This window comes from Streptomyces sp. NPDC048825 (genome assembly GCF_043198355.1).
Classification (GTDB): domain Bacteria; phylum Actinomycetota; class Actinomycetes; order Streptomycetales; family Streptomycetaceae; genus Streptomyces; species Streptomyces xiangluensis.
Genome location: NZ_JBICUR010000001.1, coordinates 285,253 through 342,923 on the forward strand (window position 1 = coordinate 285,253; position 57,671 = coordinate 342,923).

Sequence of the window (57,671 nt, forward strand, 5' to 3'; positions counted from 1 at the left end):
GGAGTCGGGGCGGTCATGGACCTCCTCGTGCGAGATCCATTCCTTCGGCGGCCGGCGCCGGTGCCACATCTGCTTGAGGACGCAGTTCGAGGCCAGTTCCGCCACGGCCATGCTCGCCAGGCCGGCGGTCGCGGCCCTGCGCCCCCGCCATCCGGTGGCGGAGAGGGCCACGGCGGCGCCCCACCACAGCTTGGTGTGCTCGGCACTCTCCTCCACCGCCGGCAGGACCCGGCGTACGCAGCTCGACGGCCATGAAGCCGCCCACCGCGTCAACCGGTGATCACCCTCGCGAAGTTCCGCCAGCACTCTCATGACCTGCGGCTTCCCGGTCTGAGCAGCGCCTAACTCGATGTCCTCGGCAATTACCTCATTCGAGGCGGCGTCGGTCTTCCTCGCTCCACGTACGGGTGTCGCGGGGCGGGACATAGGGCTCTTCGTCGTCGGGGAGACCGCCGGCGACGGCGCGCTGGCGGGCCATCTCCGCGTCGAATTCCAGGCCGAGCAGGATCGCGATGTTGCTGATCCACAGCCACACCAGGAAGACGATCACCCCGGCGAGGGTGCCGTAGGTTTTGTTGTAGGAGGCGAAGTTCGCCACGTAGAACGCGAACCCGGCCGAGGCGATCACCCAGATCACCAGGGCGAGCACGCTGCCCGGGGTGACCCACTTGAAGCCGCGGCCCTTCACGTTCGGGGTCGCCCAGAACAGAATCGCGATCATGATCGTGACCAGCACGACCAGCACCGGCCACTTCGCGATCGACCACACGGTCAGCGCCGTGTCCCCGACTCCCAGAGCCGTCCCCGCCTGGCGGGCCAGGCCGCCGGTGAACACCACGATCAGTGCGCTGACCACCGCCAGCACCAGCAGCGCCACGGTCACGCCCAGGCGGACCGGCAGCACCTTCCACACCGGCCGTCCTTCCGGGGTGTCGTACACGGCGTTGGCGGTGCGGATGAAGGCCGCGACGTAGCCGGATGCCGACCACACCGCCACCGCCAGGCCCGCGAGCGCCACGACCGAGCCAATACCCGCGTTGCCCTGCAGCTGGGTTACGGCATCGCGGATGACGTCGCGGGCCGATCCAGGGGTGAGTTTCTGGAGGTTGTCCAGCACCTGCTGCGTCGCCGACTGACCGGCGATCCCGAGCAGCGAGACGAGGACCAGCAGCGCGGGGAAGAGGGAGAGCACCCCGTAGTAGGTCAGCGCCGCCGCCCGATCGGCCAGCTCATCGTCCTTGAACTCCTTGACGGTGCCCTTCAGCACCGCCCGCCAGGAACGCCCCGGCAGCTGAGTGGGCTCATCCGGGGCCCGCCGCTCCACCTGCTCATCTGGTCCCGCACCCCCCTCGCGCCCGGGCTCAGCGTCCCGGCCGGTTGCGTCGTGCCGGCCCTGCCTCCGGGTTGTGATGTTCCGTGCCATGGCGGACGGGTATCCGCGCGCCCACCCGGCATGCACCACACCCCAGATGCGCCCGAATTGATCAATTTAGCGAGTTTCATGATGTTCGCGAGGGTTAGCCGGTCTGGCAGGCCGATGGAAGGAGTATCGCGATGATCACCCGAGAGCAGATCCCGAGTGTGCTGGATCACCCGGTCCACGACGTCGGCGGCACCAAGATCGGCGACGCCAAGCACGTCTTCCTCGACGACGTCACCGGCGAGCCCGAATGGGTCAGCGTCAAGACCGGCCTGTTCGGCACCAGCGAATCCTTCGTGCCGATCCACGACGCCAGCCTGGTCAAAGACCACCCGACGCCAGCCGAGATGCGGCCATGGCAGGCCCGGACATCAGCGAAGCGGAGCACGAAGTGACGCTGCACGCCGAGCGGCCCGTTGTGGAGACCAAGGCCGAGCCGGTCGAGCGGGTGCGCCTGACCACCGACGAGCGCACCGAGGAAGAGACCGTCACAGGCGAGGTCCGCAAGGAGCAGATCGAGGCCGACGAGCCCGAGGGCAAGCGTCAGTCGTAACGCCGTTACCCATGGGCGCAGGGGATCTTGTCCCACCGGTCAGCGGTCTCCCGCCGCCCTGCGCTCTAGCCTAGCCAGACGCTGCCTTCAAAAGTGATCACAGCTACGGTGAGGTGTGCTGGCAGTGGGCCGCGACAGCGGCATCGAGAGCCTCGCGCACGTCGTCGGGCAGTGCCCCGCCAGCGGGCCAGCCGACGAGAATCTCTGCCACCATCCGCAGTTTCCTGTTGGTGTTCATCGACACCTCACGCAGCAGGTCCCACGCCTCATCGGGAGTCGTGCCTGCCAAGGCGACCAGCACACCCATGGCCTGGTCGATACGGGCGCGGGCCAGCATGCCCTCTTTGAGTTGGCGGTTTTCCTCCCTCAGGGCCAGCAATTCCTCCGCGGCGCCTGCCGCGGAGGTGTGACCCACTGGAAGGGACCCGGTCCGGGGGTGCCGATCAGCAGAAGTCATGTCCCCGCGCCTGCCCCGGCGGCAGTGCGCTACCCGGCGCCGTCGGTGAACGGCCGGTGAAGCACGGCAGCCCCCACTGCATGTCCGCGTTCATGTCCGCTGGGCATGCGTTACGTGCCCGGTGGCATACCGGCCTGTCTAGGCGTGCGTACCGCCGGGATGCGCTGGTGTTGCTCGGCTTACCCAGCACCCACGGGCCCCACCAGTGGACCCAGACCGGGATGGCCACATCACTCAGGGTTCAAAGCGGCGGCGATCGTCTTCTTCCCGCTTCCGGGTGTCGCGCGGCTCCACATACGGCTCTTCCTCGGCCGGGTGACCGCCCGACAGCACGTGACGGTCCGTCTCCGCTCGAACTCCAGGCCCAGCAGGATCGCCAGGTTCGTGATCCACAGCCATGCCAGGTAAATGATCACACCGGCCGGAGCGCCGAAGGTTTGTTGTAGGAGGCGATGCTGGCCACGTGCGGCGGAGGTGATCAGCCAGATCAGCAGCGCCAGGAAGCTACCCGGCGTGATCCAGCGGAAGCTGCGGACCTTCACGTGCGGTGCCGCCCAGTACAAGATCGCCATCGTGATCGTGGCCAGAACGACGAGCACCGGCCGCTTCGCGATCGACCACACGCCGGCCTTCCGAAGTCATAGCGGGTCGTGCCCCATTTGGCTGTTCTATGTGGATATGTGGGGTACCCGCCGTCGTGGACGCGGATCCGGAGGCGCCGACTCCGTCGGCTGCCTCGGAGCACCGAAGGAGGAGTCGCTCATGAGTGAAGATGCCGGTCGTGTTCAGCAGACGGGGCAGAAGGCGAAGGAAGAGACGTCGGCTGTGGCCGCGCAGACCGGGCAGGCGGTCGGCGAGGTCGCTGGGACGGCTGCCGAGCAGGCAAAGGCCGTCGCGGGCGAAGCGCGCGCGCAGGCAGGCGGTGCGATACGCGACCTCAGGCAACGCGCAGTGGAGGAGAGCCAGGGACAGGTGGATCGGCTGGCCGGGACGGTGCGGAAGTGGGCCGATGACCTCGCGGGGATGGCGGAGAACGCCTCGGGTGACTCGCCCGCCAGGAGCCTGGCGGCCCAGGCAGCCGATCAGGGCCACCGCGCGGCGGACTACCTGGACAAGGACGGCGTGGAGGGCCTGGTAGGCGACCTGCAGAACTTCGCGCGGCGCCGGCCGGGGGCATTCCTGGGCGGGGCGGTGCTGGCGGGTCTGGTGGTGGGCCGCCTGGCCAAGGCCGGCACCAAGGCCGCGCAGGCCCCGTCGGCCCCGCCTCCGGACGTTCGGCGGCAGGGGCTGGAACGCGGGGAGAGCAGCGCGCTGCCTACTGGCACGCCGGTGCCGCCGCCGGAGCTGTCCGGTTATCCAGCCCATCCGGGGGTGTGAGATGTCGTCGAGCTATCCGCAGTCGCCGGGAGCCGGTGGACAGCAAGAGGCGGGTCCAGACCGCTCGGCGGGCGATCTGCTGTCGGCGGTGACGTCGGATCTGCAGACGCTGTTCCGCCAGGAGGTGGAGCTGGCGAAGACGGAGATCCGCGAGGAGGGCGCCAAGGCGGGCAAGGCCGCCGGGATGTACGGGGGTGCCGGGTTCGGCGGATACATGGTGGCGCTCTTCTTGTCGCTCGCGGCCGTTTTCGGTCTGGCCAACGTGATGGACGCCGGCTGGGCGGCACTGATCGTCGCCGCCGTGTGGGCGGGGATCGCGGCCGTGCTGTACGTGATGGGCCGCTCCCGGATGCGGGAGGTGTCCCCGAAGCCGGAACAGACCATGGACACCCTGAAGGAGGACGCGCAATGGGCACGGCACCCGACCAAATAAGGTCCGAGATCGACACCACCCGGGAACGCCTGTCGGACAACGTCAACCGGCTCGCCAACCGCGCCCGCCCCGGGCAGATGGTGCGCCGCCGCACCCGGCGGGTACGCGGCGCGGTGTCGGGGCTTCGTGACCGCGTCATGGGCACCGTCGCCGAATCGGCGGGGACGGCGCGGGACCGCACTGTGCTGGCCACGGAATCCGTGAAGGAAAGCACAGGCGAGGCTGCGGACACGGTGCGCCAGACGGCCGGGCAGGCCGCCGGTCAGGTCGGTGAGGTGGCCGGACAGGCTCGCGAGGCGGTGAGCCGGGCACCGGAGCAGGCGGTGCGGCAGACGCAGGGCAACCCGCTGGCCGCCGGGCTGATCGCCTTCGGCGCCGGACTGCTGACCGCCTCTCTCCTGCCGACGTCCCAGGCCGAGGAACAGGCGGCCTCCCGGATCACCGAGCAGGCCGGCGAAACGCTCGAGCCGGTCAAACAGGCAGCCGTGGAGTCCGCGCAGCAGCTGAAGCAGGACGCCACCGAGGCCGCACAGCAGGCAGCGCAGGAGGTGAAGGACACCGCCGCGGAGGCCGCGAAGACCACCAAGGAGGAGGCCCGCGACAAGGCAGGCCAGGTCTCAGAGGAGGCCCGCGAGTCCGGGCAGCAGGTGGCCGACGAAACCCGCGGACAGAGCTCCGGCCCTGTCTGACCCTTGACACCTCGCCGGCCCGGGCACCCCACGGGGACTGCCGCGCAGACCGGGGTCGCCTCCTTCCCCGGTCTGCGCGCCGGCAGCGACCCCGGCACCCTGCTCCCGCCGGCGGGCGTCCTGACCGTCAAGGGGTCGATCCATCCCGCTGGTGAGGCGATTGGGCGCCGCGGCCCATACGAAAGTGAATGTACGGAGGTGATCGCATGACGTCACCCAGGGCCTGGTCGACCATGGAGAGCCATCCCGACCTTGTCGAGATGCGCCAGCGCCCCGAGCGCGCCGCGACCCTGCGGGCGCAGGTCATCCAGGTGATGGCCGTGCTCACGGGCCTGTACCTCGCGGCCTCCCCTTGGATCCTGGGGTTCAACGGCGGCGGCTTGCCCAGGCTGGTCATCACCAACCTGATCGTGGGGATCGGCTATGCGCTGCTCATGAGCGGCGGCTTCGGCCGTGCCTATGACCGTACGCACAGCATGGCGTGGGCCGCGTGCGCACTGGCCGCGGGGACGGTCGTTGCGCCATGGGTGGTGGCAGGCAACGTCGACACCACAAGAACCATCGTCAGCAACCTCATCACTGGTCTGATCGCCCTATTGCTGGCCCTTGCCGCGAGCACAGGAGCCAGCCCCCCGCCCCGCACGCGGTGAACCCAGGCGCGTACAGGGCGCCCGCCAAGGAGGAGCCGGCGGCTGATCAAGCCGGTTCCGTGAAGTGGGGGGCTCGGTGAAAAGGAGAACGCACATGATCACCCGCGAGCAGATACCCGCCGTGCTGGACCACCCGGTCTACGACGCCGACGGCAACAAGATCGGCGACGCTAGGCACGTCTTCCTCGATGACGCCACCGGCCAGCCGGAATGGGCCTCGGTCAAGACCGGCCTGTTCGGCACGAGTGAGTCGTTCGTCCCCATCCACGACGCCACCGTCGTCGAGGACCACCTTCAGGTGCCGTACCCCAAGGAGAAGGTCAAGGACGCCCCCAACGTCGATGTCGACGCCGGAGGTCACCTGTCCGAGCAGGAGGAGCACCGCCTGTACGAGTACTACGGCATCGACTGGGACGCCGCCTGGCAGCAGGCCAACCAGCCCGGCGAAGGCGGCTGGGCCCAGGCCGACACGGCACAGTCGCGCACAGGTGACGACGCGATGACCCGCTCCGAGGAGCAGATGCATGTCGGCACCGAACGCCGTGAGGCCGGCCGTGTGCGTCTGCGCAAGTACGTCGTCACCGAGGAGCAGCAGCAGACGATCCCTGTGCGTCACGAGGAGGTCCGGGTCGAACGCGAGCCGATCACGGACGCGAACGTCGACGCGGCCCTGTCCGGACCGGAAATCTCCGAGGACGAGCACGAGGTAACCCTCCACGAGGAGAAGCCCGTGGTGGAAACCAAGGCCGAGCCCAAGGAGCGGGTCCGACTGACCACCGACGAGGTCACCGAGGAGGAAACCGTCACAGGTGAAGTCCGCAAGGAGCGCATTGAAGCCGACGAGACCGAAGAGCGCGGCAAGCGCCGCCGCCGTTGATCTCCTCGCACTCCGGGTGCCCGGACCGGGAGTGACGGCCCGCCCGGGTGCCCGGACCAGGTTGTGGCCCGGCTGGGAGGGCACCGCCTGGAACCCGGGGGCAAAGCAGTTGTCCGGCCAACAGCGCCCACGCACCAGCCCAAAAGGCCCCCGGGAGGGCGCGAGTGCCGGGCCCGCGTCTTCCGTCCAAAGGAGCTGGGTCATGAAACTGCGACACAGACATGACGACACTCGCCATGACCGGGGTCACGAAACCCGCGAGCAGCGGCAGGCCACGGCGTACGGCCGCGAGGACAAGCCGGAGAGATTCGGTCCGGATGCGGAGGTGGAGCGGCGGTCGCCGGACACTCCGACGGACCTGCCCAAACGCTCCTGGGGGGCGGTGCTGAAAGGCGCTCTGAAGGAGTTCAAGAAGGATGAGCTGGCCGACCGGGCCGCGGCGCTGACCTACTACGGGCTCCTGGCGCTGTTCCCGGCCCTGCTGGCGCTGATCTCGCTGCTCGGGATCGTCGGACGGTCCGCGACACAGCAGGTCCTGGACAACATCCAAAACCTTGCCCCGGGCGCGGCGAGGGACGTCCTCACCAACGCGGTCCGGCAGATGCAGGGCAACGCCGGGCTCGGGTCGATCATGGCGATCGTGGGTCTGGCGCTCGCCGTCTGGTCGGCGTCCGGCTATGTCGCCGCGTTCATCCGGAGCGCGAACGCGGTCTACGACGTCCCCGAGGGCCGCCCGGTGTGGAAGGTGCTGCCGCTCCGGCTCGGTGTGACGGTGGTGCTGATGGTCCTGGCCGTGGTCAGTGCGCTGATCGTCGTCTTCACCGGCGGCCTGGCCCAGCAGGTCGGTAAAGCCCTGGGCATCGGGGACACGTTCCTGACAGTGTGGTCGATCGCGAAGTGGCCGGTGCTGATCATCCTGGTCACGATCATGATCGCGATCCTGTACTGGGCGACACCCAACGTGAAGGGCCGCGGCCTCAAATGGGTCACACCCGGCAGCTTCCTGGCGCTGGTCATCTGGATGATCGCCTCGGCCGGGTTCGCGCTGTACGTGGCGAACTTCGCCTCGTACAACAAGACCTACGGCACGCTCGCCGGCGTGATCATCTTTCTGGTGTGGCTGTGGATCACGAATCTGGCGATCCTGCTCGGTCTGGAGTTCGACGCGGAGATGGCCCGCCAGCGCGCCGTCGCAGGCGGTCATCCGGCCGGCGAGGAGCCGTACCTAGAGCCGCGCGACACCCGCAAGTGGGACGAGGAGGACCGCCGCCGTTTCGAATGATGCGATCGGCTCGGCACTGGGGCCCACTGGTGGGCCACTGCAAGCGGCGTCGCCACCGCATGTGAGCGGCGGCGAGTACGCCGCCGGTGCGCTCCGCGGCCTGCAGCAGTGCGGACGCGGCCGTCGACCGTTGCCTCGTCGCCGTTCTCGGCACGTCGCATCCTCACCTGACGATGACCAACCGCCCACTGAGACAGTGAACGGTGGCCGGTCATGCGACGCTGCGTGACTTGGCGATGGCGATGAGTGTGCCGCGCTCGCGGTGGCGCCTTTCGTAGTCCAGCACCTGGCGGGCTTCGGCGGGGGCGGCAGTCTGCAGCCGGGCGGCGATCTGGTCGGGGATCATGGCGTCGTACCCGGGCCACGGTTCGCTGCCGCGTAGCCGCTCGATGGCGTTCAGGATCTCCGGCCGGCCCGCGTGGGCCCGCTCGTAGCCGTCGAGCGCGGACAGCTGCGCCTGGGAGAGCGTGGGCAGGCGCTGGACGATGTCGGCGACGCGGAAGTGCTCGTATCCGAGGATCGGCGGCCCCTCTTCCCTGGTGACCGCGTCGTCGTCCTCCTCGGGCATTCGGCGGAGCGCGCCTGTGGCTGTGCGCGTAGCTCGGGCACCGCCCTCGGCGGCTTTTCGGACCCGTTTGACGGCAGAGCGCAAGGTGCTTGTGGCGGCATTCGGCAGGTCGCCGTCACCGGATTGCGTGCCGTAGCCGCTGCCGGCGACCGCCGTGGCCCGGGCCTGCTGAGCGAGGCGGTCCTCGAGCGTCGCGAGCAGTTCCTCGTCCTGGCGGCGCAGCGTGGCGAGCAGGTCGGCGGCGACTTGGTCATGCGCCTGCTCGGCAATGCTCTCCCCGGCCCGACAGGCCGCCAGCGCCCGGGCGGTGATCGAGTATTCGTTCTCGGTGTGTCTCACCACCTGGCGCGGGCTCGGCCCTTTGCGACGATGCAGTATGGCGGTCGTGATCGCCGCACCGATCTCGAGCAACAGCCCGGCCATCCGGACGGTTGCCCGGGCGGTGAAGCGGACCCGGTCGGCGGTGTCCCGCAGCGGGCGGCCGGGGCGAAGTTCACGCATGTGTCCGTCGATGCGGGCGACACAGTGGTACGTGTCGTCTATGTGACGTTCCAAAATCTTCCGTCGAGGGCCCGCGGCGTGGACGGCGATATCGGCCCGGAAACGGTCGATGGCCGCAGTGTGAGCATCACGAGCGTCCTCAAGCGCCGGGACAAGCGCATCTGTCGTCACCGCTGTCATGGCGTGCCCTACCTTCTGGCATGGGTTCGAACTGGTCAGATCGGTGGATCCTGCAAGGGCCGGGTATGGGTGTGGTTGAGACCGTCTCAGGGCCCGCGAAGGTCTGCCGCTCAACAGCCGGTACCAGCCAGGCCCCTGCTGCCTGAGGCGGAAGCGCAACCACCTCGAGTACCCCCGCACAGCTGGATGATTGCCGGGAGCCGCTGCGGAGTTTCCACCGAGCAGGTGCGTGAGCGTGGCGCCGGGCTAGCCGTGCGTGGGGACGCCCCTCCATGTCGAGGCCGCCGTGGCTGAATGAGCGGGCGCCGGCTGCCGCTGAGCTGAGGCACCAGCCGGGGGGGGCGGGCCTGGCCGGTGTGGTTCGCGTGGTCCCGGGTTACTTGCCGCTTCAGGGCAGGGATATCGAAGGCATTCACGGTACCAATGACCAAGCAGCCAGTGACGGCGCTGCCAGATGCGAGGCCCTCGACCAGATGTCAACCTGGTCAAAGAACCAAAAAACGATGGAGGTGCGGTCATGGGCGCAGACGGGATGAAGCAGCGGGCCAAGGACATGGCTGACAAGCTGCTGCACAAAGGCCAGGGCGGGCAGAGCAGCAAGGCACGCCACAAGACCCAGGGGCGCAACAAACTCCTCGAGGAGCAGATGAAGAAGCTGCAGGAGCGGCGGCACCGGCATCGGTGACCAGTAGCCAGCCCCAGTGCCGGCCAGAACGTATCAGTCACGCGCTCGGTCGGGCGTTTCCGCTACGCGAGCTTGCGTCGTACGCTCGCGCCGCTGAAAGCGCGCTGGTCTTGTAAACAAAGGTGCCGTCGAGGCTGGGACTGTGCTTGGTCTTGGCGCCTTCGACGCTCACATGCCCAGGGCCGTCGAGGTTCAGGTTATGGGTATGGCAGTCGCCTCCCGACCCGCCCTGCCTCACCCTGTTCTGTCCTCGTGCTAGGCCCCGCACCGTCTGGCACACACGGCTCTTTCCATGCCGTCGGCACCACGTCCCGGCGGCCAAGCCCAGAGCAAGACCGTTTCGCCGCAGTACCGCTGGTACCTCTCAACCACCGGCAGGGGCGACGACGGCACACCGATCGTGGGAGCAGTTCCCTCCTACGGCCGCCCTGGGAATGCGCATCCGGCGCAGCAGATCGCGAGTGAGGCGCTTGTCGAGCGTGGTGCGCCAGGTGACACCGGGATGCTGGGAGCGCAGATGCGACAGCGCCCTGGTGCCCAGCCCGCAGCCGCGGAACGGTTCGTCTAGAACGACCTCTGTGATCACGCCCTCGGCGCACTCATCGCACGCTCGATAGGTCACCCGCCCGACCACCTTGCGGATGTGCACCAACAGCAGACACTCCTCGCCCGCACCCTCCAGAGCGGAAGAGGGCAGCATCTCGATGCCGCGGTAGGCCAGAAGCCTGCGATGCCACCGGCCCCCTTGTCGTCCGGGACGCCGATGCCTTCCTTCAGCCCGCCGCTGTGAGGCGCCTGCACCTACAGGCCGACCGTTTGAGTTGCTCATGGCATACATCTGGTTTCCCTGCATTCCATCGCACCTGCCCCCAATCCCCGGGCCTCATGTCACGACGCCATGTCACTTCGCGCCCCCACGCCACTCGCAGCTGCGCACCGCCCAGTCGGTCAGCTTCTCCACCGAGCTTGAGCGCCTGCCTTCGGTGCAGCTCCCCCGCACAGACGGGTCCCCCCATGGGAGCACTGCGGCGCTCGCCCTGTCGCCAGCATGCAGCCGACCGGTCAGCCAGACCGGCATGCCGATGGTGAACACCGTGGCCCGGAATTCACCGACGCCGCTGAGCGCCAGCGCGCACCGATCCGAGGGCCGTGCCTTCATTCGGTAGCGAGCACGAGCGGGACCGAAGGGACATCGGAATCGGCCTCGGGCAGTCCGAGGTACTCACGGACGGCGGCGTTGTCGCCCGTTGCGTCAGCGAGACGGGATGCGGCCTCGAAGGCGCGCGCTTGAATACGCTCGATTTCTGTCTGAGCATCGTCGATCGGGTATCCGGCATCGATGAGCATCCGGACGCCGGTCTCGACGGACAGGACCCCGGCTCCGACGCCCTTGACCACCTCGTCGAGAACGGCGGCGCGGTCGGTCGGGGTGTGCGGCCCCCACATCAGTTGTGCGGGCAGCGACTCCCCCGCGGGCCAGCCCTCGGCCTGCCCTGCCTGGTGAAGGCGCTGCACCATGCGCAGCAGGACCACGTACTTGTGAGTGCGGGCCAAACGCATGGCGCCGACCAGCGAGTCCAGCGGGCCGAGCGCCAGCTGTAGCGCATAGCCCGACGGCAGGGCGGTCGGGTCGAGGGTGCCGAGGCCGGCGGCAGTGAGGCGGCTGTTTGCGGCGATGCGGTCCAGGATGTGGTCGACGCGGGCCCGCAGCTCGGCGAGCTGAGCGGAGGTGTCCAGAACGTCCATGCGACCGTTGTCGTTGAGCTGCCATACCGTCCCTGCGCGGACCTTCACCGGGAGCGGTTGACCGGTCGCGCGGTCGATGGGCAGTCGGGCCCCAGCCAGGCCGATAATCGGGGAGCCGGTCGTGGCCGATGCTCCTGAGCTGTCGGTGTCGGTCGCGGACAGTTCGTCTAGGGCCTGGAGGACGGTGGCCACGGTGGGCTTGCCCCAGTGCTCGCCGCTGGCAGGGATGCTGTTCGTGATGTGGATGACAGGTATGAAGTCCGCCATCAGGTCGAGCCTGTCGAGGACTTCACCGTCCGATCGGACCCGGTACCGAGCCTTGTGCATCGGCAGGTCGTACAACAGGTCGGCGTGCTTAAGGTCGTCCAGGTCCCATTCCGCGTCGGTCAGGTAGCACGTCCACGGCGAGGGCCGGGTGGGTGCCCACGGGTAGGTGCGGGTGATGAGTCCTGTGTCGGCGTTACGCGCGTCGCCCGTGACCAGGACCGGGTCGCCGCTGTCGGCGTACAGGTACTCGCGTGTCGGGCTTCCGTCCTTTGCTGCGCCGCGCCGACTGGCCGGTCCGATCGCTCCGAGTTCGTAGGTGACCCGCCGAAGCCTCGCTTTGAGCCCGCGCCGTTTGTCTTCGGGCAGTTCCCACGCCAGGTGAACGCGCAGTGGGAACTCGGCACCGTCCTGCTCGCCGTCCTCCGGCCACTCCGGGAAGTACAGGCCCGGGTCCCAAGTGCGCAGCAGGACCCGGCCCTTCCCCGGGTCCCAGGCCAGGATGTAGACGGCGTCGCCCAGCAGGATCGCGGTTCTCTCAGCCTGTTGAAGGCGCAGCGGCAACATTTCCTTCTCCGCCCAGGCCCTCAGCTTGTCCTGTACGGCCAGCGCCGCGGCTGCCTCGGCGGTCGGCTCGTCGTCCATGTGCTCCGCGCCTGCCACGCTAATGATCTGCTGGGAGCCGAGGAGGTAACCGAGCGCGGTGTCGACCAGCTTGGAGGCGTCGCCGAGTTCCCTCCGCTCGATGCCCGCCTCGTCATCGCCTGTCACGGCGGCGACCTGGCCAGCCTGATTGGAGTCGTACGCGGCCAGCAGCCGGTAGGCGGCCAGGCGTCGCAGGTCCTCGTCCGGCACCCAGGATCGGGTCAGTTCCGCCCAGGTGTTACGGCCCGGCCGACGCGGATCGGCCATGGCTGGCTTGTAGTCCAGCCAGCTCCAGACGTCGGTGATCAGCTCGCGCAGGCCCACAATGCCCCTCCAGGCAGTCGGCCCCGCGCCGCAAGATCAGGTTACGGCGTCCCGGCGGCCTGAGCAGCCTGGGTGTTGAGCTCGTCCTCTGCATGGTCGAGTCGTCGCATGAGAAGGCTCGCGAAGGCGAGCATTTCCTGTGCTTCTTCAGGGTCGTCGGCGTAGTGAGGGCCGTGCGCTCTCGGGTTCCGCAATCCCGTCATCGCTCCCTTGAACAGGTCCCGAAAGCCTTCCCGCTCGCTTGGCAGCGACGGGCCGACGGCCTGCGTAACCACGAGCATCGGCGTCGCTGACCCAAGTGCCAGCCCCATGAGCCGCGCCCCGACTTCGGGCAATCCGCTCAGCGTTTGCACTCGGTGCTCCACAGCCTGGAAGGCCCGCATCACTGCGTCCGCGTGCTGCCCGTTCTCGAAGCGTTCAGCCGCTACAGCAGCCACTTCGTGGTGGAGAGGGATTGATACGGCGAACGGAGGTGTGCGCGACAGCCGGAGCTGGGGTGGAGCAGCGAAGACTGGATCCGGGGGTATCGGCGCAAGCAGCCCCTGCCGAGTGGTCCAGTACGCGAGCGCCGTGTCTGCAACGCCGACAAATGCCCTGATCCGGCGATCGAAGTTCAGCGACCAGCTGTAGTCGGCGATGTTAGTGCTCGATCCGCCAAACGCCGGCTCCACACCAGCCAAGAGGACGGCGCGATAGATGACGCGTGGATCCTCGGGAAGGGAATTCCGTCCCAGCAGGTCGGGCAAGGTCTCCGCATCGAGCGTACGAGCTGTGAATGGCGCACGGATGCCGCATTCGATTTCGGTAGCCAGATCGACCAGCCGAAGGTACATGTGCGTCTCGGGCTCAGAGTTCGAGCAGTTGAAGGCGCCCGCGAAGGTGAGCTCAAACGTCTGGCCGGTGTTCACGCTCACGGGCATGTTCCAGTTGACCCCGTGCACCAAGTCGCTGGACAGCTCGGCCAGGGCCTCTTCCAGGTGAACGCCCTCTCGGAAGAGAAGAGTGTCGATGTGATCGACGGACGGCCAGGCGTCGGCGGCCTTGAACGCCTCCCACACCTTTTCGAGGAGTGCCCTGCCCTTGTCGCCGCTCGGCTCAGACACTCCTACCGTGGTCGAACTCGTCTGGCTCATGTGCACTCCCACCGCTGATCACAACGGATCGCAGATTAGCGGTTGACCGGACCGGCGGCCTACCGAATAGCGGGCTTGGGGCGGCCCGAACAACGGCGGACGCGGTCCAGTCGGGTGGGGCGGGGCATCCCGGCCGGGCAGTTACCTGTACGGGCTGTTTCCTTCGGTCAGCGGCGGCCGTCGAAGCGGTCGTCATCTGTATCGGTGGGTAGGGTGTCGAGCTGGTCGGGGTCGGCCAGTTCGGTCAGTCCGTGCACAGCGGCGTCCATGCGGTCTGGGCTGTCCATTCCCTCGACCCAGGTGGCCATCTGGCCTTCCAGCTCCGGGAAATCGCCAACGTGGTGCACGAGTTGCTGTTCGTAGAGCTGGGCCACGGGGGCAGCCCGCAGGCGTTTGCCGACCTTGGCCGTGACCTCCAGGATCATGGGCATCAGGAGCCCCTTGGTGACGCCCTCGCGGCGCAGCTGCTCCCAAGCCTGAGTGACGATCTGCCGCGCCATGTCGCCGCCGTAGTTCTTCTCGACCACGATCGCGTCGGCCTTGAGCTCGAGCGCGAGGCGGCATGCGGCCAGGCCCCAGTCGTTGGCGCCCATCGACCCGGATCGGTCGGCGAGGACGTACAGCTGGCGGTCGAAGTCGCGGCCGACGCCGATGACTCCGGTCTCGTCCCCGACGGTGGACTCTCCGCCGGCCGGGTCGACGGCGACGACGATGCGCGCCATGTCGAGGCCGGAGAACTGGACGGCGTTGATGCGGGCGGTGTCGATCCACTGGCGTTTCCAGACGCCTCCTTCCGGCGGCCGGGGTTTCTGCATGTAGAGGGCGCCCCAGACGCGTTCGCCGACTCGCTTGCGGGTTTTGGCGTGGTGGGCTGCGTCGAAGCGTGCGGGCCACAGCGGTTCACCGAGTGCGCGGCCGAGCGGGTCGTCGGGGCTGTCGGCGAGGGCGGGCAGGTCGATGACGCGCCAGGCGTCGCGTTCGGTGGCGAGGATGCGTCCGGCCAGATCGTCTTCGTGCCACCGGGTCTGGATGAGGCAGATGGCGCCGACGGGTTCGAGGCGGGTCTGCAGTACCGAGGTCCACCAGTCCCAGGCGCGCTTGCGCATGGTGGGGCTGTCGGCGTCGGCCATGTCCTTGACGGGGTCGTCGACGATGGCGATGTGCGCGCCGCGTCCGGTCAGGCCGCCGCCGATACCGGCGGCGAGCAGGCCGCCTTCGCCGCCGACGATGTCGAAGCGGTTGGCGGCCTGGCTGCCTGGTTTCAGCTGGATGCCGAGGTCGTCACCCCAGGTGGTGATGGCGTCCCTGATCCACCGTCCGTGGTCGTCGGCCAGGTCTGCGGAGTAGCTGGCGATCATCATGCGGTGGCCGGGGTTGCGGCGCAGGTACCAGAGAGGTGCCCAACGCGAGGCGCGTCGGCTCTTGCCGTGCCGCGGGGGCATCGTCAGCATCACGCGGTCGCACCGGCCTTCGGCCATGTCGATGAACGCCTGGTCGATGAGGTCGAGGTGAGGCGCCTGCATCTCGCGTCCCCCGGTGAGGACAGCAGCGAGGACACCCGGTGACCGGTCCATGGCCAGTTGGCGTTCGGCGTACGCCAGTTGGGCACGCAGCGTAGGCGACGCGGCCCGAGAGATGGCGCGTCGTTGCGCCGGTGGGAGCGTCTTGTAGTGGGCGATGACCTTCGCGTAGTCCCGCCGAGTCATGCGCCGTCCAGGTCGGTGAGGGCGATCAGGGCGCTGAGTTCGTCCGCGGTGACATCCTCGACCTGGACCGGCCCGCCGTCCGGGCCAGACAACTCCGTCCTGGCGGGCATGTCGAGGCCGAGCAGCCGTGCACGGCGTTCCATGACGCGGAGCGTTCGGTCGATGGCTGCGAGGTCCTGGTCTCGGACGGCCTTCTTGTAAGCGACGAAGAACAGGCGGTCGAGTCGGTCGGCCTCCAGCGCGCGCAACTCGTCGACGTCGTCGTTCAGTTGGGCTCGGCGGTCGGCGAGCGCCGTACGGACGTCCCGGCACGCGGCGTGGATGAACGCCTCATTGGTGGGCGGGTCTTGGTCTTTGCGATACCGCTCGATGCCGTATCCCTGCGGGTAGGCGATGCCGTCGGAGTTGACGGTCGGGTCGGCGGCGAGCTTGCGGGCGATCGTCAGCCAGTCCACGCCGGCGAGCCGTAGATCAATGGCGTCCGAGCGGCGGCGCGCGATGGCCGCACGCGCGGCTTTGTCGGGGCGTCCCACGGCGGGGGTCCTTCACAGCTCGGGTGCGCCCCCGCGCCCGAGCCCATGATCCCACTTCGCTGTGGCTGGCCTGCTATCAGCGCGTCTGAGGCGGGTGCGGTCCCCTGCCCTGCACGATGCGATGAGCCCGGCGTCCTTGTCACTGGCATCAGCTAGGTTTGGGCTTGGTTGCTACGGGAGTGACGGAGGGACGGACCGTGAGTGATGTAGGCGAGCGGGCCAAGAATCGCTTGATCATGCTCGATGGTCACTTCGCGCACCCGGTGAGAGTGGAGCATGTCGAGCCCATCGGGACCGGCGTCCTTCTTGTCAGGGTTCGGCACGCCAATGGAGCGCCCGATGAAACTCAGGTGCTGGAATCTGAGCTTGACGCTGCTCTTGCGAAGATTGCGCCAAAACCTGAGCTGGTCAACGCGCAGGATCTGTTCCTGTGGGTGGAGTCGCAGCGAATTAAGCACGCCTTTGCTCACGATCCGCTCTTCGCTGTTTCGATGAGCGGCGTTCGCGGCCTGCCGCATCAGATTGAAGCGGTATATCGGCACATGCTGCCTCAGCCCAGGCTGCGTTTTGTGCTCGCGGATGACCCCGGTGCAGGTAAGACGATCATGGCCGGCCTGCTACTTAAGGAGCTGAAACTCCGAGGGGCGGTAGAGCGAATCCTGATCCTCAGCCCTGCTCCGCTCACCACACAGTGGCAAGACGAAATGCTCGACAAGTTCGACGAGCAGTTCGAGATCGTGTCAGGCGAGCAGGTCCGTCATCAGCTTGGACAGAGTCCCTGGGAACGCTTCCCTATGGCCATCAGCAGCATCGACTTTGCTAAGCGTGACGACGTGCGCGATGAACTTCTCCGTGCCCAGTGGGACCTGGTCATCGTTGATGAGGCCCACAAAGCATCGGCATTCACGAAGCGTGGCCGTGACGAGCGGGTCGTCAAGACGAAACGGTACGTGTTGGTGGAGGGGGTAGCACAGCAGGCAGATCGGTTGCTACTGCTCACAGCGACGCCGCACTCTGGCGACGAGGACAGGTTTACACGCTTCTTGGGACTACTGGATCCCGATCAGTTCTCGACACCCGACCTCGTGAAGAAGCAGATTTCGGATGACGGGAATCCGTATTTCTTGCGGCGCCAGAAGGAAGACCTTGTAGACGAACAGAATCACGCACTATTCGTCGAGAGGCATGTCCGCACTCAGCCGTTCCAGCTCTCGACCGCAGAATATGCGCTGTACCAGGAAGTTACTGAATATGTGAACACCTACCTGGGGTCGAGTGGAGGATCGAGGGGTAACGCGGTCGCTCTGGCGCGCACCGTTCTCCAGCGTCGTCTCGCGTCGAGCCTGGGTGCCATCAGGTCCTCGCTGGCCAAGCGAGCCGACCGCTTGAGCGATCTGGTCGATCAGCTGACCGCCATGGACCCCGCTGATCGAAACCGGCGTTTGGCCGCACTGGGGCGTATGCCGGCGGACTCAGACTTTGAAGACGATGGGGAAGCCGAGTCGGACGACATCGACGAGATCGTCGATGACGCCCTGGCCACGGAGGTGAGCAGCGCGGAACAGATCTCCCAGCTGCGTACCGAAGTAAGCGAACTCCGCAAGTTGGTCTCCCACGCGGACAGAGTCCGAGCCCAGGGAGACGAGCGGAAGTTGGTGGCTCTCCGAGAGTGCCTAGCGAGGGCCGAGTTCGAGGAGTTGCGGGACGGCCGCGGGAAACTCCTCATCTTCACGGAGCACCGCGACACCCTGAGCTACCTGGAGGAAAACCTCCGTCGTCGGGGCTACTCCGTCTGCACCATCCACGGCGGTCACTCACCAGCGGACCGGAAACGCATCCAGCACGACTTCCGGCAGAACAAACAGATCTGCATCGCCACCGAAGCGGCCGGCGAGGGCATCAACCTCCAGTTCTGCCACCTGATGATCAACTACGACCTTCCCTGGAACCCGGTACGCCTGGAACAGCGCATGGGCCGAGTGCACCGCATCGGTCAAAGCGCAGACTGCTGGATCTTCAACTTCTGCGCCACCAATACGATTGAGGGCCAGCTGCTGGCAGGTCTCCATGCTCGCCTTGAAGCGATGCGCGCCGACCTGGACGGCCGTGTCTACGACGTGATCGGCGAGCTCCTCACGATCAACGGCATCGACTTCGAACGGCTCGTCAAGGAGACGCTCGCCAACCCCACCCGGGCCAACAGGGACGCCGCGGTCGCCGCGATCAACCGGCTCAACTCGGAGAAATTGGCCGAGTACGAGAAGGACACAGGGATCGCCCTGGCGAAGAAGTACGTGGACATCGACTGGGTCCGCGGCCAGAACTTCCTCTCCGACGAGCGTCGACTCATGCCGGAATACGCGGAGGCGTTCTTCCTGCGTGCCGCCAGTCGCCAGCGCCTTCGTGTTGAACGCCGAGCGGATCAGCTGCTCCGCATCGAGCACGTCCCCGTCGCCCTGCGTAGCGAAGACCTTGCGGCGGTGAAGCACCGGGGCCGCCCGGATTCCGAATACCGCAAGCTCACCTTCCGGAAGGAGGAACGAAGCCGCGTCGAGCACGAGGACTCGGTGCTGTGTTCACCCGGCCACCCGCTGTTCGCGGCGCTTGCTGAGTCTCTGGAACGTGATCTCGCTGCTGACAACGTCCCCCAGGGAGCTGCAGCGTTCGTGGACCCGGGCGCTCTGGCCCCGTACTTCGTCCACCTCTTTGCATATGAGGTGATAGGTGAGGACGTCCACGGCACCTCGGAGCTCGCGTTCGCAGAGGTCGTGGCAGTGATAGAGGACCAGGACGGCCTCCACCGGGGGCCGGCAGACGTCCTTCACACGCTTACGCCCGCAACCCCCGTGGAAGCGCGGAAGGCTGCCGCTCTTTCGCCAGACCAGATCAAAACCGCGACCGACTGGCTGCGAGTGGAGATCCAGCTTTCGCGCAGTACGGCGGAGCGAAACAACCGGCTCGATCAAGCCAAACTCCGCGCCTCATACCTTGAGGAGGCGATGGACGCGCAGAAGCGACGGCTAGAGAGCCGATGGGACACCTACGATGCCAAGGTCGCTGCAGGTGATGACTCGTACCGGCTCCAGCGGGACAACGCTGCACGGCAGCTCAAGGAGCTGAAGCATCGACGGGCCTCCAAACTGGAGTCTCTCAACCGCCTCGGTGTCGTGCGCTCAGGCAAGGTGACGCACCTCGGCTCCGCCTCTGTAGTGCCGCCCCACAGGCCAGAGCACCCAGACGTCGACGTCATGCGTCCCAACAGCAAGGAAGTCGAGGAGGCCGCGATTGAGGTCGCGATGGCTTTCGAAGCGGAACAGGGCTGGGAGCCCGAATACCTCGGACACCTGATGGACGGCAGCGGCTTTGACATTCGCTCGACACGGACGCTTCCCGACGGGAGCTCACAAGTGCGCCGCATCGAGGTAAAAGGCCGCAGCGCCGCCTCGGGCGACGTAGGCCTGTACCGGACCGAGTGGTACGCCGCCCAGCGATGGGCGGCAGGATTCTGGCTCTACGTCGTCTACAGCGCGACGACGAACCCTGTACTGATGAGAGTGCAAGACCCGTACCACACACTGCCCAATGTGTCCGAAATCCGGCAGGTTACCGGCTATCGCGTACCAGGCGCTAGCATCCGAGCTCACGCGGTTATTGAGACGAGAGCTGCGGAGCGAGAGGAATAGAGTGCGCGACAGCAGTGACAAGCGGCTCATCGAAGACGTCATCCCGATCGACGTCATCAGCCGCACGAGCGCCAGCGAGAAGGTGGGCGGCCGCGTCGGCCACCCCGCATCGCTGCACCTCTGGTGGGCTCGTCGACCGCTCGCAGCCTCACGCGCTGCCGTTTACTCCGCCCTTGCGCCGGCCGAAGGTCGGACTCGCACTCTCGAAGAAGAGTCGATCTTCTTCGACGCGCTCTGCACTTGGGGTGCCGAAGACCACGCCATTCGCACAGCGCGTAGCGAGATACTCGCCGCTAGCAAGGACGGCCCGCCGAAGGTCGTCGACCTCTTCTCCGGCGGAGGCGCTATCCCCCTGGAGGCCCTGCGCCTGGGGTGCGAGGTCACGGCCAATGAGCTGAACCCAGTGGCTCACCTCATCGAACGCATGCTCCTGGAGTTTCCGCAGAGCTATCCCGGTCTCGCTGACGACGTGCGTAAATGGGGTCAGACCTGGGTCGACGCGGCCTGGCGCGACCTGTCGGACTTCTACCCGACCGTCGACGGTGGCACTGGGCAGCAGCACCTCCTCGCCGACGATGAAACCGAGCAGCGTCTTCCCCTGGCATATCTGTGGACACGAACCGTGCGCTGTCCCAACCCAGCGGCGCCCGAGCACGACGCCCATCTTGTGCGGCAGACCTGGCTTGGCCGGAAGAAGAACCGAGTCGTTGCCCTCAAGCCCGTGGTTGACCGCGATGCGTTGTCGCTGCGCTACGAGGTGGTTACTGGAGCGACTGAAGATGATCTTGGGTTTGATCCCGCTGAGGGCTCGCGAGGCGGCCAAGTCACCTGCCGCATTTGCGGCGCACCAGTGACGAGCAAGCACGTCAAGGACGAGGCACGTGCCGGTCGCATGGGTACGGCACCGCTAGCAGCCCTCGCGGCAAAGCCGGGTCGGCGGGGACGCGACTACCTGGCCGTCGGCGAATATGAGCTTCCGGACGATGCGGAGTGCCTGAAGCGCCTTGAGGAACTGGCGGTTGATCCGCTCAACGAGCCGCTTCCCGGCACCATGCGCATCACAGGCGGTACGTGCATGGTTTACGGGTTCTCTCAGTACCGTGATCTGTTCACTCCCCGGCAGCTTCTTGCGCTAAGCACATTGGCCGCAGGTATCCGCACCGTGCACGACAAGGCTTGTGACGAGGGCATGGAGTCGGGGCGCGCAGCCGCACTGTCGACGGCATTGGCCATGGCACTGAACCGGGTCGCGGACCGACTGTCGAACCTGTGCCGCCTTGACACGAAGAATGAGGGTGGAACGAATACGTTCGCCCGCCAGGCGCTGCCGATGGTGTGGGACTTCTATGAGGCCAACCCGTTCGCGGGGGCCTCTGGGGACGTGCGTAAGTACCTCAAGGAAACCGCCGACCTCATCGAACGGCTGTCTACTCTTCCGAACGCTGCAAATGTTGTGCGTGGGTCCGCCGCCTCTCTCCCGCTGCCTAGCGACTCCCAGGACGCGGTCATCACGGACCCGCCGTACTACGACAACATCTCGTACGCGGACCTGTCTGACTTCTTCTACGTCTGGCTGAAGCGGTCGGTCGGTTTCCTGTACCCCACGGATCTCGGTGGGGAGCTGACGCCGAAGAGGAACGAGGCAGTGGTCGCTGCCTATCGCCACTCCGGCAGCAAGGATGACGCGCGTCGGCACTACGAAGATCTCATGGAGAAGGCGTTCAAGGAAGCTCATCGGGTACTCAAGCCCGGCGCACCGCTTGTCTGTGTCTACGCGCACAAGACCACCTCGGGGTGGTCCAGCCTGGTCGAGGCACTCAAGAGTGCAGGCTTCACGATCACCGAGGCATGGCCCCTCGACACCGAGATGCCGGAGAGGGCCGTCGGTCGCGGAACGGCCAGTCTCGCCTCGTCGATCTTCCTTGTCGCGCGTAAGCGCAGGCCCGACGCAGGTGTAGGCAGTGAAGCCGAGGTCATGGCTGAGCTCGGTCAGATCATCCTGGAGCGCCGTGCGCGACTGGAGGAACTTGGCATCACGGGCTCGGACCTGGTCATTGCCACCGTCGGGGCCGGCCTTCGAGCTCTGACCCGGTACGAACGCGTCGAGCAGGACAACGGCGAGGTGCTGCCCGCTGAGACCTTCTTGGAGATGGTCCAGAGCCGTGTGCTGGACGCGCTCTTCGAGGGGCTCGCCGGCACGGACCCCGTTACCCGCTACTACGTGGCGGCTCAGTACTCCTATGGGTACGCGGCAGTCCCCTTCGATGAGGCCAACAACCTCGCTCGGATGACCGGCGCCAACCTCGACGGATCCGGCGGCCTAACGACCGGTCCCAACCCACTCGTGTCCAAGGTTAAATCCACCGTCGTCCTCAGAGACTTCGAAGACCGTGGCGACGACGGTCGCCTGGGACAGCCAGACACCGAAGCCAGCGGGACGATGCCGCTCTACGAGATTGAGTCATCCGTCGCGCCGCCCCTCATCGATGTCGCGCATGCTGTCCTTTGGCGTGCAGAACACCGTCCTGGAGAGGTTCGCCCCTATCTGATGTCCGTGAACGTGGATGCTGCCGCGCTCCGCCAAGTCGTCCAGACCCTGGCGGGTCGGGCCCTGCGTGCCAGCTCAAGCGAGACGAAGAGCCGAGAGGCAAGCGCGGCAGAGCGGCTGCTGGTGTCGTGGAGGACGATCGTTGGTGAACGGGGGCTGCTCTGAGGTGCTGGCCATCCACAACGTTGAAGTACAGGGGGTTGGAACGCTGTGAGTTCGAGCTATCGGCTGTCGCCCTGGACGCAGGTTGCACGTCCGCATGATGACGTTGCGGCAGGCGTCCTGGACATGGGGACCTACGCGGCCAACCTGGCCGGGGTCTTCAGAGGCCGGGCGGGTATCGCACCCGTCTACACGGACGCCGGTAGGTTCTATCAGGCGACGTATCTCACCAAGAAGATGGGGGAGTTGCTCACGGACGTCATGGACGTCCTCGCGGGTGGAACCGGCTCCCACGTCCTTCAACTCCGCACTCCCTTCGGCGGCGGTAAGACCCACAGTCTTGTGGCCCTCCTCCACCTGGTTCGCGACCGCGCCACCTCCGTTGCTGCTTGCCCGGACTTGAAGGACATTGCTGATCCAGGCGACGTGCAGATTGCCGTGTTGTCTGGAGAGGAGCTCGACCCTCTCTCGCCGATGAGCGCAACAGGAATCGAGACGCACACTCTTTGGGGAGAACTCGCAGCGCAACTCGGACGCTACGAGCTGGTAGAGCAACACGACCTGACGGGGTCCGCCCCGGGCGGAGATGTCCTCCGGCAGGTCATTGGTGACGGTCCGACCCTCATCCTCCTCGACGAGGTCTTGATCTATGTCGAGAAGGCCATGGCGCTTCAGCGGGCAGAATCCACCGCCGGCCGTCAGGCCATGCTGTTCGTTCAGGCGCTCACGGAGGCCATCAGCGCGCAGCCGCGTGCCGCCATGGTCTACAGCCTTCAGGCCAGTGTCGGCGAGGCAGTCGGCGCTGAGGGGTTGTTGAGCGATCTGGACAAGCTCGTCGCCCGAGTTGATGCCAAGCGCGAGCCGGTGTCAGGCGACGAGGTTCTCCGCGTCGTACAGCGGCGGCTCTTTGCGGAGCTCGGCGACGAGGAGATCCACCGAGAGGTCGCACGGTCGTATTCCGACGTCCTTCGGAGGCAGCTGCTGGCCACCGCGGAAACCGGGGACGCACGCCGAGAAGCCGAGGCCGCGGCGGACTCCCTGGAGAACCGGGTACTGGCTGCGTATCCCTTGCACCCCGACCTGCTTGATCTCATGTACCACCGCTGGGGGTCTCTGCCTTCATACCAGCGAACCCGTGGCGCATTGCAGTTCTTGGCGGCAGTCGTCCACGCCTTGTGGAAGTCGGGAGCGAAGAGCCCGCTCATCGGGCCGGGTGACGTCGACTTCACTGATGAGGCGTCTCGCGGTGCGTTCTTCTCTCAGGTCGGAGAGAGGGAGCGGTACACGTCCGTGCTGTCGAGCGACGTCACCTCGGAGGGCGCGGGGTGCACGACGGTAGACCGGACGCTCGGGGCTGACAGCCCGACGATCGCGCAGCTTCGGGTAGGGACGCGCGTTGCCACCGCCATCATGCTCTACAGCTTCGGAGCACGTGAGGGCGAAGATCGCGGCGTTCTCGAATCGGACCTTGTTCGAAGTGTCCTTGTTCCCGGCCTGACCCGGAACATCGTCATTTCCGCATTGCACGATCTCCGTGAGGAGGAGCTGTACCTCCACTACACGGGACGTCGCTACCGGTTCGAGCCGACTCCCAACCTGACGAAACTCGTACGGGACGAAGCCAGCAAGCTCAACTCCAATGAGGTGCTCACCGAAGTTCGGGCGGAACTCGACAAGCAGCTGCAAGGCAACAAGGGCGTAGCTCTGTGGCCGGAGACGCCTGGCGGCATCCCTGACGAGCGTCCCCTATTCACAGTTGCCTACCTGCATCCGGACTGGTCTGAAGACCGTGATTCGCCGGAGAGGTTCATTGAACAGGCCAGCAAGGGAAGTCCACGGCGATATCGCAACGGACTCGCCCTGGTCCTTCCCGACAAGGCCCAGTTCGACCTCGCCCGACACGCCATAAGGCTGCGCTTGGCCGCCAAATCACTCCTGGACCAGCACAGGAAGTACAACTTCAGCGCCGAGCAGATCGAGGAACTTCAAGATAAGGCGGCCAACGCTCGACGCGACGGCTCTGCGGCCATCGGTGCCGCTTACAGCACCGTGGCCATCCCCACGCGATCGAGGTCAGGCGACGCGCCCTACGTGCTCGAGCCTTCAGATCTCCGCACGATGCTGGCAGCAGGCCGTGCCCTCCACGAACGTGTAGTGGAAGCCCTTAGCCAGCGCGTGTTCAGTTCTGTCACCACCGCGAAGCTCGTCGCCTTGGCGGGCCTAGGACCGGACCGGAAGACGGTCATCTGCGCTGACCTGGTGGACTGGTTCTACAGCTACTACGAGTTCACCAAGCTCTGGGACAAGAAGGTCATCGCCTCGGCCATCGCGAACGCAGTCAAGACATCCGAACTCGGCTACGTAGTCGGGCTTGTGCGAGAAGGGGAAAAGATCGCTCCCCGCGACGCTCGGCAAATCCGCTTCGGGGAACGCCTCACAGTCGATGAGATCGACCTCTCAGACGACGCCGCGATCCTCTGGCATGACTACGCCCGTGAGTGCCTCCAGGCGACCATTGAGCCGCCCCTCAAGGAACCCGAATTCGACGAGCCCTCAGCGCCCCAGCCCACTCCGCAGTTGCCGACTCCAAGTCCGCACGGAGGCACGTCGCAGGGAGGTGTGCCCGCTGCCCCAACTCCCAGTGATAATGTCCGGGTTGCGGACATTCAGGCGGTCCTCGATAGGTCTGGCCTCTTCAACCTGCGGCGCGCCCTATCCTGGCTTTCGGACCAGTCGGGCCTGGTTCGCATCGAGCTCAACATCCACGCTGAGGGAGAGTTCGACCGGGTTTCCTTCCGGAACGGCTTGGTAGAGCCTCTAGAGGAAGCAACCGAGAATCTCGACGTCAACACGCAGTAGTGCACGCACTGTTGCCCCAGATGGACCAGCGGTGCACGCATGAGCAGATGGCTGAGCGCCGAGTTGACGGGTCGCCGAGCTCTGGGTATCTGACCGCGGCTCGGTTGCCAGTCAAGGCGGCTAATTCGCCGCTGGTTGGAGTCGTAGGCCACCAGAGCGGGGCCCGGGCCAGGCGCGCGAAGTTCGCGAGCGCACGGTGGGGCCGCTGCGGCGGCGGCCTGAACATCCGATGCCAAGTCCCTTGCATCAAGAGGAAGGGCGCCGGTCGCTGGAAAATACGGGTGCGCACTGCCTGCTCGCCGATACGGTGAGCTACTGAATTGGTGCGGGGAGAGACGATGCAGCAGGATGTGAAGCCGGAGAAGCTCGTGCTCGCGGTCGCGAAGGCCATTGAGGCCAAGTTCACTCGTGGGGACTGGCTAGCACTTGCCTACGAGACGGGTTGCGCCGACCGAGTCCGGGAGCACCCCAGACTGCTGCGCAGTCTGGACTGGAATGACGAGGACTATTCGGGCCATGTGCTCGACATGGTCGAGGCGATTCTCCGGCCGTCTGGCCGGACCGTCGGTAACGGTCCATACCTGATCGCTACAAGGGCCATCGATGCAGCGAACTTCGCCGTCGCTGAACGAATGCTTGGACTCCCGGAATGGCTTGCCCAGCACGAGCCGGTCCTCTTCAGCGACATTTACGGCAGCCAAGTGGCTGACGCGGGCGTGGATGAACTACAGGCTGCGGCCAAGGAACTCGGCCTTGTAGATGTCGACGAACATGCCGCCCGTATCCGGCGGGGCATCCGAGACGACCCAGCGCAAGCGATCGGATCAGCTAAGGAATTGGTGGAGACCGTCCTTAAAGCAGTGCTAGGTCTTCACGGCAACGGACCAGAAACGAAGAAGGACATCCCGTACTTGTTGAAGGAGGCCAACATCGCTCTGGGCCTGGATCCGGCGGGAGTAAGGGGCAGCGAGCCAGGGGCCGCACAGCGCCGCAAGGCGCTTGGTGCTCTCACGAATCTCGTGAACAGTATCGCGGAGCTACGGAACGCTGGGTTCGGGACCGGTCACGGACTAAGCCAACGTCCCACGCTGGATGTTGCGACGGCGCGGCTGGCAGTGTCCGCGGCCGTCACTGCTGCGACCTTCTACATCGAGGCCCACGCTGCGGAGCAGGCGTAGCCAATCAGCGTCGCCCCGACAGACGGCCCTTGTGGTGCGACGTCGCCCTCACTCCGCTGCACGGACGGCTGTCGCTGGGGCCTGGCGTGGGGGCGATCCCCCAACTGAGGAAGCGTGCGACGTGGCCGAGTCGGTCCGTGCCTCCGGCCGGAGGCCACATTGGGGTGGTCGCGTCCGGTCCCGACTAGGCTGACCTGCCTGAGTCAGACTGCAAGGGTGTGCAGGCAGTGGCCGGCCGTGTGGGAGCGCGGGCGGGACAAGGCGCGGAGGCAGAGTGCTGTTCACGGTCGTGGAGCGGGGCCAACGACAACCGAAGGGTGTACGGTCCCAGGCCCTACTGGTCAGAGATGCATGGAACGACTACGGCTTCGTCACCATGTTCCACCTCGTGATCTACGACGAGGACGGACGCCGCCACGGGATCGGCGAGGTGAAGATCGGCGAGCTGGGGATGCACCCAGGGCGAGATCAGAGCAACGAGGGCCCAGGCCGCGTTGCGCGCATGCCTGAGAGCTTCGAAGAACTCGGGGAGCGGCACTTTTCCTTAGGCCAAGATGACTCGTACTACGAACGCCTGCGTCAACTCGGCGACAGCATTCGCGTGCTAGTCCTGACTGCGCTCAAGGACATAGCCTTCGACGAGAGCATCTTCCACCGCGTCCAGCACGAGCAAGTGACACGCGATTCACTCATGCGGTTCTTGAAGCCAACCGCCGTTGAGGAGCAGTTCCGCCGCATCGCTCAGGGCGGCGTTCGAGTCTCAGGATTCCAGGTGGCCTACGAGGCGCCAGTCCCCGCTGGAGGCGGGGGCAAGTCGGTGATCCTTCCGTTCGAGGTGTCTCCAAACTCGCGACCGTCCACGAACATCCATGTGCTGACCGGCCGCAACAGCGTCGGCAAGTCCTACCTCCTGAACAGCCTGACACGCTGTGTGGGCGACTACGAAGCTCCTGAGGAAGACGTCGGCCGCATCATTGAGTACAACCGAGGCACTCGCAGGTCCTTCGCGAACCTGGTCAGCGTCACCTTCAGCGCCTTCGATGAGTTCCCGCTCATCCACGACGACGATGTGGCCATCTCCTACGCCTACGTCGGGCTGAAAATCCCCACTGGCGGATCGCGTGCGCCACGGGTAAAAACATCTGGCCAGATCAAGAAGGACTTCGCAGACAGCGTGGAGGCCTGCCTGACTGGGGAGCGGTCAGATCGATGGGCTAAAGCCCTGCGAACCTTGCAATACGCTGGCAGCGGCCTCCTAGACGAGACATGGCTGGCGGACTTCCAGGCCACCCGAAGCGCGAATGTCCGCCGGCGCAAAGCGCGGCAGTTGTTCACTAGCCTCAGCTCGGGTCACAAGGTTGTTCTGCTAACCATGACGCGCTTGGTCGAGCACGTCACGGAGCGTTCGCTGGTGATCATCGATGAACCCGAATCCCACCTGCATCCGCCACTGTTGGCGGCGCTCATACGCGCTTTGTCCGACCTGCTCACGGACCGCAATGGTCTGGCGGTCATCGCCACGCACTCGCCCGTGGTCCTCCAGGAGGTGCCCGCGTCCTGTGTGTGGAAACTGCGACGCCACGGCAACCAGTTGGTCGCCGACCGCCCCACCATCGAGACGTTTGGTGAGAACGTCGGCGTCCTCACCCACGAGGTGTTCGGGCTCGAGGTGACCGACTCCGGATTCCACCGTGATCTGAAGGCTGCGGTTCGCCAGGGGCTTTCGTACGAACACGTTCTCGGACGGTTCAACGGCCAACTTGGTGGCGAGGCCAAGGCCGTCGTTCGATCCCTCATCGCTGTCCGAGACTCAGACGGACCCGGCATTACGGAGCGGCGGATCTGATGTGGACTCTGCCAGTCCCTGAACTCTCGGCCCGCACGGTCTACCTGACCTGCATCAGCAAGTCCCGGCCGAAGGCCAAGACTCGCCTGAAGGCACTGGAAGAGGACGTGGTCAACGCCGCTGACCGGTTCGAAACCGCAGCCGTGGCGGCTGCCCTCCACACGCTGACGGACCTCAAGGCCAAGCCTACCGACAAGGCCGACAGAACCGAGCTGAGGAAGAACTACACGCAGCGTATGTCCCGCAAGGGCAATCCAGGAAGGGACGAATACGACAAGCTGAAGGCCGCCGCGCCCTTGGGACGTTGCCCTCTGTGCGGTCACCGGGATGTAGAGACCCTCGACCATCAGTTGCCAAAGACGGCGTATCCGCTGCTGTCTGTCGTGCCGTTCAACCTGGTTCCCGCCTGCCGTAGCTGCAACACTGTGAAGGGTGAGACCGCTCCGGCGAGTGCGGGTGAGCAAACGCTCCACCCCTACTTCGATGACGTCGGCAAAGAGAAGTGGCTCTTTGCCCACGTCCATGAAGTTGCCCCCGCAGCGGTCGAGTTTTACGTGAAGCCGCCAGAGGCGTGGGACACCGTCCTCACGACGCGGGTTCACGAGCACTTCCGAGTGTTCGGGCTCGCGTCCCTTTACGGTTCGCAGGCAGCTCGAGAAATGAGCAGCCTCCGATACATCCTCAAACGCAAGGCCCCGTCGATGGTCGGCGATCACCTACGGGACGAGGCCGCGGGCTTGGCTGAGGAAGATCCGAACCTGTGGCGGGCCGCCATGTACCAGGCTTTGGCTGACAGCTCCTGGTACATCAATGGCGGCTTCGCTGCGGAGTAGCGTGCTCGGGCCGGAGACTGCTAGCCGGGCCCCGCCGAGGTCAGATCAGTGACATCTGCTCGCCCTCGCCAGCTCTCTTCGGCGGCACGTACTCCGGTGGGGCGTTCGGCGCGTTGCGCTCCGTCCGGAGCCACCAGGCGAACTGGTAGTTGCGGCAGGTGCGGAAGCGGTAGGACTTCCGGCGTGGTTCGCTCTCGGGGATGCTGTCTTCGCCCCATCCGGTGATGGGGCGAGCATTGTCGATGTGGACGAACAAGCCGGGCACAAGGGCGGGGCCCTCCCACTGCTCACCCGGCGCGGCTTCGAAGGCTATGTGCGCGTTGTCGCTCCACTTCCATGGGTTGGGCAGCGCGCACAGGTACCAGGCCAGGGGCGGGTTGTGCTCGGGCAGTTCGAGGATCTGGTGCCGGCTGCGGACATCTACCCGGGGGCGGTCGGGTTGACCGAAGCTGCGCAGGCAGTGCTGATCGAGGGCCACATGCCGCACGCCTGCCAGCCACATGATGTGGTACCGAGTTCGTGATTCAATTTGCACCTGTATTCGCTGCGGCATGCGCTCCCCATTTACCCGTTTAATTGCCGAGAGATTCATTCCTCTCTACTATCAATTTTATCAAATTTCCCACCAATTCCAGATGCCTGCCATGCCTAAATCCGTTCGGGTAGGGCATATTGAATTCCTCCTCGAATGCCTTCTCGTATTCTTCTTTGGGAAGCGCGATGGGGTGGCGGCACGTGGCCTTGAGGTTGGAGCCGCTGAGGTCGCTGACCTGCACATCCTCGAAGTAGCGGCGAAGCAGCGGCTCCAGGGTTTCGGGCGTGTGGAAGCGGAGCTTCTGCCATTTCCCTTTGACGAAGTTCATCTCCACGTTGTCGTCGTCGAGGAAGCTCATCTTCGTGGTGGCTGTCTGAGAGGTGACTCGCTTGGCCTGCTCGTCCCGGAGTTCTCGGGCCAGGCTGCGCGTGCCGAGGCACACGACTCCATCTGCTGCGCAGAGGGCGTTGACGGTGGTCATCACCCAGTGCTGGTAGTCGAGGGATGTGGTGGCGTTGATGACGGAGTCGAGGACCACCACGTCGTAGAGGCCGTTGGTCTGGATGTCCTGGCTGATGTCGCGGATCATGCCGACGACGGCGCGGATGTCCACGGCGTACGAGCCGTCCCGGCAGCGGTAGGGCTCGTAGTCGTGGATGTTGAAGCCCTTGGCGCGCAGGTGCTTGGCGTAGTCGCCGTACCCGGCGCCGAAGTCCACGACCCTGTGCGTGGGCTTGAGCCATGGCGTGACCAACTGGTCCCAGGTCTCGGAGCCGTAGGCGAGCTTTCCGGCCTTGGCTTTGGAGGAGAACTTCCGGAGTCTCTTGGGCTGCACGATGTGCTGGTTCCACACCGGGGCCTTGCTCTCGATGGCCGTCCAGTCGTAGACGCCGTATTCGCCGGTGAGGTCGGCGTGGAGTTGGGCGGCGTCGGCCGACGTCACGGTCCAGGCCAGGACGTCGAAGCGGGAGATGGAGGCGACGACGGCGTATTCGGCGTTGAGGACGATGCGGCCCTGGTCGTCGATGACGACGCTGCCCCAGGGGCCGTGACCGGCGGTCATGTGGCCGATGGCGTTGACGAAGGAGAGGTTCTTGCGTTCGGCGACGCGGATGGACTGCCACGGTATCCACGACCAGGCGCCGATCGTGCCGGGCTCGGCGTGGACGATGCTGGCTTCTGTCTCGACTCGGTTGTGCAGCAGGTTGAACTGGATCTCGTCCTGCAGTCTGACCTTCGTGCCGAGCATGACTGCGGGCGTGTGCGTCAGGCCGATGGCCTGAAGTCCCTTGGTTCTCTGGTGGCCTGCGACCAGCGTGCCGTCGGCGTTGAGGATGACCGGCTTGACGACGCCGTGGCGGCGCAGTGAAGCCTGGAGCCGGACGAACGCCTCCTCGCTGAGGCGGCGCGGGTTGTAGTCGGCGGGGCGAAGCCGGTCGAGCGGGTACGCCTCGTAGAACGTCGTGGTGGGTGCGCTGCTCATTCGGGCGCGCCCTCCTCGTGAGCGTGCTGGAGGACGTGCCAGCCGAAACCGAGGTCGCTGTTGGTGTCGTCCACGAACTTCGTGTAGATGCCGTTGAGGGCTTCGACCTCTTCGGAGGTGATCCGCACCCGCTTGGATTCCCACTGGAGGTAGCCCCACTGGAGGTAGTCAACGGTGGCTGCGGCTCCGGTGCCCGCGCCGTCGGAGGTGAGCTCCAGCGTCTCGGGGAGGGAAGTGTCGTCCAGGAGCCGGTCTACGCTCTCGCGGTCGTACCCGGTGCCGGCGAGGTCCGGGATCTCGGAGAGGATCTCGGCCAGGAGCTCGGAGTCATATCCGGCGAGGTCGTTGGTCCGGTTGTCGACGACGACGATTCGGGCCGCCGCGTCGTCATCGACGTCGACCCAGGTGGCGGCGATCTGCTCCCAGCCGAGCTGCTGGGCGGCCGCGTAGGTGTGGTTGCCCGCCAGGATCTCGTTGCGGCGGCCGGTGTGCGTGCCCTTATTGACGACGATCGCACGGTACTGGCCGTTGACGGTCAGCGATTCGGCGATGGAGGGGAGGTCGCCGTTGCGCGGGTTCCGGTAGTACGGCGCGAGGTCCCCGATGGGGACGGCGAGCGGCAGGAGCAGTTCGGGGATGTGGGCGGGCGTCGGGGTCACGGGGCGTCCCTTGTGTAGGCCGTTCCCCGCGCCCTACATCTGCTCACATTAGACGATCTACGCCGCGCCACGGCGGTCACGGGAGTGAGGGTTCGGCTGATAGCCAGTCTTCGACGCCTCGCCCACATCTGAACGTGCTGGATGGCAACGGCCATGAGCGCGCAACTGGGGAAGGCCAGGAGGCCGGCGAGAAGGGCCCCGCCGCCGCCGAGCTGCACGACCACCCAGGCGACGAGCGCGATGGCTGCCATGAGCAGGACGGCTATCGCGTCGGCGGCGAGGCGAAGGACCGTGCGTATCACCGGTTGTTGCAGCCGCAGATGCCGGTTGGCAGGCACCAGGAGTCGCAAGCGTTGCACCACACTGCTCCCGGTACGGGGGGCGTCTTGCGGTCTGGCTTGGCGGGCAGTGCCTGATTGGCGGTCATTCTGCGTGTCGCTTTCGTCGTCGGGGTGTTGCGGCTGCTTCGAGTGCCTCGAGGTGCCGGGCTGCGTCGGGGTCCGGGCCTCCTTGGGATTCGAAGCCCGGGTCACGTTCAGCGAGTGCCTTGATCGGTGGGCCGTCTCGCTCGGCAATAAGACGCTCGTACAGCTCGCGATCCTCTGGGTTCCCGGTGAAGTCCTCTGTGGTCATGACGCTCCTGAGTGCACGGGGACCCGCCCCCGGCGTGAGGCGGGGGCGGGTCCGGTCGTGATCGTGGATCTTGGCGACGCTCCAGGCGGCTCCGCTTAGGTGCGGGGCCAGTGCCTGGCGGGTAGGGCGCGGGGGATTGGCCACCCGCCAGGCACCGAAGGGGAGTGCCGCATGCCACGGCACGTTGGCGGGCCGGTTCCTCGGCTGTGGCCGTTCCCGCCAACAATATAGACCGTATCACTCTCTAGTGTTGGGATCTATCTCACTCGCTGGCGGTCTTGGCCTTGACGGCGAGGAGAGCCGCTTCGAGTTCGACCAGCCGGGCCGTGATCATGATGGGAAAGCGCACGTATACCGACCCGCCGGCGTGGCCCAGGAGTTCGGCCGCCGCCTGGAAGGTCAGGTTGCTCGCCTTGTCCAGGGCCGTCTGGTCGTTGTTGCGCCGCGCCTTGAGCAGGTGCTTCGCGGCCTTACGGACGAGTGCAGCCGCCTCGGAGTCGTACTCCTCCAGAGCGTCGGCCGAGGCCGGTACGTCGAACAGGTTGCGGTTGATGTTGCGCATGGTCGGGATGGGGTTCATCACTGTGGGTCTCCAGAGAGAAGGGGGGCGGCCCGTATACGGGCCGCCCCGGGATTGACAGGTCAGGCTGCGACGGCGACGGGCTCGGCGTCGTCCGCCTCCGCCGGGCTCTCCGGCTCAGCGTCGACGTCGGCGCCCTCGGTCTCCGGGACGGGCTCGGCCTGCGCCTCCGGCTCGGCGCCGTCCGCCTTCGGGTCCAACTGGGCGAGCACGGCGTCGGCCTCGGCCACCAGGTCGGGCGCCGCCGCGTCGGGGTTGACCATGATCTCGCTGGCGTCGGCGTGCGCCTTCGCCTGGCGGAGCTGGAAGCGGGCCTTCTGGAGGCTGGCAGCGACTCGGTCCATCTGCTCCACCCGCTTACCCACCTCCCCCGCCAGGGTGCGGGCCAGCTCCATGGGGTCCGCCTTGCCGATGGCGTCCAGCAGCTCGCACACGCGCTCGATCTCGTCGAGGTCGCTCTTGGTCTTGGCCTGCGCCCTGCTGCGCTGGGCCTTCTCCTCGGGGGTCATCTCGTCGACGTCGACCATGGAGTCCTGCTGGGCCGCCTTCTCCTGCTTGCGCATGGCGTAGGCGATGTGGACGAGCTGGTTGTCGCTCTTGTCGCCTTTCTTCCAGTCCTCGAAGACGGCCTTCTGGTTGTCCTTCGCGAGGGCGGCGATCTGCACGGCAGCCTGGGTGCCGATGTGGCCGAGGTCCACCGCCGACTGAATCTCCGGGCGCAGGGCGAGGAGCGCCAGGCGCTGGTTGACGTACTGGACCGACTTGGAGAAGGTCTTGGCGACGCTCGCGACGTCAGCCCTCTCCTCCTGGTCCAGGACCTTCTTGAAGCCGCGCGCCTCCTCCAGGGGGAGCATGTCCTCGCGGTTCAGGTTCTCGGCCATCGCCTTCTTGAAGGAGTCCATGTCGCTGATCTCGGCGTCACCCTCGGACAGCAGGATCTTGGTCTCGATGGTGATGTTGCCCGCCATTTCGTTGGCGCGGAAACGGCGCTCGCCGGCGACCAGCTCATACCCGCCCTCGTCGACCTTGCGAACCACGATCGGCTGGAGGAGGCCGTGCTCCTTGATCGAGTCGGCCAGCTCCTGAAGCGCCTCCTGGTTGAAGGTCTCGCGGGGCTGGTTCTCGTTGCGGCGGATCTGGCGCATCTTCAGGGTGGCGTACTTGTGCGGCATTTTGACTCCAAGAGGTCGGTGGGGGTTTCTTCTCTCCCCCTTCCTTGTAGTTCTATTCTATATGCATTCAGAGGGGGAGTCCATAATCTTTGAGAAGTTTTTGCAGGCCAGACGCGTAGGTGCGGACCCCACAGGGTCCGCACCCAATGATCACTTGCGCGACTTAGCGCGCGACGGCACCGCTGAAGCACCCGGCGTCACGGTCGACCCGCTTCGGGTCGACGATCGACAGGGCCCCCAGTGCGTCACGCGCGGCCTCCTCGTCCAGGGCGACGTTCTCCATGCCATTGGACTCCCTCAACCGGGCCAACACACGGTCCAGTTCAATCCCCACCCGTACCTCCGCGTTGCAGCGTCCCGCCCCCAACGAGCCGCGGTTCAATTAGATCCCCACACAGACACGTCAGCGGCACATATCGAGGGGTTTAGGGCGCCGGTCACGATCTTGCACCCGAGGAGGCGGTAGAGGGGTGGCGGCCCCGCATGCCAAGTACGCGCTTACTGCGACTGTCGTTACAGATCTTGCTTCGAGCGGTGACCCATTGTCAACCAGCATAGACATTAGCCTGCCCCGCCAGTCACTCTTGCCTCACAGGGATACTGAACGTGCACCGCAACACGCCGTCCACTGCCAGGCCGGGCCTGCCGAATCACAAGGAGTAGCCAGCACCATGTCGCTCGGCCCGGACACGCCTCTCTCCAGCAAGCTCGCTGTGCTGCTCAGAAGGAAGCTCGGAGCAGACGGGAAGACCCCGAGTACGCGTGCCATCGCTGCCGCCACCGCCAAGACCCCTGGCGACAAGCCGGCGATGACCCATCAGGTCGTCAACGACCTCCTGAATGGAGACAAGTCGAACCCGACGGTCGCGCAACTGATCGGTCTCGCAAGGGCGTTGGACTCTCCGGCAGCTTATCTACTCCCCGGTTACAACGGTTTGACCTCCCTATCGGTCTACGAGGAGCACCAAGACGCCCGCGAGGCACTTCGGCTACTCCATGACCTGGGCGAAGCCGGGGCTGCTGAACTTCTGGAGGCTGCACGTGAGATCCGTCGCCGACACGGACACAGCGATCTCGCCGTCCCAGAAGTCCCCGAGCCTCTTCCCCCAGCCGCCGAACCGCCGCGGCCGGGCCGGCGGAGGCGCCTCAGCTTCACCGAAGCGGCCGAGCGGGCCGTCTCTGATCTGGAAGGAACCTGAACCAAATGGACGGCGTCGTCTTCGGCTTATGTGCTCTGTTCGGCTTAGCGGGCACCGTGCTCTCCGCCCGCGAGGCCTGGCGCCAAGGCGCCCGAAACGAATACCGCATAGCGCGCTTCGCCCGAGCCGTAGCATTCGGCGTCTGCACCGTGGGCGTGGCCCTGGCCGTGCCGGCGGTTGAGGACTTCGTCGAGTCCGCGACCGGTATGAACAACGCGGCCAAGCTCGGGGCGCACATCTGCGCGGTCCTGTGGTGCGGCAGCCTGCAGCTCATGCTCGTGGACTGGTCGTACAACCAGGAGGTGTTGAAGGCCAGCCTGTACGCACGTGTCGCCTTCGCGGTGTGCGTCCTCGCGGCGATGCTGCCACTGTTCGTCAACACCACGGACGAAAGCGTGGAGTTCACGACCGAGTACGCCAAGGTGCCAGGCGTCACCGTCTATCTCGTGGTCTACCTGGCCTATGTCGCGATCACCTGCGGCGAGATCGCGTTCCTATGCTCCGGGATGGCTCTCGTTGCTCGGCGAGGCGGACATACCTGGTCAGCCCGCGGGCTCGCCACGTCAACGATTGCGGCCCTTCTCGGAGTTGCTTACGCCGCCAGCAAGGGGTCGTACCTGGTGACCCACTACCTGGGACACCCCTGGCCACTGCGGCACGAGGAGATCGTCTCGCCAGTCCTGGCCGGTCTCGCTGTGGTCTCGCTGATCACCGGACTGACCATGGCGATGATCGGCAAGCGGCTCGCTTCCTGCAAGGCGGCAACCTCAGCCGCCTGACAAGCTCGACAGCTTGCGCCAGTGCAGGACGACACGGCCAGGCTCGACTGTGCGGACACCGCGGGCGCTCGCAGGGAACACCTCGACGTTCTCCAAGAGGAGCATGGCGATGGCCTTCTTCGACGCGGTCGGCGCGGTGTTCCACCACCTCACCAGATCCTTGGCGTTACCCAACGAGAAGCTCGCCATCTGCTCCGCGTACCGGAGACGTGAACGAGTGGACTTGAGGTTCGCCGTGATCTCGCGGTCAGCGGCCACGAACGCGTCACTGCTGATCCGGCGCTGGCCGTACAGCGTCCCGGCCTCAGTCCGGCGTGCCTCCAGGTCCCCGATCTCCTGATTGAGGTCCTTGACCTGCTTGCGTACGGCGGCCCTGGCCTTGAGGATCTGGTCTCGGATGCCGGGCTTGAGGAGTTCTGCCACGACATACTCTCCGACGTAGTTCTCCAACAGCTCGGCATCAATCCGGACCTCGCCGCAGCCGCCGCGCCCATCCTTGTCCTTGGGACGGCAGCGGTAGCCGGGCGTTCCCGCGTTGGTGCGAGCACCCTGAAGAGCCTGCGTGCACTTGCCGCAGGTGCTGGCTCCGCCGACCAGAAGGTAGTCGTACGGCGGTTCTGCGTCCGCCGTCTTCCGGCTCTGCTCCCGCTCCTGAAGGGCCTCGAACTCCTCGCGCGTGATGGCGCCGGGGTGGCCGGCGTCAACGAGTTCGCCGTCCTCGTCGTAGCGCAGCCCGGCAATTGCAGGATTACGGAAGAGGCGTCCGACTGACGCGTCCTTCCACTCCCCGCCCAGCGTTCCCCGGTAGCCCTCACCGTTCGCCCACACAGCGACGTCCTGATTGGACTGACCGGCCAGGGCCCGACTCACCATCTGGCGAAGCGGGTCCACTTCCTCGTCGCGTAGCCGACGACGCGACTGATCGTCGAAACCGTAGAGCCGTGGCATGCGGTGGTCCGTTCTCTTCTCGTGCGCCCTGTGGCCACCCGACCCTAGGGTCACAGCACGTTGTCCGAGCTGTGACCCAGGAAGATCGGCGACCCAAGAGCTACACAGATCACCGCGCTGGTGGCGTCACACCAAGCACTCGCCAAAGCGCAGCCGTAGGGACTCTCACCGTGCTGCCCAGAGGAAGTGTCTGCACGGGGAAAGACCCCATCTTGATCAAGTTGTAAGCCTTGTGCGTACCGATCCCGAGCGCCCGCGCAGCCGTCGTGACGTTCACGGTCGGCGGCAGCGCGAGTAGTTCTTCCAAGGTCATCTGGCCGACCCCGGAGTCCGTAGCTACAGAAGCGTCCTTCGTTGTCATTCCCGTTGTCGCGATCTCCCCCGCGCCAACGTGCCATAAGGATACGCCAACACTGAAGTGTTGGGGCAAGATAGACATCGGTTCGACAAGGACCGACACAGAAGGTCCACAAGTGAAGGCCACGAAGGGGAGAAGCGTGTCAGAGGCCAGCTACTTCCGGCGCTGCCAGTGCAAGGCGCCGGCGACAGACGACTCCGGGGAGCCCATATTCAACGACGACGGCTCAGCGAAGCTGCGGGACATCGGGCTGACATGTCCCGATCTCAGGCGCAAGGGCCACGGTACCTGGTACTTCTCGATCGACCTGGAGCCCGGCGAGAACGGCAAGCGACGTCGCATCAAGCGGGGCGGATTCGCCACCAAGGACAAAGCCAAGGCTGAGGCGAAGAAGGTCGCTCGCGACTCCGACCACGGCACCGACGTACTCAGCAATGCGACCGTCGGCGAGGACCTCAGAGCATGGCTCAAGCGAAAGAAGGCTCTGGCCCGCACAACGCGCCACAGCTACGAAGAGCACGTGGCCAACTACCTCGCACCGCACCTGGGCCACGTCAAGCGGCGAGACCTCAAGCTCCGTCACGTCGAGGCGATGTTCGACGCCATCGAGAAGGAGAACGCCGAACGGATGCTGCATCACGCCCGAGTGGTTGAGCTCCGGAACGCCCGTGACACGGCCTACACGACGTGGGTACGCGCGGCCGGGAAGAAGGAGGAGCGGCGCCTCACCCGCCGAGCCTGGCTTGATGCCAACGCCGCGCTGAAGGCGGGCCGCAAGGGAATGCGCAAGATCACCAGCGCCGCGACGATGCACCGCATCAACGCCACCCTCAGCTCGTTCCTCAACAGCGGGATCAAGCGGGGCGAGTACACGACCAACTGGGCCCAGATGGTCGAGCTTCCAGCGGCGAAGCGGCCCAAGCCGCTGGTGTGGACGCCAGAAAGAGTCGAGCAGTGGAAGCGGACGGGCGGGAAACCGGGTCCAGTCATGGTCTGGACTCCCGAGCAGACCGGACAGTTCCTGGACTTCGTCAGCGACGACCGGCTGTACCCCCTATGGCACACCTTCACCTTCCTAGGCCCCCGACGCGGCGAGATGTGCGCTTTGCCGTGGCAGGAGGTGAGCTTGACCTCTCCATGGATGCGCATCTCCGCGCAGATCGTCGAAGTCGCCTACCGCCTGTACGGGGAAGACCCCAAAGCAGACAGCGTCCGCACCATCTCACTCAGTGCGGAATCGGTCGAGGTGCTGCGCGCGTGGCGGGCCGCCCAGGCGAAGGAACACGAGCAGTGGTCGGGACAGGACGCCTGGGTCGAATCGGACCGCGTTTTCACGCAAGAGAACGGAGAGTCCTACCACCCTGACTGGATCAGTCGACGCTTCAAACGGCTGGTTGAGTTGTCCGGGCTTCCGCCGGTCCGCCTCCACGACCTCCGGCACATTTCAGCCACTCTTTCCCTTCTCGCAAAGAACGACATCAAAGTGGTCCAAGAGCGTCTGGGGCACAGCTCACGTCAGATCACGTCGGACACCTACACCAGCGTCCTGCCGCAGCTGATGCGGGCAGAAGTCGAATCGACTCTCTCCGTGGTGCCTCGCGAGGCGGCTCTTGCCTACGAGGTCGTTCGGCCCTTGACGATTCCGGCGAGGATCTTCAAGCACGACATGGCCGTGCTCTTCGTCCACGGCGCCAGCAACGGCGGCCTCTGGACCATCGGACTCCAGACCCGCGCGAAAGGCGCCGTGCTCGGAAAGATCCGGACTACGGCCCGCACACCGGAACAGGCGGCTGCGGCGGCGGAGAAGTGGTTGCAGGACTACTGCGCGAGCACCGGGTTCAAGATCGCCCATGTGGAGAACTGGAACGATCGTCTCCCAGAAGAGCGACGGCCGCACGCGATGCTCAGCCGAGTCGTGATCGACCGGGCGGCGGGGACAAACGCTGCCGACTGGGCTCCGCCGCAGCCACCGGCACCAGATTCCAGCGATCAGGCGGACTCAGAAGAGAGGCTGCCCAAGAAGGCTGCGTGACTCGTAGCTGCGGGCTTCACTCCCTTGTGGTCCCTGGGTGGTCCCTGGGACACCAATGAGTGACAGGCAAGGGCCGTCAAGATCCTCAAGTCAGCCGACCCGCCAACTAAGTGGCTGGTCAGAGGCCTTCTACCCCCGTAGCGCGAAGTGGGGCGGGTGGGACTCGAACCCACGGCCGACGGATTATGAGTCCGCTGCTCTAACCGGCTGAGCTACCGCCCCGTCTACGGCGCGTCGCGCACATTTGTGCGCGCCGTCTGCCGCAGCATAGCCGCTCATACGATCTCCTGCTTCGGATGGTCGGCTACGCACGACCATGAGGACAACGCCGCAGGCTGCGCGGTTCCGCCGGACATGAAAAAGGACCCCTGAGGGTCCTTTTCCGCTGCTCTCCCGACTGGACTCGAACCAGTAACCTGCCGGTTAACAGCCGGCTGCTCTGCCAATTGAGCTACGGAAGATCGAGCTCCCCCGACTGGACTCGAACCAGTAACCTGCCGGTTAACAGCCGGCTGCTCTGCCAATTGAGCTACGGAGGATTGTCTCGCTGCATCGAACGTACCTCCCTGGGTATCCGCCAGGGGGCGGGCGCTCGCTGCGACACATACATTAGCGCAAGCAGGGGGGTGCTTCGCCAATCGGTTCCTCCCCCGTGACCGATGCCGACTCAAGGGAAGGGTGGCCGTCATGCGCTATCGACTGACGTTCGTTGCCGGACTGGCCCTGGGGTACGTCCTGGGCACACGAGCCGGGCGCGAGCGTTACGAGCAGTTGAAGAAGTCCGCGCGAGAGATCGCACAGAACCCCGCGGTGCGCAACACCGCGGAGTCGGCCGCACAGCAGAGCCGGCAGTTCGCGGGCAAGGCCTACCACGTGGTGAGCGAACGGGTCGGTGACCGCGTCCCGGACTCGGTGGCCGAGCGCGTCCGGCATCTGCGCGAGCGCAACACGAACGGCGCGGCGGCTCACGACGACTGGGGCACCAGCAATACCTAGCCGCACGGCGTGTCGCGGAACACGGCAGCCGCACAGGACGTCACGTGACGCGTTGCCGATCAGAGCGCCCCGCGCCACACGGCCGGACCCAGTGCCCGCACCAAGGACCGAACGGAGTGCCCTGCGCCACGTGCACGACTCAGTACCGGCAACACATAGCAGGTCAGGGCACAAGCGGTACGAGCGCCTCCGGCAGAGCGGCGCGGTGGGCTCCGGCGGTACGGCAGAATTTCCGCCATGGGGATAGTCGCCGGGCTGGACAGTTCGCCCGATTTCACTCGCATCGTCGTCTGCGACGCGGACAGCGGAACCGTGCTCAGGCAGGGGTACGCTCCGCATCCGCTCGACGGCGCCGAGGGCGGTCGGCCTTCGGACGTCGACCCGCAGGCCTGGCTGCTGTCCCTGGGCGAGGCGGCGGGCGGCGGGCTGCTCGAAGGTGTGCAGGCCATCGGCGTCTCCGCGCAGCAGAACGCGCTCATTCCGCTGGACACGCAGGGCAACACGGTGCGCCCGGCGCTGGTCGGCGGGGACAAGCGGGCGCAGGTCTGCGCCGCCGAACTGGTCGACGCGCTCGGTGGCCGGGAGGCCTGGGCGCAGGCCGTGGGCACGGTGCCGGGGGCGGCGCAGCCGGTGACGAAGCTGCGCTGGATGGTCAAGAACGAGCCGGACGCCGCGCTGCGGACGGCCATGCTCATGCAGGCGCACGACTGGCTGGTGTGGCAGCTGCTCGGCAGACCGGCCCGCCGGACCACGGACCGGGGCGATGCCTCCAGTACGGGGTACTGGAGCGCGGTGAACGGTGCGTACCGGCCGGATCTGGTCGAGCTGGCGCTCGGGCATCAGGCCCTGTTGCCCGATGTGCTCGGTCCGGCGGAGGCCGCGGGGACGACGCCCGAAGGGCTGCTGATCTCGGCGGGGACGGGCGAGACGATGGCCGCGGCGTTCGGCCTGGGCATCGGGCTCGGGGACGCGGTGGTGTCGCTCGGCGCCTCCGGGTCCGTGATGGCCGTACACCACGAGGCGCTGGTCGATCCGTCCGGGATGATCACCTCGCTGGCGGATGCGACGGGCATGCATCTGCCGGTCGTCACCACACTGAATGCCGTACGGGTGCTGCGCGGGAGTGCCGAACTCCTCGGCCTGCCCGACCTGGAGAGCCTGTCGGACCTGGCGATGAAGTCGACGCCGGGCGCCCATGGCCTCGTGCTGCTGCCGTATCTGGAAGGTGAGCGGACGCCCTCTCTGCCGCATGTGGCGGGGACGCTGGCAGGGCTGCGGCGGGAGTCGATGCGGCCCGAGCATCTGGCGCGGGCCGCGTTCGAGGGCATGCTGTGCGGGCTCACGGACGCGCTGGACGTACTGCGCCGTCGGGGCGTTGAGGTGCGGCGGATCTTTCTGCTGGGTCCGGCCGCCGAGCTGCCTGCCGTGCAGGCCTGCGCGCCCTCGTTGCTCGGTGTGCAGGTCGTGGTGCCGCAGTCCGCCGACTACGCGGCGATCGGCGCGGCGCGGCAGGCCGCCTGGGCGCTCGGCGCCTCGCAGGGCACCTTGGACCCGCGGCAGCCGCCCGTCTGGCAGGGTGCGACCGCGCAGATCCTGGACCCTGGCGACGAGGTGGCGGTGGGGGCGGCGGTGCGGCAGCAGTACACGTCGGTGCGGGACCAGACCCACCCGGGCGCCGTCGTGCTCTGAACGGGCACCCCGACCGACGGCCGCGCGCCCGGAGCGATCACCGCAGAACGCCGGAGTCGGGCGTTCCGGACGCCTTGGGAGGTTCTTGAAAGGCTGTTGGCTTAATTGGTTGGGGTAACGCCGGTGGAATGCTCGACGATGAGGCGTGGTGCGTCACCACTCACCCCTGTCGCCGACTCCGAGAGACCAGCGTGCTCATACGACTCCTGCGTGCCCATCTCAGGCCGTACAAGAAGGCCATCGCCTTACTGGTGCTGCTGCAGTTCCTCCAGACCTGCGCCACCCTCTATCTGCCCACCCTGAACGCGGACATCATCGACGACGGTGTCGTGAAGGGCGACACCGGCTACATCCTGTCCTTCGGCGCGGTGATGATCGGTGTCTCGCTGGCGCAGGTCGTCTGCAACATCGGCGCCGTCTACTACGGCGCCCGTACGGCCTCGGCGGTCGGCCGGGACATCCGGGCCGGTGTCTTCGACCGGGTGCAGTCGTTCTCCGCACGTGAGGTCGGCCACTTCGGGGCGCCGTCGCTGATCACCCGCACCACGAACGATGTGCAGCAGGTGCAGATGCTGGCGCTGATGACGTTCACGCTGATGGTGTCGGCGCCGATCATGTGCGTGGGCGGCATCGTCATGGCGCTCGGTCTGGACGTACAGCTGTCCGGAGTGCTCGTCGCCGTGGTGCCCGTCCTCGGCATCAGCGTGACGTTGATCGTGCGGCGGCTGCGTCCGCTGTTCCGCACCATGCAGGAGCGGCTCGACAACGTGAACCGGGTGCTGCGCGAGCAGATCACCGGCAACCGCGTCATCCGCGCCTTCGTCCGGGACCCCTACGAGGAGGAGCGCTTCCGTAAGGCCAACGTCGACCTCACCGAGGTGTCGCTGGGCACCGGGCGGATTCTGGCGCTGATGTTCCCGATCGTCATGACGGTGGTGAACGTCTCGTCGATCGCGGTGGTGTGGTTCGGCGCGCACCGCATCGACAGCGGCGGGATGCAGATCGGCGCGCTGACCGCGTTCCTCGCCTATCTGATGCAGATCGTGATGGCCGTGATGATGGCCACCTTCATGTTCATGATGGTGCCGCGCGCCGAGGTCTGCGCCGAGCGCATCCAGGAGGTCCTGGACACGAGGAGCAGTGTTGTGCCTCCGAAGGCTCCTGTACGGGAACTGCGGCGGCATGGTCATCTGGAGGTCCGTGAGGCCGGTTTCCGTTACCCGGGTGCCGAGGAGCCGGTGTTGAAGTCCATCGACCTGGTGGCGCAGCCCGGTGAGACGACCGCCGTGATCGGGTCGACCGGCAGCGGCAAGTCGACGCTTCTCGGGCTGGTCCCGCGCCTGTTCGACGCCACGGACGGTGAGGTCCTCGTCGACGGCGTGGACGTACGGACCCTCGATGCGCGACTGCTCGCGCGGACCGTGGGCCTCGTACCGCAGAAGCCGTATCTCTTCGCGGGCACGGTGGCCACGAACCTGCGGTACGGGAATCCCGACGCGACCGACGAGGAGCTGTGGCACGCGCTGGAGGTGGCGCAGGCCAAGGACTTCGTTCAGCGGCTGGAGAACGGGCTCGACTCACCCATCGCGCAGGGCGGCACCAATGTGTCGGGTGGTCAGCGGCAGCGCCTCGCCATCGCACGGACCCTCGTACAGCGCCCGGAGATCTACCTCTTCGACGACTCGTTCTCCGCGCTCGACTACGCGACGGACGCGGCCCTGCGTACGGCGCTGGCGCGGGAGACCGCCGAGGCGACCGTCGTGATCGTCGCGCAACGCGTGTCGACCATCCGTGACGCCGACCGGATCGTCGTACTCGACGAGGGGCGGGTCGTGGGGACGGGCCGCCACCACGAACTGATGGCGGACAACGAGTGCTACCGGGAGATCGTGCTCTCCCAGCTGACGGAAGCGGAGGCAGCCTGATGGCCGGGCCCATGGGGCGGATGATGGCCGGGGGCGGCCCCGACCAGCAGTCGATGGACTTCAAGGGATCCGGGAAACGGCTGCTCGCGCAGTTCAGGCCCGAACGGGCCACGATGTACGGGATGTTGCTCGCCGTCGTCCTGAGTGTGGGCCTGTCTGTGCTGGGCCCGTGGATCCTCGGGCGCGCGACCGACCTGGTCTTCGCGGGGGTCGTCGGACGGGGGATGCCCGAGGGCGCCACGAAGGCCGAGGTGCTGGAGTCCATGCGGGAGCGTGGTGACGGCGGTATGGCCGACATGCTCTCCGGTACGGATTTCACGCCGGGCAAGGGCATCGACTTCACCGCGGTCGGTGAAGTGCTGGGGTTCGCGCTGCTGGCGTTCGCGGCGGCCGGGCTACTGATGGCCGTGGCGACGCGGCTGGTCAACCGGGCCGTCAACATGACCGTGTACCGGATGCGGGAGGACGTGCAGACGAAGCTGTCGCGGCTGCCGCTGTCGTACTTCGACCAGCGGCAGCGCGGTGAGGTGCTCAGCCGGGCGACCAACGACATCGACAACATCGGTCAGACGCTTCAGCAGTCGCTGGGGCAGCTCGTCAACTCGCTGCTCACCATCGTCGGCGTACTGGCGATGATGTTCTGGGTGTCGCCGCTGCTGGCGCTGGTCGCGCTGGTGACGGTGCCCCTGTCGTACGTCGTCGCCAGATGGGTCGGCAAGCGCTCGCAGCCGCACTTCGTGCAGCAGTGGCGGTCCACCGGCAAGCTCAACGCGCACATCGAGGAGATGTACACCGGGCACACGCTCGTCAAGGTCTTCGGGCGGCAGGACGAGTCGGCGGCGCAGTTCGCGGAGCAGAACGAGAAGTTGTACGAGGCCGGGTTCAAGGCGCAGTTCAACAGCGGGGTCATGCAGCCGCTGATGATGTTCGTGTCGAACCTCAACTATGTGCTGGTGGCGGTGGTCGGCGGGCTGCGAGTCGCATCCGGCGCGCTGTCGATCGGCGATGTGCAGGCCTTCATCCAGTACTCGCGGCAGTTCTCGATGCCGCTCACCCAGGTCGCGTCGATGGCGAACCTCGTGCAGTCGGGGATCGCGTCGGCGGAACGCATCTTCGAGCTGCTCGACGCGGAGGAGCAGGAGGCGGATCCCGTGCCCGGGGTTCGGCCGGAGGAAGTGCGGGGGCGGGTCGCGCTGGAGAACGTCTCCTTCCGCTACGACCCCGAGAAGCCGCTCATCGAGGACTTGTCCCTGAAGGTCGAGCCCGGCAACACGGTCGCCATCGTGGGCCCGACGGGGGCGGGCAAGACGACACTGGTGAATCTGCTGATGCGGTTCTACGAGGTAACCGGTGGGCGGATCACGCTCGACGGTGTCGACATCGCGAAGATGTCCCGCGACGAACTCCGGGCCGGGATCGGGATGGTGCTCCAGGACACCTGGCTGTTCGGGGGGACGATCGCGGAGAACATCGCGTACGGGGCCTCTCGCGAGGTGACGCGCGGGGAGATCGAGGAGGCGGCGCGAGCCGCTCATGCGGACCGGTTCATCCGTACGTTGCCGGATGGCTACGACACCGTGATCGATGACGAGGGGTCGGGGGTGAGCGCGGGTGAGAAGCAGCTGATCACGATCGCGCGGGCGTTCCTGTCCGATCCGGTGATCCTGGTGCTGGACGAGGCGACGAGCTCGGTCGACACCCGCACCGAGGTGCTGATCCAGAAGGCGATGGCGAAGCTGGCGCATGGGCGGACGTCGTTTGTGATCGCGCATCGGTTGTCGACGATCCGGGATGCGGACACGATTTTGGTGATGGAGAACGGGGCGATTGTGGAGCAGGGGGCTCACGAGGAGTTGTTGGGGGCGGGTGGGGCGTATGCCCGGCTGTACAAGGCGCAGTTCGCGCAGGCGGTGGTGGAGGTGGATTGAGACGTGCGGGAGGGGTGCTCGCGGGTCTCTTCGCCCCCGCCTCCCCTGTCCGTCCCATCCTTGGGGCTCGGCCCAGCCCCCACTGGGCTGTGCCCCGGATCCCCCGGGGCTCCGCCCCAGACCCACCGGGTCGCCGCCCCGGACCCCGCCAGGGGGCGTTGCCCCTGGGGCCCAACTGAGGTTACGCCCCTGGCCCCCTGTGTAACCGATCTTGCTGTACGAGCCGTCTGCACCTCGCTCACAAGGGGATTGGTGTCGGCGGGTCGTGACCGCCTGTGCCCGGACGGGGGGAGGGGCTTGCCGGTGGCCCACTGCGGATGCGCATGCCGGACTGCGCCGCTCGGGACGTCGGGTCGCCCAACCCGGCACGGGCGTGTGAATGGCGGACTTCCCGGATGTTGGGGCGTCATGACACCGGCCACTCTCGGACGCGTTGTTGACACCACGTCACAGGAGGGGACATGAACAAGAGAGCAGCGGCCTGGGGGATGGCACTCGCGCTGGGAGCCGCGTCGCCCGCGGTCTGGACAGGCTCGGCGTCGGCGGAGGGCGTGAACGACGATCTGGCGGCGGTGCGGGCCGCCACCGCCGCGTACCACAACGAGGACAAGGCCGTGGCCGACGGCTACATCCCTGGCCTCGAGTTCTGCGCGGAGAGTCCCGAAGGGGCGATGGGCTACCACGACGTCAACCCGGCGAACTTCGAGGGCCCTCTCGATGCGCGCAAACCGCAGGCCCTGCTCTACCAGCCCGGCGCGGACGGCAGCCGCAAGCTGGTGGCCGTGGAGTACATCGTGATCGACGCCGACCAGGACACGGCGACCGACGACGACCGGCCGTATCTGTTCGGCCAGCCCTTCGACGGGCCGGTGGAGGGCCACGGCCCCGACATGCCGGTGCACTACACCCTGCATGTGTGGGTCTGGCAGCACAACCCGGCCGGCATGTTCGCCGAATGGAACCCCGCCGGCTCCTGCTGATCTCCGTGCAGCGAGCGGGCGCCGGCCGCCGCCGACCGAACTCCGTCACCCGGCAGGGGAGTTCGGCCGACGGCGTCTCACCGTCGGGCTCGCTCGACCACCGAGCCGAGCCCGGCGCGCGAGGAGACGCCGAGCTTGCCGAAGATGTGGGACAGATGGCGCTCGACGGTACGGGTGGAGATGAGGAGCGCGTCGCCGATCTCCTTGTTGGTCCGGCCCTCGGCGACCAACTCGGCGATTTCCCGCTCGCGTTCACTGAGCGCCTCGAACCCTTCGTCGCCGGCCGCGCGCCGGCCACCGCGACCGATGCGCCTGCCGAGCCGACGCAACTCCTGCACGGTCTGGTCGTGATACCGCCGGGCGTCGTACTCCTCGAACTCCGTCCGAGCCTGCTCCAGCAACGCGATCGCCCCGTCCCGGTCACCGGCGGCGCCCAGCGCCCGACCGGCGAGGAGCCGGGCGCGGCCGGCCTCGACGCGGGCCCGGATCCGGTCGGCCGACTCCGCCGCGGCCATGGCGGCCCGTACCGCGGCCTCCGGATCACCCGAAGCGAGCAGGACGTGCCCACGTGCGTACTCGGTCTGGCAACGCGGTAAGCCCAGCGGTTCGAGGGCCGACACCGATCCGTCCAGGCGGTCGATCCATTTCTGTGCCTCGGCGAGGCGGCCGCGCTCGGCCTCCGCCCGTGCCAACAGGCTCCAGGAATTCGACCGTCCGCCCGCCGCGAACGAGTCGCCGTCCGGGTCGCCGAGGCCCTCCAGCGCGATGGTGACGCTCCGGTCCGGTTGTCCCGAGGCGAGCAGCACTTCACCGAAGAGGAACCCGATCACGACGGATGCCGGGCTTGTGCCCAGGCGGGCGGAGAGGGCGTACGCCTCCTCCCCGGCCGAGGCGGCCAGCTCCAGGTCCCCGGCCGCGGTCGCTGACGCGACCCGGTCGAGGAGCGCGAGGGCAAGCACCTGATCGTGGCCGATGAGCCGCGCGCCCTCGACTGCGGCCCGGTCCGCCTCGTCGGCCTCCCGTAGCCGCCCGAGCATGCGAAGTCCGGCGCTCTTGGCGGTCAGCAGGGAGAGAAACAGCTCCCCCTGCCCGGTTGCCCGGCCCAGTGCCAGTCCGCGGTCCGCATGCCGTACAGCTGACTCGTACCGCTCCAGCATGAAGGCCGCCCGGGCCAGGTAGAAGGTCGCGCCGAACTGTCCGGCCAGCTCGGCGTCCGGCAGGGCGTCGACCATCGCCTCGGCGTCGTCGAGCAGCGTCAAGGCGGAGGGGATCCGCCCGGTGCCGAACTCCGCCCAGGCGCGGAGCGCGAGGCCTTGCGCTTCCACCGGGCGCGCGCCCACCGCTCGCGCCACCTCGCACGCCTCGTTGGTCCAGGCGCCCATCTGCGACCAGTCCGAGCGCCAGAGGGCGTCGGCGGCCAGCTCGGCCAACAGCGTTGCCGCCTCGGCCGAGTTGCGGTCCGGCAACGTCGTGAGCGTGTCGACGAGCCGGCCGTGCGCGGCGGCGTGCTCGCCGATCAGGTGCTCGATCGCCGCGCAGAACGCCGTCAGCCCGGCGCGCGGAGCGGCCGCCTGAGGAGGCAGGAGGGCGAGCGCCTCGTCGAGCCTGCTGCGACTCTCGTGCAACCGCCCGCTGCCGCCGAGAGCGGTGGCCAGCGGCACCAGCAAGTCCACTCGTCGCTGATCCCCGTGCGGCAGCAGACGCAACGCCGCCTCGAACCGGTCGGCGGCGATGGCAGGGGCGTACACGCTGAGGGCATGTCCGGCTGAGGCGAGGACGTCGATCGCCGCGGTGTCGCCGGGCTCGGCCGCGGCAGCCACATGGTGCGCCTGGTCGACCGGGGAGGCGCCCTGATCGCGCAGCGCCGCTGCCAGCCGTCGATGTGCGGCGATCCGCCAGCCCGCACCGGCCGACTCGTACACCGCGCGGCGCACTACGGGATGCCGGAACCGGAACCGGCCGGGTACGTCGGTCCGCACCACCAGCCCGCCGGTGAGCAACTGGTCGATCGCCGACAGCGCCGCCTCGGTGGTCGACCCCGCCGCGGTCGCGGCCGCGTCGATGAGGAAGGGCTCGCCGGCCACCGCCCCGCCCTGGGCCAGCAGCCGTGCCTCGGCGGGCAGTTCGGCGATCTCCCGGTCGATCGCGGTGCTCACCGCGGGTGGGACATCGCCCTCGGGCCGAGGCGCCACGGGGCGCACGCGCCCGTCACGCGCGAGCTCGATCAGATAGAAGGGGTTGCCTCCGGACTCGGCGTACAGGGCCTCCACCGCATCGGGACGGACCGCGTCCCCCAGCAACCGCTCCGCGTCGGCGCGCGAGAGCGGCGCGACGCCGATCTCATGGACCACGCCACGCTCCAGCGCGGCCCGTATCCGGTCGCCGAGCTGCGCGGGGCGGTAGGCCGTCGCGACAAGCACCTGCCGGGACGGGGGATGAGTCAGCAGGTGGGCGAACAGCTCGGCCGACGCCTCATCGGCCCAGTGCATGTCGTCGAGGACGAGCACGACAGGCGCGGACACCGCGAGCGCGTCGAGCAGCGAGCGCACGGCGCGGTGGATGCGATACCTCTCCGCCTGCAGCACCGCGACCGGCTCCTGCGCCGGCGCCGTCACGGCCGGGAAGGCCGTGGCCAGGTGGGCGACGGTGGAGGCGTTGAGCAGTTGCAGCGCCCGCGCCCCGGCTCCCGCCAGGTAGTCGTCGAGCGCGTCGACGAACACGGCGAACGGCGTGTCCCGCTCGAACTCCGCCGCACGGCCCTCGAGAACGAGACAGCCGCGGGCGTCGGCACGGGCGGCGAGCTCGGTCAGCAGCCGGGTCTTGCCGATCCCCGGCTCCCCCGAGAGGGCGAATGCCGGGGGCCGGACGGCGGACAAGCCGGCCAGGGCGCCGTCGATCTCGGCCAGAGTCCGGTCCCGCCCCACGAAAGACATACGGACACGGTATTGGCCAAAGTGGCGGATTACCCCGATGTTGCGACGATCCCGGCGGCGGAGCATCCCGGGCATGACGCGATACCGACTCCACCACCGGCACACCCCCGCCGAGTGTCCGGCCGCGTTCGCAAGCTGGCGCGGCTTCGCCAGCCCGCTCCGCCACGGTGTCGCCACGGGCAGCTGCGCCCGAGGGGGGCACGAACTCTGGTGGGACGTCGAGGCCGACAGTTCGGCGGCGGCGCTGACCTTGCTGCCGGAGTTCGTGGCCGAGCGGACGCGGGCCAGCCCCGTCGACGACGTACCCATTCCGTGAGGAGGCGCGCCATGGATCATCCTTCTACGGCCAGGGAGTTGAGCCTTCCTCAGCCCCCAGCACGGTCCACGGGCACAGCCCCGGGGCGGGGTCTGGGGCTGCGCCCCAGGAATGGGACGGGTAGGGGCGGCGGGGGCGGAACAAGCCCTCAGTCCAAGTAACCCCGCAACTGGTCCGCGAACGCATGGTCCCGGAGCTTGTTGAGGGTCTTCGACTCGATCTGGCGGATGCGCTCCCGCGTGACGCCGAAGATGCGGCCGATCTCCTCCAGCGTACGCGGACGCCCGTCCGCGAGGCCGTAGCGGAGTTGGACGACCTTGCGTTCCCGCTCGCCCAGCGTCGACAGCACCGCCTCCAGGTGCTCCCGGAGGAGCAGGAACGCCGCCGACTCCACCGGAGACGTCGCGTCGCCGTCCTCGATCAGGTCGCCCAGCGCGACGTCGTCCTCCTCGCCCACGGGGGCGTGCAGGGACACGGGTTCCTGGGCCAGGCGCAGGACTTCGCTGACCCGCTCGCTGGGCAGATCGAGCTGGCCGGCGACCTCCTCGGGGGTCGGCTCGTAGCCGCGCTCCTGGAGCATGCGGCGCTGCACGCGGACGACACGGTTGATCAACTCGACTACGTGGACGGGGACTCGTATGGTCCGGGCCTGGTCGGCGAGGGCCCGGGACATGGCCTGCCGGATCCACCAGGTCGCGTATGTCGAGAACTTGTACCCGCGGGCGTAGTCGAATTTCTCGACGGCCCTGATCAGGCCCAGGTTTCCCTCCTGGACGAGGTCGAGCATGGTGAGCCCGCGCCCCACGTAGCGCTTCGCCACCGAGACCACGAGCCGCAGGTTGGCCTCGATGAGGCGGCGCTTGGCCATCCGCCCCATGACCACCAACTTGTCGAGGTCGAGGGCGAGTTGGCTGGCCAGTTCCGGAGCCGGGGTGCGCGCCAGCTTCTCCTCGGCGAAGAGGCCCGCCTCGACGCGGCGCGCGAGCTCGACCTCCTCGGCGGCGGTGAGCAGGGGAATACGGCCTATCTCCCGCAGGTACTGGCGGAACAGGTCCGAGGAAGGGCCACTGGTGTCGGCGGTACGGCCACGGGGCGGCAGCGTCTCCATGGGCGGCGGCTCGGGGGCCTCCGTCTCGACCGCCGTACCGGCAGCTGTGGGGACGGCTGCCCCTACGGCACCGACGGGCGGTTCGTCGAGATCGGGCGGCGGGCCCTGCGACTCGGTTTCGGGATGGTGCGCGACACGGCTCTGTTGCGGAACCGCCGGGATGACGTCCGCCTTCGCGTCCGTCGTGTTGTCGGTCTGGGTCAGGGTCTGGGTCTGCACGGGGGCGACCTCCAGGGTGATCGCTGCTGAGGCGTACGGCAGCGGTACTTCGCGAACGGACTCGGCGGCCGCGCCGCCATCCGTCCCGTACACGTTGAGCGGAACCGCGGGGATGGAGGACCCGTCGCGTTCGGGTCGGCCGCGCTCCGAGGACTCAGGCACCGGAACCCAGTGTGGAGTACGACACATCCTCGCCACGAGGGGCGTGCGGTGACTTTTTGAAGCCGGTCTGTGACCGGGTGGTTACCCACACGTACGAAGGAGTCACAACGAGGGCGCAAGGCCCGGTCAGAGTGCTTCCGTGCCCCGTTCGCGCAAGGCCTGGCCGTACTGCTGGAGCACCCACAACTCGTTCTGTACGGCGGCCAGCTGGGCCGGGTCGCCCTGGGCGCTGGCGCGGGCGAGGGTGCCCTGGACCTCCTGGATGCGGCGGTCGACCGCGCGGCGGCGCACCATGACCAGCTGATCGCCCGCGTACAGCTCGTCGACGGACTTGCGCATGATCGCCTCTACGGCCAGCTCCGTGACCATGGCGCGGACCGCGTTGTCGGGGGCGGTCTCGCGGACCCGGACCAGATACTCCTGGGGGTCCTGGACGCCGTACTCCGCGCCGCCCGCGTCCATGATCGCCTGGCGCACGGCCGCGTACGGCGGGGCGGTGAACTCGTCGACCCCGTACGCGTCGAAGGCCGGGGAGACCAGCTCGGGACGCTGGAGGGCGAGCTTGAGCAGCTCGCGCTCGGTGGCGTATACGGGGTTGCGGAGGTTGAGGGCGGGGCCCGAGGGGGCCTGGCGGGGTGCCATGTCGTACTGGGCCACGCGGCCGGGCGTCGGCGCCGGGCCCCTGCCGCCTCGGTCCCGGGCCCAGCGCGCGAGCTGGGCCACCCGCTTGACCACGAATTGTGTGTCCAGGATGCCGAGCATGCCCGCAAGCTGTACGGCGACCTCGTGCTGGGCGCCGCTGTTCTTGATGCGGGCCACGATGGGCGCCGCCTCGTCCAGGGCGGCAGCACGGCCCGCGGGGGTTTCGAGGTCGTAGCGCGCGACGATCTGACGGAGCGCGAACTCGAAGAGCGGGGTGCGGGGTTCGGCCAGGTCGGCGACCGCCTCGTCGCCCTTCGCCAGGCGCAGCTCGCAGGGGTCCATGCCGTCCGGTGCGATGGCGATGTACGTCTCGGCGGCGAACTTCTGGTCGTCCTCGAAGGCGCGCAGGGCCGCCTTCTGGCCGGCTGCGTCGCCGTCGAAGGTGAAGATGACGCGCGCGCTGCCGTTGTCCATCAGCAGCCGGCGGAGGATCTTGATGTGCTCGCCGCCGAAGGCCGTGCCGCAGGTCGCGATGGCGGTGGTGACACCGGCGAGGTGACAGGCCATCACATCGGTGTAGCCCTCGACCACGACGGCTCTGCTGGTCTTGGCGATGTCCCTCTTCGCGAGGTCGATCCCGTACAGGACCTGGGACTTCCGGTAGATCGCCGTGTCGGGTGTGTTCAGGTACTTGGGGCCGTTGTCCGTCTCGTACAGCTTCCGCGCGCCGAAGCCGACGACCTCGCCGCCGATGTCGCGGATCGGCCACATCAGCCGGCCGCGGAAGCGGTCGATGGGGCCGCGGCGGCCCTCCTGGGAGAGACCGGAGAGGAGGAGTTCCTTGTCGGTGAAGCCCTTGCCGCGCAGATAGCGGGTGAGGTGGTCCCAGCCCTGGGGGCTGTAGCCGACGCCGAAGTGGGCGGCGGCGGCCTGGTCGAAGCCGCGCTCGGCGAGGAACTTACGGCCCGTGTCGGCCTCGGAGCTCGTGTCGAGCTGCTCGACGTAGAACTGGGCGGCGATCTTGTGGGCCTCGACCAGGCGGATGCGCTCGCCGCGCTGGTGGGAGGGGTTGTAGCCGCCCTCCTCGTACCGCAGCGTGATGCCCGCCTGGGCGGCCAGGCGCTCGACCGCCTCCGAGAAGGAGAGGTGGTCGATCTTCATCACGAACGTGATGGTGTCGCCGCCCTCCTGGCAGCCGAAGCAGTGGAAGAACCCCTTGCTCGGGCTGACCTGGAAGGAGGGCGACTTCTCGTCGTGGAACGGGCACAGGCCCTTGAGGTTGCCCCCGCCGGCGCTCCGTAGCTGAAGGTACTCGGACACCACGGCGTCGATCGGAACCGCGTCCCGAACCGCCTTCACGTCCTCGTCGTTGATCCTTCCGGCCACGCGTTGATTCTACGGGGCAGAACTGACACTCCTGAGGCGAGCGAGCGGCTTCTCGGCCCTCGGCCGGGGGTCCGGCCCGCGGCGTAGCCGCATATGGACAACGCGCCCCCGGGAATTGCAGCACGGGGGCGGTGTGACAGTGGAGCACCGTCGACGGTCACGAGACCAGGCTGTCCAGCGGAACGTGCGGGTCCGCCAGTGCCTCCATGCCCACCTGGGCCCTTGACCGGATCAGCTGTTGGATCGGCTCCGTGACGTCCCACACATTCACGTTCATCCCTGCGAGCACCCGGCCCTCCTTCATCCAGAAGGCGATGAACTGCCGCTTGCCCGCGTCTCCCCGGATCACCACTTGGTCGTACGAGCCGGGGGGCGCCCAGCCCGAGTACTCGAGCCCCACGTCGTACTGGTCCGAGAAGAAATAGGGCACCCTGTCGTACGTCAGCTCGCGGCCGAGCATCGATCGGGCCGCCGCCGGTCCGCCGTTGAGGGCGTTGGCCCAGTGCTCGACGCGCAGCCGGACGTCGAAGAGGGCGTGGTGGAAGGCGGCCACGTCGCCGGCGGCGTAGATGTCGGGGTCCGAGGTGCGCAGCTGCTCGTCGACCGCGATGCCGCCGCCCTGCGAGCGGTCGACCAGGGTGAGGCCCGCGGCCTCGGCGAGGCTGGTGCGCGGGGCGGCGCCGATCGCGGCGAGCACGTCGTGGGCGGGGTGTTCCTCGCCGTCCTCCGTGCGGGCGGCCAGGACCATGCCGTCCTGGCCGATGATCTCGGTGAGCCGGGTGCCGAAGTGGAAACGGACGCCCCGTTCGGCGTGCAGATCGGTGAAGATCTGCCCGATCTCGGGGCCGAAGACGCCGTACAACGGAGTGGGCTGAGGCGCGACGACGGTGACCTCGGCGCCGTACTCGCGGGCCGCGGCCGCGACCTCCAGGCCGATCCAGCCGGCGCCCGCGATGACGATGTGGCCGTTGTCGCGGCCGAGAGCGGCGAGGACTCCCTTGAGGCGCTCGGCGTGGGCCAGGCGGCGCAGATGGTGGACGCCGGCCAGGCCGGTCCCCGGGATGTCCAGGCGGCGGGGCTCGGCGCCGGTCGCGAGCAGCAGCTTGTCGTACCGCACGAGCGTGCCGTCGTCGCCGAAGCGGACCGTCTTCGCGGCCGGATCGATCGCGTCGACGGTCTGGCCGAGATGCAGCTCGATGTCGTTGCGCGCGTACCAGGCGGGCTCGTGCACGAAAACGCTGTCGCGCTCCTCCTTGCCGAGCAGATAGCCCTTGGACAGCGGGGGGCGCTCGTACGGGTGGTCACGCTCGTCACAGATCAGTATGACGCGGCCGGTGAAGCCCTCCGTCCGGAGCGTCTCGGCCGCCTTCGCACCGGCCAGCCCTCCTCCGACGATGACGAATGTCTGATCCGCGTCGACCACTTGGTGCCTCCTCGTAATGGTGCCGCCACATGTGAGCCTCCCGCACGCAGCGTGGTGCGGGAAGAGGTAGTGGCCCGATCAGGCCACAGAGGGTCACGTTCGGGTGTCGCCTGCGGCGGGCTTTCTTCCCCAAGCCCGCCCCTTCCCGGTGTATCAATTTGCGGCTCCGCCGCGGGGGGCTGAAAACAGTTCAGCCCGCCGTCAGCCGCGCATTCAGCGACCGCGCCGACGCGTCCGTCAGCGAGGCGATCTGGTCGACGAGCACGCGCTTGCGGGCTCTGTCGTCCGAGGCCTCGTCGAACAGGGCGCGGAACTGCGGGTCCAGGCCGTCGGGTGCGCGGGCCGTGAGCGCCTCGGCGAGTTCGGCGACCACGATCCGCTGGTCGGCGCGCAGTCGCTCCTGCTCGGCTCGCTGCATGACGTACCGGTCGGCGACCGCCTTGAGGACCGCGCACTCCAGGCGGGCACTTCTCGGTACGACCAGCTCGGCGGCGTACCGCGTGAGCCGCCCCGTGCCGTACGCCGCCCGGGTTGCGGCCTCCGCGGCGAGGCAGAAACGGCCGATGAGCTGGCTCGTTGCGTCCTTCAGGCGGGCCTGCGCTACGGCCGATCCGTCGTAGCCGTGCGGCCACCACTCCTGGTCAAGCAGCCGGTCGAGGGCCTCGGCCAGCTCGGCGGGGTCGGTGTCAGCGGGTACGTACCGGCCGATCGCCACCGCGAAGACCGACTGCCGCTCGGGCTCCGCGTACAGGCAGCCGGGGTCGATATGGCCGGCGTGCAGTCCGTCCTCGACGTCGTGCACGGAGTACGCCACGTCGTCGGACCAGTCCATGACCTGGGCCTCGAAGCAGATGCGGTGGTCGGGGGCGCCCTTGCGGACCCAGTCGAAGACCGGCCGGTCGTCGTCGTAGACCCCGAACTTCCGTGACGCGGGATCGGTGGGGTGGGCGCCGCGCGGCCAGGGGTACTTGGTGGCGGCGTCGAGGGCCGCGCGGGTGAGATTGAGGCCGACACTGACGAGGTCGCCTGTTTCTTCGCTTCTTTGGAAGCGCTTGGGCTCGATGCGCGTCAGCAGCCGCAGTGACTGCGCGTTGCCCTCGAAACCGCCGCAGTCCTTTGCGAACTCGTTCAGGGCCTGTTCGCCGTTGTGCCCGAAGGGCGGGTGGCCCAGGTCGTGCGAGAGGCAGGCCGCCTCGACGAGGTCCGGGTCGCAGCCGAGGGCGGCGCCCAGCTCGCGGCCGACCTGGGCGCATTCCAGGGAGTGCGTCAGCCGCGTACGGGGGCTGGCGTCCCAGGCCTCGATGGGGGTCCCCCCGCTCGAGCGAAGCCGAGAGTGGGGGAGGGTGCCGGGCGTGACGACCTGGGTCTTGCCCGCGAGGCGGCGCAGTGCGGCGGAGTGCAGCACGCGGGCGCGGTCGCGCTGGAAGGCGGTGCGGCCGGGGCGTTTGTCGGGCTCGCCGGCCCAACGGTCGACTGACGTCGGGTCGTAGCCAGAGGGCGGGAGGTGGTTCTCGTACGGCTGGGCGGGTGCGGTGCCTTCCATGTCTCGACATTAAGCGTCGGCAGTGACAAATGGGCGCTGCCGGATGCGGGGCGCCTACTCATCTGCCGGGTTGATCGCTTGCGAATGCGGGTTGTCGGTGGCTTGTCGCTTCCCCCACTTCTGGGCGGCCGATCGTGTCGAGTTCCGCGATCGCGTCGTCCGGCAGCTCAGTTCCGCCGCGGCGATGTTCTCGCGCGCAGGTGGGACCGGGAAGAGGTGCCGGGGAGGAGGACCCTGGCGGGAATGCGTTGCAACAGCCAGGCCAGGGCCACCTGTTGCGGTATCAGGCCGAGGCCAGTCGACGCTCCGGGGTGGCTGCGGGGGCGGCGACGGCCTGGTCGTAGCGCTGCAGGACCAGGCGGGCCATCGCCGGGTGCGCGCCGAGCGGAGCCGCGGCTATCCAGGGGGCCGCCTCGGCACACTCGGTGGAGAAGCGGCCGGGGGCGGTGAAGTACGAGGCGATCGCGACCCGGTGGCGGCCACGGGCGGCGAGTGCGCGGACGGCATCCGGGACGGTGGGCGCGGCGGCGGAGGCGTACGCCGGGACGACGGGCACCCCGAGGCGCTCGGCCAGCAGCTCGGCGGTGCGGCGGGTGTCGACGGCCGCGTCGGGGTCCCGGGAACCGGCGGCGGCCAGCACGATCCCGCTGCTGCGGCGGGCGGTCTCACTCATCCGCGTCCGCCAGCCGGCTTCGACGAGCCGCGCGTACAGCGTCTCCACGAGCAGCGGGTGCGGGCCGAGCGGCGCGGCGACCCGGGTGTTCGCCGACGAGGCGGCCGCCGCTTCGGGGATGTCCTGCTTGACGTGGTAGCCGCGGCTGAGCAGCAGCGGTACGAGGACCGCGTCACCGGTGCCGAGGGAGGCGAGCGTGTCGGGCAGCAGGGGCTCGTTCAGCTCGATGTGGCCGAGG

At 67.4% G+C, this 57,671-nt stretch carries 44 protein-coding genes, 3 tRNA genes and 2 pseudogenes (2 of these 49 only partly in view); 24 read left to right on the forward strand and 25 right to left on the reverse strand.

From position 1 onward, the window contains the following. On the reverse strand, positions 1–312 hold the 5' portion of the coding sequence (locus ACGFNK_RS01325) for a phosphatase PAP2 family protein (protein WP_393410761.1). The gene continues 234 nt to the left of window position 1, outside the view; the window shows 312 of its 546 coding nt (coding positions 1–312); the start codon lies at positions 310–312; its stop codon lies off the left edge, out of view. Positions 313–367: 55 nt separating this feature from the next. Then, the gene (locus ACGFNK_RS01330) at positions 368–1,423 is read right to left on the reverse strand and encodes a YihY/virulence factor BrkB family protein (protein ID WP_393410763.1); all 1,056 of its coding nucleotides are present in this window, start codon (positions 1,421–1,423) and stop codon (positions 368–370) included. A gap of 131 nt (positions 1,424–1,554) precedes the next feature. On the opposite strand from ACGFNK_RS01330, the pseudogene ACGFNK_RS01335 reads away from it, so the two are divergent. Next, positions 1,555–1,973: pseudogene (locus tag ACGFNK_RS01335) on the forward strand (DUF2382 domain-containing protein). 103 nt (positions 1,974–2,076) lie between these two features. On the opposite strand, the gene ACGFNK_RS01340 reads toward ACGFNK_RS01335, so the two are convergent. Together ACGFNK_RS01340 and ACGFNK_RS01345 are read right to left on the reverse strand one after the other, a co-directional pair. After that, positions 2,077–2,388, reverse strand: coding sequence for an ANTAR domain-containing protein (locus ACGFNK_RS01340; protein ID WP_393410765.1), 312 nt, complete (start codon positions 2,386–2,388; stop codon positions 2,077–2,079). A 276-nt stretch (positions 2,389–2,664) separates the two neighbouring features. Continuing rightward, positions 2,665–3,053 (reverse strand): annotated as a pseudogene (locus ACGFNK_RS01345) (YhjD/YihY/BrkB family envelope integrity protein); the annotation flags it as partial. A 139-nt stretch (positions 3,054–3,192) separates the two neighbouring features. Here ACGFNK_RS01345 and ACGFNK_RS01350 point away from each other — a divergent pair. The 6 genes from ACGFNK_RS01350 to ACGFNK_RS01375 all read left to right on the forward strand — a co-directional run bounded on the left by ACGFNK_RS01350 (position 3,193) and on the right by ACGFNK_RS01375 (position 7,738). Continuing rightward, positions 3,193–3,807, forward strand: coding sequence for a hypothetical protein (locus ACGFNK_RS01350; RefSeq protein ID WP_393410767.1), 615 nt, complete (start codon positions 3,193–3,195; stop codon positions 3,805–3,807). Between the two features lies 1 nt (position 3,808). Beyond that, positions 3,809–4,240 carry a phage holin family protein gene (locus tag ACGFNK_RS01355; RefSeq protein WP_393410769.1) on the forward strand — a complete coding sequence of 144 codons (432 nt, stop codon included), beginning with the start codon at positions 3,809–3,811 and terminating at the stop codon, positions 4,238–4,240. Then, a complete protein-coding gene (locus tag ACGFNK_RS01360) occupies positions 4,216–4,929 on the forward strand; it encodes a DUF3618 domain-containing protein (protein ID WP_393410771.1) in 714 nt (237 codons plus the stop codon). Before ACGFNK_RS01355 ends, ACGFNK_RS01360 begins: the two co-directional genes overlap by 25 nt. Positions 4,930–5,135: 206 nt before the next feature. Then, positions 5,136–5,579, forward strand: coding sequence for an SPW repeat protein (locus tag ACGFNK_RS01365; RefSeq protein WP_393410773.1), 444 nt, complete (start codon positions 5,136–5,138; stop codon positions 5,577–5,579). 94 nt (positions 5,580–5,673) lie between these two features. Then, positions 5,674–6,456: a DUF2382 domain-containing protein gene (locus ACGFNK_RS01370; protein ID WP_393410775.1), complete on the forward strand. Its 783-nt coding sequence runs from the start codon at positions 5,674–5,676 to the stop codon at positions 6,454–6,456. Between the two features lie 202 nt (positions 6,457–6,658). Then, positions 6,659–7,738, forward strand: coding sequence for a YihY/virulence factor BrkB family protein (locus ACGFNK_RS01375; RefSeq protein ID WP_393410777.1), 1,080 nt, complete (start codon positions 6,659–6,661; stop codon positions 7,736–7,738). A 211-nt stretch (positions 7,739–7,949) separates the two neighbouring features. On the opposite strand, the gene ACGFNK_RS01380 is transcribed toward ACGFNK_RS01375, so the two are convergent. Beyond that, positions 7,950–8,807, reverse strand: a complete 858-nt coding sequence (locus ACGFNK_RS01380) for a hypothetical protein (RefSeq protein WP_393410779.1) — start codon at positions 8,805–8,807, stop codon at positions 7,950–7,952. 697 nt (positions 8,808–9,504) lie between these two features. On the opposite strand from ACGFNK_RS01380, the gene ACGFNK_RS01385 reads away from it, so the two are divergent. Further along, the gene (locus tag ACGFNK_RS01385; RefSeq protein ID WP_393410781.1) at positions 9,505–9,672 is read left to right on the forward strand and encodes a hypothetical protein; all 168 of its coding nucleotides are present in this window, start codon (positions 9,505–9,507) and stop codon (positions 9,670–9,672) included. 364 nt (positions 9,673–10,036) lie between these two features. Here the strand turns inward: ACGFNK_RS01385 and ACGFNK_RS01390 are convergent, their stop codons facing one another. From ACGFNK_RS01390 to ACGFNK_RS01410, 5 genes are all read right to left on the reverse strand, one after another. After that, a complete protein-coding gene (locus ACGFNK_RS01390) occupies positions 10,037–10,372 on the reverse strand; it encodes a GNAT family N-acetyltransferase (RefSeq protein ID WP_393410783.1) in 336 nt (111 codons plus the stop codon). Between the two features lie 455 nt (positions 10,373–10,827). Beyond that, positions 10,828–12,651, reverse strand: a complete 1,824-nt coding sequence (locus tag ACGFNK_RS01395) for a hypothetical protein (protein WP_393410785.1) — start codon at positions 12,649–12,651, stop codon at positions 10,828–10,830. A 41-nt stretch (positions 12,652–12,692) separates the two neighbouring features. Then, positions 12,693–13,784, reverse strand: coding sequence for a TIGR02391 family protein (locus ACGFNK_RS01400; protein WP_393410787.1), 1,092 nt, complete (start codon positions 13,782–13,784; stop codon positions 12,693–12,695). Between the two features lie 167 nt (positions 13,785–13,951). Continuing rightward, positions 13,952–15,490, reverse strand: coding sequence for a terminase large subunit domain-containing protein (locus ACGFNK_RS01405; protein ID WP_393410789.1), 1,539 nt, complete (start codon positions 15,488–15,490; stop codon positions 13,952–13,954). Further along, on the reverse strand, positions 15,487–16,023 hold the full coding sequence (locus ACGFNK_RS01410) for a hypothetical protein (protein ID WP_393410791.1): 537 nt from the start codon (positions 16,021–16,023) through the stop codon (positions 15,487–15,489). The genes ACGFNK_RS01405 and ACGFNK_RS01410 overlap by 4 nt, the downstream gene beginning before the upstream one ends. A 197-nt stretch (positions 16,024–16,220) precedes the next feature. Between ACGFNK_RS01410 and ACGFNK_RS01415 the strand changes: the two genes are divergently transcribed. The 6 genes from ACGFNK_RS01415 (at position 16,221) to ACGFNK_RS01440 (ending at position 29,132) form a co-directional block, all read left to right on the forward strand. Next, the gene (locus ACGFNK_RS01415; RefSeq protein WP_393410793.1) at positions 16,221–19,706 is read left to right on the forward strand and encodes a helicase-related protein; all 3,486 of its coding nucleotides are present in this window, start codon (positions 16,221–16,223) and stop codon (positions 19,704–19,706) included. Position 19,707: 1 nt separating this feature from the next. Continuing rightward, on the forward strand, positions 19,708–22,419 hold the full coding sequence (locus ACGFNK_RS01420) for a DUF1156 domain-containing protein (protein ID WP_393410795.1): 2,712 nt from the start codon (positions 19,708–19,710) through the stop codon (positions 22,417–22,419). Between the two features lie 123 nt (positions 22,420–22,542). Continuing rightward, positions 22,543–25,275, forward strand: a complete 2,733-nt coding sequence (locus ACGFNK_RS01425; RefSeq protein ID WP_393410797.1) for an ATP-binding protein — start codon at positions 22,543–22,545, stop codon at positions 25,273–25,275. Positions 25,276–25,613: 338 nt separating this feature from the next. Then, positions 25,614–26,453, forward strand: a complete 840-nt coding sequence (locus tag ACGFNK_RS01430) for an abortive infection family protein (protein ID WP_393410799.1) — start codon at positions 25,614–25,616, stop codon at positions 26,451–26,453. Positions 26,454–26,727: 274 nt separating this feature from the next. After that, positions 26,728–28,299: an AAA family ATPase gene (locus tag ACGFNK_RS01435; RefSeq protein ID WP_393410801.1), complete on the forward strand. Its 1,572-nt coding sequence runs from the start codon at positions 26,728–26,730 to the stop codon at positions 28,297–28,299. Beyond that, positions 28,299–29,132, forward strand: a complete 834-nt coding sequence (locus tag ACGFNK_RS01440) for an HNH endonuclease (protein WP_393410803.1) — start codon at positions 28,299–28,301, stop codon at positions 29,130–29,132. Before ACGFNK_RS01435 ends, ACGFNK_RS01440 begins: the two co-directional genes overlap by 1 nt. Before the next feature lie 40 nt (positions 29,133–29,172). Here ACGFNK_RS01440 and ACGFNK_RS01445 read toward each other — a convergent pair whose 3' ends face one another. From ACGFNK_RS01445 to ACGFNK_RS01455, 3 genes are all read right to left on the reverse strand, one after another. Next, positions 29,173–29,634, reverse strand: coding sequence for a hypothetical protein (locus ACGFNK_RS01445; RefSeq protein WP_393410805.1), 462 nt, complete (start codon positions 29,632–29,634; stop codon positions 29,173–29,175). Between the two features lie 70 nt (positions 29,635–29,704). Next, complete coding sequence (locus tag ACGFNK_RS01450; RefSeq protein WP_393410807.1) at positions 29,705–31,150, reverse strand: ParB N-terminal domain-containing protein; 1,446 nt, start codon at positions 31,148–31,150, stop codon at positions 29,705–29,707. Continuing rightward, a complete protein-coding gene (locus tag ACGFNK_RS01455) occupies positions 31,147–31,809 on the reverse strand; it encodes a ParB/RepB/Spo0J family partition protein (RefSeq protein ID WP_393410809.1) in 663 nt (220 codons plus the stop codon). The genes ACGFNK_RS01450 and ACGFNK_RS01455 overlap by 4 nt, the downstream gene beginning before the upstream one ends. A gap of 134 nt (positions 31,810–31,943) precedes the next feature. On the opposite strand from ACGFNK_RS01455, the gene ACGFNK_RS01460 reads away from it, so the two are divergent. Next, positions 31,944–32,225, forward strand: a complete 282-nt coding sequence (locus tag ACGFNK_RS01460) for a hypothetical protein (protein WP_393410811.1) — start codon at positions 31,944–31,946, stop codon at positions 32,223–32,225. Positions 32,226–32,704: 479 nt separating this feature from the next. Here ACGFNK_RS01460 and ACGFNK_RS01465 read toward each other — a convergent pair whose 3' ends face one another. Together ACGFNK_RS01465 and ACGFNK_RS01470 are read right to left on the reverse strand one after the other, a co-directional pair. After that, positions 32,705–33,022: a hypothetical protein gene (locus ACGFNK_RS01465; protein ID WP_393410813.1), complete on the reverse strand. Its 318-nt coding sequence runs from the start codon at positions 33,020–33,022 to the stop codon at positions 32,705–32,707. Between the two features lie 62 nt (positions 33,023–33,084). Then, entirely contained in the window at positions 33,085–34,194 is a 1,110-nt protein-coding gene (locus tag ACGFNK_RS01470) for a ParB/RepB/Spo0J family partition protein (protein ID WP_393410815.1), read from the reverse strand. Positions 34,195–34,865: 671 nt separating this feature from the next. Between ACGFNK_RS01470 and ACGFNK_RS01475 the strand changes: the two genes are divergently transcribed. Both ACGFNK_RS01475 and ACGFNK_RS01480 read left to right on the forward strand, forming a co-directional pair. After that, positions 34,866–35,393: a hypothetical protein gene (locus tag ACGFNK_RS01475; protein ID WP_393410817.1), complete on the forward strand. Its 528-nt coding sequence runs from the start codon at positions 34,866–34,868 to the stop codon at positions 35,391–35,393. 5 nt (positions 35,394–35,398) lie between these two features. Continuing rightward, positions 35,399–36,172, forward strand: a complete 774-nt coding sequence (locus ACGFNK_RS01480) for a hypothetical protein (protein ID WP_393410819.1) — start codon at positions 35,399–35,401, stop codon at positions 36,170–36,172. Here the strand turns inward: ACGFNK_RS01480 and ACGFNK_RS01485 are convergent. After that, positions 36,161–37,120 carry a recombinase family protein gene (locus ACGFNK_RS01485; RefSeq protein ID WP_393410821.1) on the reverse strand — a complete coding sequence of 320 codons (960 nt, stop codon included), beginning with the start codon at positions 37,118–37,120 and terminating at the stop codon, positions 36,161–36,163. The genes ACGFNK_RS01480 and ACGFNK_RS01485 overlap by 12 nt on opposite strands. A gap of 266 nt (positions 37,121–37,386) precedes the next feature. On the opposite strand from ACGFNK_RS01485, the gene ACGFNK_RS01490 reads away from it, so the two are divergent. Further along, positions 37,387–39,510: a tyrosine-type recombinase/integrase gene (locus ACGFNK_RS01490; protein ID WP_393410823.1), complete on the forward strand. Its 2,124-nt coding sequence runs from the start codon at positions 37,387–37,389 to the stop codon at positions 39,508–39,510. A 148-nt stretch (positions 39,511–39,658) separates the two neighbouring features. Here the strand turns inward: ACGFNK_RS01490 and ACGFNK_RS01495 are convergent. The 3 genes from ACGFNK_RS01495 to ACGFNK_RS01505 all read right to left on the reverse strand — a co-directional run bounded on the left by ACGFNK_RS01495 (position 39,659) and on the right by ACGFNK_RS01505 (position 40,049). Next, a tRNA-Ile gene (locus tag ACGFNK_RS01495) sits at positions 39,659–39,732 on the reverse strand. Positions 39,733–39,898: 166 nt separating this feature from the next. Continuing rightward, a tRNA-Asn gene (locus ACGFNK_RS01500) sits at positions 39,899–39,971 on the reverse strand. Between the two features lie 5 nt (positions 39,972–39,976). Beyond that, a tRNA-Asn gene (locus ACGFNK_RS01505) sits at positions 39,977–40,049 on the reverse strand. A gap of 148 nt (positions 40,050–40,197) precedes the next feature. Here ACGFNK_RS01505 and ACGFNK_RS01510 point away from each other — a divergent pair. From ACGFNK_RS01510 to ACGFNK_RS01530, 5 genes are all read left to right on the forward strand, one after another. Next, positions 40,198–40,506 (forward strand): hypothetical protein, encoded by a 309-nt coding sequence (locus ACGFNK_RS01510; protein ID WP_033320955.1) that lies wholly within the window; start codon positions 40,198–40,200, stop codon positions 40,504–40,506. 237 nt (positions 40,507–40,743) lie between these two features. Then, the gene (locus ACGFNK_RS01515) at positions 40,744–42,195 is read left to right on the forward strand and encodes an FGGY family carbohydrate kinase (protein WP_386355383.1); all 1,452 of its coding nucleotides are present in this window, start codon (positions 40,744–40,746) and stop codon (positions 42,193–42,195) included. A gap of 191 nt (positions 42,196–42,386) precedes the next feature. Then, positions 42,387–44,120 (forward strand): ABC transporter ATP-binding protein, encoded by a 1,734-nt coding sequence (locus ACGFNK_RS01520; RefSeq protein WP_393410825.1) that lies wholly within the window; start codon positions 42,387–42,389, stop codon positions 44,118–44,120. Continuing rightward, positions 44,120–46,048, forward strand: coding sequence for an ABC transporter ATP-binding protein (locus tag ACGFNK_RS01525; protein WP_393410827.1), 1,929 nt, complete (start codon positions 44,120–44,122; stop codon positions 46,046–46,048). Before ACGFNK_RS01520 ends, ACGFNK_RS01525 begins: the two co-directional genes overlap by 1 nt. 461 nt (positions 46,049–46,509) lie before the next feature. Then, positions 46,510–47,028 carry a hypothetical protein gene (locus tag ACGFNK_RS01530; protein WP_393410829.1) on the forward strand — a complete coding sequence of 173 codons (519 nt, stop codon included), beginning with the start codon at positions 46,510–46,512 and terminating at the stop codon, positions 47,026–47,028. A gap of 77 nt (positions 47,029–47,105) precedes the next feature. On the opposite strand, the gene ACGFNK_RS01535 is transcribed toward ACGFNK_RS01530, so the two are convergent. Continuing rightward, the gene (locus ACGFNK_RS01535) at positions 47,106–49,961 is read right to left on the reverse strand and encodes an AAA family ATPase (RefSeq protein WP_393410831.1); all 2,856 of its coding nucleotides are present in this window, start codon (positions 49,959–49,961) and stop codon (positions 47,106–47,108) included. Between the two features lie 73 nt (positions 49,962–50,034). Here ACGFNK_RS01535 and ACGFNK_RS01540 point away from each other — a divergent pair, with 73 nt between their 5' ends. Then, positions 50,035–50,277, forward strand: a complete 243-nt coding sequence (locus ACGFNK_RS01540) for a hypothetical protein (protein ID WP_393410833.1) — start codon at positions 50,035–50,037, stop codon at positions 50,275–50,277. 148 nt (positions 50,278–50,425) lie between these two features. Here ACGFNK_RS01540 and ACGFNK_RS01545 read toward each other — a convergent pair whose 3' ends face one another. The 5 genes from ACGFNK_RS01545 to ACGFNK_RS01565 all read right to left on the reverse strand — a co-directional run. Continuing rightward, positions 50,426–51,766, reverse strand: coding sequence for a sigma-70 family RNA polymerase sigma factor (locus ACGFNK_RS01545; RefSeq protein ID WP_393410835.1), 1,341 nt, complete (start codon positions 51,764–51,766; stop codon positions 50,426–50,428). A gap of 126 nt (positions 51,767–51,892) precedes the next feature. Further along, positions 51,893–53,794: a DNA primase gene (gene dnaG / locus ACGFNK_RS01550; RefSeq protein ID WP_393410837.1), complete on the reverse strand. Its 1,902-nt coding sequence runs from the start codon at positions 53,792–53,794 to the stop codon at positions 51,893–51,895. Between the two features lie 157 nt (positions 53,795–53,951). After that, on the reverse strand, positions 53,952–55,217 hold the full coding sequence (locus tag ACGFNK_RS01555; RefSeq protein WP_393410839.1) for an NAD(P)/FAD-dependent oxidoreductase: 1,266 nt from the start codon (positions 55,215–55,217) through the stop codon (positions 53,952–53,954). A gap of 190 nt (positions 55,218–55,407) precedes the next feature. Then, positions 55,408–56,760 (reverse strand): deoxyguanosinetriphosphate triphosphohydrolase, encoded by a 1,353-nt coding sequence (locus ACGFNK_RS01560; RefSeq protein WP_393410841.1) that lies wholly within the window; start codon positions 56,758–56,760, stop codon positions 55,408–55,410. A gap of 283 nt (positions 56,761–57,043) precedes the next feature. After that, positions 57,044–57,671, reverse strand: partial view of a sirohydrochlorin chelatase gene (locus tag ACGFNK_RS01565; RefSeq protein WP_393410843.1) — the 3' portion only. It continues 275 nt past the right edge of the window; only the last 628 of its 903 coding nucleotides appear in the window; its start codon lies off the right edge, out of view — the gene reads right to left on this strand; its stop codon occupies positions 57,044–57,046.

Coding starts and splice junctions, on each gene's coding strand:
- ACGFNK_RS01355 (WP_393410769.1), top strand. CDS start 3,809: ATGTCGTCGAGCTATCCGCAGTCGCCGGGAGCCGGTGGACAGCAAGAG.
- ACGFNK_RS01480 (WP_393410819.1), top strand. CDS start 35,399: ATGGACGGCGTCGTCTTCGGCTTATGTGCTCTGTTCGGCTTAGCGGGC.
- ACGFNK_RS01425 (WP_393410797.1), top strand. CDS start 22,543: ATGGGGACCTACGCGGCCAACCTGGCCGGGGTCTTCAGAGGCCGGGCG.
- ACGFNK_RS01405 (WP_393410789.1), bottom strand. CDS start 15,490: ATGACTCGGCGGGACTACGCGAAGGTCATCGCCCACTACAAGACGCTC.
- ACGFNK_RS01560 (WP_393410841.1), bottom strand. CDS start 56,760: ATGGAAGGCACCGCACCCGCCCAGCCGTACGAGAACCACCTCCCGCCC.
- ACGFNK_RS01330 (WP_393410763.1), bottom strand. CDS start 1,423: ATGGCACGGAACATCACAACCCGGAGGCAGGGCCGGCACGACGCAACC.
- ACGFNK_RS01385 (WP_393410781.1), top strand. CDS start 9,505: ATGGGCGCAGACGGGATGAAGCAGCGGGCCAAGGACATGGCTGACAAG.
- ACGFNK_RS01515 (WP_386355383.1), top strand. CDS start 40,744: ATGGGGATAGTCGCCGGGCTGGACAGTTCGCCCGATTTCACTCGCATC.
- ACGFNK_RS01465 (WP_393410813.1), bottom strand. CDS start 33,022: ATGAACCCCATCCCGACCATGCGCAACATCAACCGCAACCTGTTCGAC.
- ACGFNK_RS01365 (WP_393410773.1), top strand. CDS start 5,136: ATGACGTCACCCAGGGCCTGGTCGACCATGGAGAGCCATCCCGACCTT.
- ACGFNK_RS01470 (WP_393410815.1), bottom strand. CDS start 34,194: ATGCCGCACAAGTACGCCACCCTGAAGATGCGCCAGATCCGCCGCAAC.
- ACGFNK_RS01390 (WP_393410783.1), bottom strand. CDS start 10,372: ATGCTGCCCTCTTCCGCTCTGGAGGGTGCGGGCGAGGAGTGTCTGCTG.
- ACGFNK_RS01370 (WP_393410775.1), top strand. CDS start 5,674: ATGATCACCCGCGAGCAGATACCCGCCGTGCTGGACCACCCGGTCTAC.
- ACGFNK_RS01400 (WP_393410787.1), bottom strand. CDS start 13,784: ATGAGCCAGACGAGTTCGACCACGGTAGGAGTGTCTGAGCCGAGCGGC.
- ACGFNK_RS01475 (WP_393410817.1), top strand. CDS start 34,866: ATGTCGCTCGGCCCGGACACGCCTCTCTCCAGCAAGCTCGCTGTGCTG.
- ACGFNK_RS01450 (WP_393410807.1), bottom strand. CDS start 31,150: ATGAGCAGCGCACCCACCACGACGTTCTACGAGGCGTACCCGCTCGAC.
- ACGFNK_RS01510 (WP_033320955.1), top strand. CDS start 40,198: ATGCGCTATCGACTGACGTTCGTTGCCGGACTGGCCCTGGGGTACGTC.
- ACGFNK_RS01360 (WP_393410771.1), top strand. CDS start 4,216: ATGGGCACGGCACCCGACCAAATAAGGTCCGAGATCGACACCACCCGG.
- ACGFNK_RS01485 (WP_393410821.1), bottom strand. CDS start 37,120: ATGCCACGGCTCTACGGTTTCGACGATCAGTCGCGTCGTCGGCTACGC.
- ACGFNK_RS01430 (WP_393410799.1), top strand. CDS start 25,614: ATGCAGCAGGATGTGAAGCCGGAGAAGCTCGTGCTCGCGGTCGCGAAG.
- ACGFNK_RS01540 (WP_393410833.1), top strand. CDS start 50,035: ATGACGCGATACCGACTCCACCACCGGCACACCCCCGCCGAGTGTCCG.
- ACGFNK_RS01375 (WP_393410777.1), top strand. CDS start 6,659: ATGAAACTGCGACACAGACATGACGACACTCGCCATGACCGGGGTCAC.
- ACGFNK_RS01535 (WP_393410831.1), bottom strand. CDS start 49,961: ATGTCTTTCGTGGGGCGGGACCGGACTCTGGCCGAGATCGACGGCGCC.
- ACGFNK_RS01380 (WP_393410779.1), bottom strand. CDS start 8,807: ATGCGTGAACTTCGCCCCGGCCGCCCGCTGCGGGACACCGCCGACCGG.
- ACGFNK_RS01350 (WP_393410767.1), top strand. CDS start 3,193: ATGAGTGAAGATGCCGGTCGTGTTCAGCAGACGGGGCAGAAGGCGAAG.
- ACGFNK_RS01530 (WP_393410829.1), top strand. CDS start 46,510: ATGAACAAGAGAGCAGCGGCCTGGGGGATGGCACTCGCGCTGGGAGCC.
- ACGFNK_RS01445 (WP_393410805.1), bottom strand. CDS start 29,634: ATGTGGCTGGCAGGCGTGCGGCATGTGGCCCTCGATCAGCACTGCCTG.
- ACGFNK_RS01525 (WP_393410827.1), top strand. CDS start 44,120: ATGGCCGGGCCCATGGGGCGGATGATGGCCGGGGGCGGCCCCGACCAG.
- ACGFNK_RS01440 (WP_393410803.1), top strand. CDS start 28,299: ATGTGGACTCTGCCAGTCCCTGAACTCTCGGCCCGCACGGTCTACCTG.